The sequence below is a fragment of the Candidatus Pantoea edessiphila genome, assembly GCF_002933315.1.
Taxonomy (GTDB): domain Bacteria; phylum Pseudomonadota; class Gammaproteobacteria; order Enterobacterales; family Enterobacteriaceae; genus Pantoea_C.
On the sequence record NZ_PDKT01000002.1, the window covers coordinates 1 to 57,671 of the forward strand.

The window sequence follows — 57,671 nt, forward strand, 5'->3', positions numbered from 1 at the left end:
TGATTCATGACTGGGGTGAAGTCGTAACAAGGTAACCGTAGGGGAACCTGCGGTTGGATCACCTCCTTATATTTATAAAATACTTTTCTACGTAGTATCTACATAAATTGTCTGATAATATGTTATTGTTTGTTTAGATGTTTTGACTTATTATAATAATGATTTGTTTAAGTGGAGCGGTAGTTCAGTTGGTTAGAATACCTGCCTGTCACGCAGGGGGTCGCGGGTTCAAGTCCCGTCCGTTCCGCCAACATTCGGTTTATTTTAGTATTCCCTATATTTATTTTTAAACTATAAGTGTTTTATGCCAATTAACGTCCCTCATTGTTTACCAGCTGTAAAATTATTACGTAGTGAAAATATTTTTGTAATAACTTCATCATATGTAAGGATAGAAGAAATTCGTCCATTGAAATTATTGATACTTAATTTAATGCCAAGAAAAATTGATACTGAGAATCAGTTACTACGTTTGATATCCAATTTTCCACTACAAACTGATATTAAGTTAATACGCGTTAATAGTCATAAATCTAAAAATACGTCGAAAGATCATATTAACAATTTTTACTGTGAATTAGATCATATTTATAATGATTATTTTGATGGTTTAATAATAACTGGAGCACCTTTAGGATTAATTGATTTTCATGATGTTTCATATTGGCCACAAATCAGGAAAATATTATTTTGGGCAAAAGAACATGTTACGTCAACTCTATTGATATGTTGGGCAGTACAAGCTGCATTAAATATTTTATATGGCATTCCTAAACAGATAAGAAGTAATAAGTTATTTGGTATTTTTAATCATAAACTTTTAAAGTCTAATTCTTTATTAACACGTGGTTTTGATATCAATTTTTTTGCTCCTCATTCACGTTACGCAGATTTTTCTATACAATTAATTCAAAACTACACTGATTTGGAATTACATGCTAAGGTAGAATTATCTTCTGATGCGTATATTATGTCTAGTATAGATAAACGTTTGGTGTTTGTTACTGGTCATCCCGAATACGATTTACTTACACTTTCTAATGAATATCATCGAGATGTTGATCTTGATATTAATACTCAAGTACCTTATAATTATTATCCAGAAAACGATCCTACACTGTTACCAACTATTTCTTGGAAAAGTCATGGAAATTTATTGTTTTCTAATTGGCTTAATTACTATGTGTATCAAAAAATACCGTTTAACTGACTTTATATAAATACATGAAAATATTTTATTATCTTTATGTTGTAATGTGAATAAAAATTTGCATTAATGATGTTTTTATATTTTGCTATATCATTATTTTGTCGATAGCCAAAATTTATATCTATTAATTAAAGAATTAGTAGAACTATCGTATTTTTCAGTTTTATTTTTATTTTTTAATTCTATTAAAATATTATTTGCTAATTTTTTTCCTGACTCTACTCCCCATTGGTCGAAACTAAAAATATTTAATATTGAACCTTGACTAAAAATTTTATGTTCATAAAGAGCTATCAAAGCACCAAGATTAAATGGGTTAATTTTGCGAATTAATATAGAATTGGTAGGACGATTACCTGTGAGTATCTGGAATGGTATGGTTTTATTTTGAATATTTTCAATTTTATTATTAATTTCTTTTTTTATTTTGTCAATAGATTTACCAAAAGCTAATATTTTAGTCTGTGCAAAAAAATGAGAAAGAAGTTTTAAATGATGATTTTCTAATGGATGATGATGAATTACTGGTGCAATAAAATCACACGGAATTAATTTAGTACCTTGATGTATTAATTGATAAAATGAATGCTGACCATCACTACCAGATGATCCCCAAATTATCGATCCTGTTTGATAATGTGTGTTATTCCCTAATCTATCTATTTGTTTTCCATTGGATTCCATACTTAATTGTTGACAATAATCAACAAAATAATGCATATTTTGATCATAAGGTAAAATAGCTTCAGTTTCACAACCAAAAAAATTATTATACCAAATTCCAATTAATGCCATTAATATAGGTAAATTATGTTCTATGCGTGTTTTTAAAAAATGTTTATCCATTGCATGTGCACCATTTAGCAGTTGTTCAAAATTGCTAAATCCTATAGAAAGAACAATTGGTAATCCAATTGATGACCACAATGAATATCTACCTCCAACCCAATCCCAAAATTCAAACATATTATTAACATCAATTCCAAATTCTTTTACTGCTTGTGAATTACTAGATAAAGCAATAAAATGTTTTGATATATTACCTTTGTTTTTTGTTTTTTTTAGAAACCAATTACGTGCAGTATAAGCATTAGTTAAAGTTTCTTGAGTATTAAATGTTTTAGATGCTATCAAAAATAATGTTGTTTCGGGATTTAAATTTTCTAGTATTTTAGTTATATGTGAACCATCAATATTAGAGACAAAGTGCATATTTAAATGATTTTTATAGGGACGTAATGCTTCAGTTACCATCAATGGTCCTAAATTTGAACCACCTATTCCAATATTTACCACATCTTTAATTGTTTTTTCTGTAAAACCTACCCAATAACCATTAATAACTTTATCAGAAAAATATTTCATTTTATTAAGTACTTTATTTATTTTAGGCATTATATCTTGTCCATCTAATATGATGGGTTGATTAGTACGGTTTCTTAAAGCAATATGTAATACAGCTCTGTTTTCAGTTGCATTTATTTTTTCACCAGAAAACATTGAATTAATATTATTTTTAAGATTAGTTTCTATCGCTAGAGCTTTTAATTTATTTATAGTTTCTTGAGTAAGAATATTTTTTGAAAAATCTATTAAAATTTGATTATCAAAAAGAACAGAAAATTTATTAAATCTATTAGGATCTCTAGCAAATAAATCAGCAATACTTACTGATTTGATTTGTTTAAAATGTTCTTTTAATTCCTTCCAAGATATAGTGTTTACTGGATTAATATTATACATAGATTACTCTTTTGTTTATTGATTAATATTATGATATTGATTCTATTTTAATTCTAAAAAAATTGAAGATAATTAAATAATATAATTTTTATTATTTTATAAATTTAGTAAAAAAATCTGTGAAATATTACAGAATAAAGAAATAATAATTATTCATATGATATTAATTGATATTATTTTTTATCTAGTTTAAAAAATTTTAATTTATATAAAAACATTTATTAATGTACTGATATTTTATATTAAAAACTTTATGTTATGTTTCTAGTAACATGAAATAAATACAATAATGTTGATTTTTTTATAATTAGTAAATATATATTTTTCTAACTAAAAATATATTTATGTTCATTTAATGAGGTTATACTGATGACTCAAAAATTGATTGTAGCAAAATTTGGAGGTACTAGTGTTGCAGATTTTAATGCAATGACTCGTAGTGCTAATGTAGTCATAAATAACTCTGATACACGTTTAGTTGTATTATCAGCTTCCGCTAGTATAACTAATATATTAATATCTCTTTCTGAAGGTTATAAAGATGAAATTCAAAGATCTTTTTTAATTAAAAAAATTAGTAATATTCAAAATTCAATTATCTATCAATTTAAAAAATCTAAAAATTTACATCAATCGATAAATAAAATGATAAGAACTATTGATATATTATCCAAAAATACATCTAAAGTAAATTCTAAGGAATTAAAAGATAAAATTGTATGTTACGGTGAATTAATGTCATCGTTAATTTTTATTGAAATTTTACGTCAAAAAAAAGCAAATGTTGATTGGTTTGATATACGTAAAGTAATGATCACAGATAGTAATTTTGGTTGTGCTCAACCAAATATAAAAATTTTATCGAAGAAAGTTATAAAATATTTAAAACCACTTATTAATCAGAAAATAATAATTACTCAAGGTTTTATAGGTAGTGATAACTATGGTAGGACTACTACTTTAGGTAGAGGTGGTAGTGATTATACAGCTGCTTTGTTAGGTGAAGCATTACAAGCAACACGTGTAGATATTTGGACTGATGTATCTGGTATTTATACAACTGATCCACATTTAGTACCAACTGCTAAGAGAATAGATGAAATTACCTTTAAAGAAGCTTCAGAAATGGCAATTTTTGGAGCCAAGGTATTACATCCTTCTACTTTATTACCTGCTCTTCGCAGTAATATTCCAGTGTATGTCAGTTCAAGTCAAAAACCAGAATCAGGTGGAACATACATTTGTAATAAAACTAAAAATTTACCTTTGTTTCGTGCTTTAGTTCTACGCAAAAAACAAATTTTATTAACTTTAGTAAATTTAAATAAATATAATAAATCAATTTTTTTATCTAAAATATTTGATATATTACTACATTACAATATATCTGTAGATATTTTAATTAGTTCTGAATCTAGCATAGTACTTACAGTTAATAACTGTTCTCAATTAAATGTTGTTAGTAGTAGTTTACTGTTTAAGTTTTCCTCTTTTTGTAAAATTAATTTAGAAAAAAATTTATCGCTTATCACTATTATTGGTAATAACTTATCTAAATCTTATGGTACAAGCAAGATAATATTTGGGATGTTAGAACCATTTAATATACGTATGATTTGTTATGGTGCTAGTAAAAATAACGTATGTTTTGTAGTTCCCAATATTGATTCAGAAAATATTATACGTATTTTACACAGTAATCTATTTGAATAAAAATTTGATCTTATCTCTGATACTATTATATGAATAATAGAATTTTTAAATAGGAAATTACAATAATCATTTTATAATATGGTTATTTATTAAATAATTTTCTTAAAGAAAAAATAAAATATAAAAATTTGTTATAATTTTATATCTTTTTTAATTACTAAAAGAACAATTAAAAAAGATATAAAATGGACATATTACTTTTATAAGTAAAATTGATTGCATATTAATTATGATCATGTTAGTTGACTTTAGCTAAATCGTACAATATTTTATAATAAACAAAAAATAAGTAATATTATGATATATTATTAATTGTATAAAACAAATATCTTTTAATTATATTATCTTAAAACTTCATATTTAGTTGAAATTTTTTATTATTTTACATAATTATTAATTATGAGTACAATTTTAATTGCTCAGTATCAATGTTGAACAAATAAATTTTTTATTAAAAATTTATTTTTATTTAAATAACTTAAACAATAATTATTTGTTCTTTTTTTATATTTTCTGGTTATTATTCAAAATAATTTTTCTAATTTTAATTTATTTTTATATAAATTAAAAATATTTTTAATAATTTAATCAATATCTTGAAAATTAATATATACAATACTCAGTAATGCATGAAATTATCAACTACAATTAACTGTAAATATATACAATTAATACTTTAAATGCCGATTATTTTATATAGAATAGTGTTAATATATAAGATAAAGTTAAACCTGAAGTTGATTTGGAGGTTTAAAATGAATAAAGACAAAATCAGCGGTAATTGGAAACAGTTTAAAGGTAGAATAAAAGAAAAATGGGGAAAATTAACAGACGATGATTGTCAGTGTATTCAAGGCAAAAGAGATCAACTAATAGGAAAAATTCAAGAACGTTACGGTTGTGCTAAAGATGAAGCAGAGAAAGAAGTAAGTGCTTGGGAAAGTCTTAATAAAGACTGTCGTTGGTATAACAATAAAGATTGTCATTGGTAATTAATAATATAACTTTTAAAAGTTGGCACAAGGATGTGCCTTTTTGTTTTTTTTAAAGAAATTCTATATAAATATGAATGATTATCATCATCGTTTTTCTGTAGCACCTATGCTGGGTTGGACTGACCGCCATTGTCGTTATTTTTATCGACAATTAAGTAAATATACGCTATTATATACAGAAATGATAAACACAAAAAAAATTATCAATAATGAAAATAGTTGTTTAGATTTTAATGAAGATAAACATCTAGTTGCATTACAATTAAGTGGTAGTAATTCATCTGAATTAGCTTACTGCGCTAGATTAGCTCAACATCATGGCTATAAAGAAATAAATCTTAATATCGGTTGTCCATCATATCGAGCACAAAAAGGATATTTTGGGGCATGTCTAATGACTAATGCAAATTTAGTAGGAGATAATATTAAGGCAATATATGATGTTGTAGATATTCCAGTAACTATTAAAACTCGTATTGGTGTAGATGAAAAAGATAGCTATACATTTTTAAGTGATTTTATAGGTAATGTATCAAAAATTAGTGGTTGTCGTAATTTTATTTTCCATGCAAGAAAAGCAATACTTTCAAAGTATAATCCAAAGAAAAACCGTAAGATACCCATTTTAAAATATTCTTATGTATATAATATTAAAAGAGATTTTCCTTCTTTTACAATAATAATAAATGGAGGAATCGAGACATTAGAAGAAGCCCAAATACACCTACAGTATCTTGATGGTGTTATGATTGGACGTGCTATTTATAGTAATCCTAGGATATTATCTGAAGTTGATAGTAAAATTTTTGGTTGTAAAAAACAAGTACATCCTATTTTATTAGTTAGGAATATGTACCCTTATATTAACAATGAATTAAAAAATGATATTAAGATTAATAAAATATTACGACATATGTTATATTTATTTAAAGGTATTCCAGGATCTAGTAAATGGCGTCGTTATCTTAGTAACAATATTCATAAATCTGATACAGGTATTTGGATGATTGAAGAAGCGTTAAAAACAATAAAATTTGATTAATAAGATTTTTATAAAGATCTTATCAAAATATTGATATTATTAAATGTCTTAATTGAATAAAATAGTAAGATATAGAATTTTTTCTAAATTTATATAGAGTTAATTTATAAAATATTTTCGTCATAATTTTTTAGTAAAATCACTTATTATAATACTTTTATTAATTTTTGATTTAACAAAAATACTAATACGTAGTTTTTTATCATAAATTTTCAGTTAACATTTAAAATTTAATCAATTATTATTAAATTTTAAATGAAATATTTAATGAATTGATTTTTGTTAGTTATTTGTAATTATTTTAATTAACGAGGCAAAGTATTAGTTATATTAAAAGCACAATTTTTATCTTTCCTCTCAATAACGATAGGTAATATACTTATTATGTTAGGAAAAAAAACAACTAATAATCACAACAAAAAGAAAGATTATCAGCTAGAAGACATAAAAATACCTCCCCATTCTATAGAAGCAGAGCAATCTATTCTAGGTGGATTAATGTTAGACAATGAATGTTGGTTTAATATTTCTCACTATGTTATTGCTGATGATTTTTTTAATTTTGCTCACAAGATTATTTTCTTAGAAATGCAGTATCTATTAGAAAATAATAAACCAATTGATTTAATTACGTTATCAGAATCTTTAGAAATCAATGGTAAACTTGAAATAGTTGGTGGTTTTGCATATTTAGCTGAAATATCTAAAAATACACCAAGTGTTGCCAATATTTCTGCTTATGCCGACATAGTAAGAGAACGTGCAATATTACGCGAAATAATATTAGTAGCAAATAAAATTGCCAATGCTAGCTATAATCCACAAGGACGTAAGATAGAAGAATTACTTGATTTTGTAGAATCAAATATATTTAAAATTGCAGAGACAAGATTTAATAAAAATGATGGTCCTAAAAATATAAGCCAGATCCTTGAAACTGCAGTTTCAAGGATTGAATCTTTAATTAATAAACCTCAAGACGGTATTACTGGTATAAATACTGGATATCAAGATTTAAATAATAAAACAGCCGGACTGCAACGTTCCGATCTTATTATTGTTGCAGCACGTCCATCTATGGGTAAAACTACTTTCGCTATGAATATTTGCGAAAATATTGCGATGCTATATGATAAACCAATTTTAATTTTTAGTTTGGAAATGCCTAGTGAACAAATAATATTGCGTATGTTAGCATCTTTATCACGTGTTGATCAAACACGTATTCGTACAGGGCAACTTGATAACGAAGATTGGACAAGAATTTCTAGTACAATAAGTATTCTTTTAAAAAAGAAAAATATTTATATAGATGATTCTTCTAGTTTAACACCTACTGAAATTAGGGCAAGAGCTCGTCGTATTTATCGAGAAAATGATGGACTAAATATAATAATGATAGACTATTTACAGCTTATGCGTATACCTTCTTTATCTGATAATCGTAATTTAGAAATAGCTGAAATTTCTCGCTCATTAAAATCACTTGCTAAAGAACTTAATGTCCCAGTAATTGCATTATCACAACTTAATCGTTCTCTTGAACAACGTGCCAATAAAAGACCTATGAATTCAGATTTACGTGAATCAGGTTCAATTGAACAGGATGCTGATTTGATAATGTTTATTTATCGTGATGAAATATATCATGACAATAGTGATCTAAAAGGTGTTGCAGAAATTATTTTAGGTAAACAAAGAAACGGCCCAATTGGTACTATATATTTAACATTTAATGGTAAATGGTCACGTTTTGATAATTATGTAGGTACTTATTACGATATTTAATTTTATACATTTTTTAAAAAATTAATATAAAAATACATTATTACGCATTAAAAAATGTTTATTGATAATTAAATATTCGAATTGTTTTATCTATGTTTTATTAAATTAAAAATTGATTATGTTCATAATTTGTATTTATGAATGTTTATATTTTTAATATTTAGTGATCTTCTGAATTAACTATATATCTAAATTTAGATAAATTAATTGGTATCATATTTTATGATACTATCATGATGATATTGATATTTAATTTTTTTATATTACAATGAAGTTTTTAAAATATAAAAAATATTTTTTAAAATATGTTCTTATTATATAATAAAAATTACCTTTTAAACAAGAGATAAAAATATGGCTAGAGGTATTAATAAAGTAATCTTAATAGGTAACTTAGGCCAAGATCCAGAAGTACGTTATATGCCAAATGGTCATGCTGTAGCTAACATTACATTAGCTACTTCAGAAAGTTGGCGTGATAAAAACACATCTGAAGTTAAAGAAATTACTGAATGGCATCGTGTGGTTATTTTTGGCAAATTAGCAGAAGTAGCAAGCGAATACTTGCGCAAAGGTTCCCAGGTATATATAGAAGGTCAGTTACGTACTAGAAAGTGGCAAGATCAAAATGCTCAAGAACGTTATACTACAGAAATAGTTGTAAATATAGGTGGAACTATGCAGATGTTGGGGAATCGTCAGCATAATCTTACTACCAGTTCAGCAGCAAATAAAAGTAATAATTGGAATCAGTCTCCGCAAGTAAATAGCAATACGATGAATAATGAATCTTGCTTACAGAAAAACAACCAAGAAACTAAAACTGATACACAAATGATAAATTTTGATGATGATATTCCATTTTAATATAGATTTAATATGCTAGATATTAAGTTTTAACTATTATCTTTGCTATATTTAAGTACTAATATATATTTTAATGTTTTTGCAGTTTATAGTTAATTTATTTTTGATAATTTTCAATTAAGAAATTACCAATTACATTAAACTTATTTTTATAAAATAAAAATAATTTTTACATGATTTTGGTAAAAATAGCTTTAATAGAACAATCAATAATTTATTAATTTTTTATATTGATATTGTAGTAGTGATAGATAATACTTTTTTATTAATGTATTGTTTTTAAAAAAATTATTTTTTAACTTTAGTATTGTAATTTTTATAAATTATTTATCTATGACTCTAACAAATATTAATTTTATCAATAATCAACCGTTATTTTAAGGAATAAAATTATGTTAAAGAGATTTATTACAGGAAGTACTTTAAGTTTAATTATATTCAGCAGCTTAACTCAGACAGTACATGCAAGCGAAATTGGTGTTAATATACACAGAGACAGTGGTGTGTTATCACTAGAAACTGGAATAAATACACCAGGAATATTTTTAAATAGTAACTTTGCATATAATCCTGCTAACATTACTACTGGTATGTTAGATATTGGTGTTGGTTATAACTTAGATATTGATTCGCTTCGCATATCTCCATCAGTTAAAACTGTTATGGGTCTACATACACAATCATCAAATAAGTATTTAATATTTTTAGGTTTAGGCGGCAAAGCAAGTTATGCGCTTAGCTCACATTGGAGCATATATGGTCAATGTCACTATGCATTACAAGTTTTTAAAGCAAAAACAATCAATCCATATTATGAAATGGATGGGGGTATAAAATATTCTCCTAATTCTACTGTAAGTTTAGATATAGGGTATAGACATGTAGTATTAAACAACGAAATTCCGTCTAATGTCTATGTACCAACTGAGTATTTAGCTCATAATCCGTATTTAGGCATTTCGATATCATTTTAATTATCAAATAAAATATTAATTTTATTTGATTTCACTGGTTAAAGCTCAATATCATGTGTTTTTAAAAAATCTTGAAACCATTTTTTTAATAAGTTGATTTTTTATAAAATCATTTGTTATTCGAGCTTACCTGTGAAAGAATAAATTGTAAAAAAGAGATACTAATTTTGTTTATAATTAATTTTTTATACCTTTTCATTTTTTACCAGTATTGTCAGTTAGATCTAGTTGTAATATTTATATGCCCAGAGGCGGAATTGAACCACCGACACAGGGATTTTCAGTCCCCTGCTCTACCTACTGAGCTATCTGGGCAATAAATATATAGCTTATTAGAACTTAAAGATTAAAATTAGTCAACTTTTATTTAAAATTATAACAATACTATTTTTTAATGCATTTCCCTATTAATGATAGGATTTCTGCTTTTTTATTTAATTTTAGTTAAACATTCTTTTAACCAAACATTATATTTTTCATCTGCATATTGAATAGGGATAACTAATAATTCCGGCAATTCATATGGATGAATTTCTCTTAATAAATTTAATAACCGTTCTTGATTAATTTGATCAGATTTAATTAACATTTGAAATTCATTGGTTTTTTGTAATTTGTTATCCCAAAAATAGTAAGAAATTACTCCTGGTATTAGAGTAATACAAGCTGCTAATCTAGATTCTAATAATTTTTTAGCTATTCTATCAGCCTGTTGTTTTGGTATAGTAGAAATAACAATAATTACACTCATTTTTAGTTTCAATTTTTTATTACTAAATTAATATAACTATTTTCAAAATATATTTTTGTTAAATAAATGTCAAAAACGATATTAATCTGTTCTAGCATTTATTTATTGTAACATGTAATTTGCAATTTTTTAAATATTGATTAATATAATTATGACATTAATTAATGTATACTTTCATTATATTAATAATCATTAAAATATAACTTCTGATTAATTATAATCAGCTTATTAATATAAGCAGATGTAACCCAAGAAATATATTTTTATGTATTTTATAAAGATTTTTGTATCTTTACATAAAAATATACATTGCAGGAGAATTTAGTGCGTTGGCTATTCTTAATTACATTTTTTATACTTTTGTGGATTGAAATTGCTTTATTTATTAGTTTATCTAAAATATTTGGTATTGCATTAACTATTTTATTAGTATTATTTACTTCATGTATTGGTATATTAATTGTTAAAAATCAAAGTATAAAAAATTTCATATTAATTAAAAAAAAATTAATATATAATGAAGTGCCAACAAAAGAAATAGTAAAAATTATTGCTTTGATAATTAGTGGTTTTTTGTTATTATTACCAGGATTTCTTACTGACTTATTTGGCTTATTGTTATTAATACCACCTATACAAAATTTTATAATTATAAAAATTATGAAAAGGTTAATCATTTGTGGTACTTTTAACAATAACAGATTTACTATAGATGGAGAGTTTGAAAGGAAAAACGACAAATATATCAATCAATGTGATGATTTTAAAAAACATTAATTTATCTTATAATAGATATCATAATTTTTTATTATCACGAATTTATGCAGATTGAAATTAAATTATTCATTAAAACAATATGTTATTTTGTTTTTATAAAAATTTTATTGTTGTTTCCCCTTGAAAGGATTGGTGCATGTCCCTATTTATTTTATCAGTAAGGCTCTAAGCCATTTAGTCGGTATTCACAAAATAAAATGATTAGGTTTCTTACATAAAGGAGAACTATCAAATGAAAATTCGTCCATTACACGATCGTGTTATCGTCAAACGTGAAGAAGTCGAGGCTAAATCAGCTGGTGGTATTATGCTAACTGGTTCCGCGGCGTCTAAATCCACTCGTGGTAAAGTACTGGCTGTTGGTAGGGGTCGTATTCTTGAGAGTGGTCAAGTAAAACCTTTGGACGTAAAGGTTGGTGATATAGTAATATTCAATGAAAGTTATGGTGCTAAAACTGAAAAAATTAATGAAGAAGAAGTATTAATTATCACTGAAAGTGATATTTTAGCAATTGTTGAAAATTGTTAAAAAATTAAACCTTAATTTTTATGCATAGTTCACTGAATATAACGAAGTTTGAGGAATATTTGAAATGGCAGCTAAAGACGTAAAATTCAGTAATGACGCGCGTGTAAAAATGCTGCGTGGCGTGAATGTATTAGCAGATGCAGTAAAAGTGACTTTAGGACCTAAAGGTCGTAACGTAATTTTAGATAAATCTTTTGGAGCTCCAGCCATTACTAAAGATGGAGTTTCTGTTGCCCGCGAAATTGAATTAGAAGATAAATTTGAAAATATGGGCGCTCAAATGGTAAAAGAAGTAGCTTCTAAAGCAAATGATGCAGCAGGAGACGGTACTACAACTGCTACTGTTTTAGCTCAATCTATTGTAAATGAAGGGTTAAAAGCTGTAGCAGCAGGCATGAACCCAATGGATTTAAAACGTGGTATTGATAGAGCAGTAATTGCAGCAGTTGAGAAATTAAAAGAACTTTCTGTACCTTGTTCGGATCCTAAAGCTATCGCTCAAGTAGGTACTATATCTGCTAACTCTGATGAAAGTGTAGGTACTTTAATAGCTCAAGCTATGGAAAAAGTTGGTAAAGAAGGTGTAATCACTGTAGAAGAAGGTAATGGATTACAAGATGAACTAGATGTAGTTGAAGGTATGCAATTTGACCGCGGTTATTTATCTCCATATTTTATAAATAAAGCTGAAGCTGGAGCTGTTGAATTAGAAACACCATTTATTTTGTTAGCTGATAAAAAGATCTCTAATATTCGTGAAATGTTACCTATATTAGAATCGGTTGCAAAATCTGGTAAATCATTATTAATTATTGCAGAAGATGTAGAAGGCGAAGCATTGGCTACTCTTGTAGTAAATACTATGCGTGGTATTGTTAAAGTAGCTGCAGTTAAAGCACCTGGTTTTGGAGATCGTCGTAAAGCAATGTTACAAGATATTGCTATTTTAACTGGTGGTACAGTAATATCTGAAGAAATTGGTTTGGAACTAGAAAAAACTGTTTTAGAAGATTTAGGTCAAGCTAAACGAGTTGTTATTAATAAAGATACAACTACAATTATCGATGGTATGGGAAAAGAAAAAGAAATTCAAGGACGTGTAGCTCAAATTCGTCAACAAATTGAAGAAGCAACTTCCGATTATGATAAAGAAAAATTACAAGAACGTGTAGCAAAATTAGCAGGTGGAGTTGCAGTTTTAAAAGTTGGAGCTGCAACTGAAGTAGAAATGAAAGAGAAAAAAGCTCGAGTTGAAGATGCTCTACATGCAACTCGTGCAGCAGTAGAAGAAGGTGTTGTTTCTGGTGGTGGTGTAGCATTAGTTCGTGTTGCTGTACAACTAATTGATTTAACAGGTCAAAATGAAGATCAAAATGTTGGAATCAAAGTTGCGTTACGTGCAATGGAAGCTCCTTTACGTCAAATTGTTGCTAATGCTGGAGAAGAACCGTCAGTAGTTACAAATAACGTAAAAGCTGGTGATGGTAACTATGGCTATAATGCACAAACTGAAGAATATGGTAATATGATTGATTTCGGTATATTAGATCCAACTAAAGTGACTCGTTCTGCACTTCAATATGCAGCGTCAGTTGCTGGATTAATGATTACTACTGAATGTATGGTTACTGATATGCCAAAAAGTAATACTCCTGATTTAGGTGGTGGTGCTGGTGGAGCTGCTGGTGGTATGGGTGGCATGGGCGGCATGGGTGGTATGATGTAACTATTTTTTTGACTGTGTATTGTCATTTAAATAAATTGAAGTATTCTATCTTTCCCCCCTCTAATCAAAAAAAATTGATTAGAGGGAGTTATTATTTAATATGTAAGTTATTTAATACTTTTTTGAATTTATGATTATCATTAACTAATTTTGGTATCATGTATCCAGATAATTGTAAAGGTAAATCATTAATTAATTGTAATATATTTTCTTTTTTTACTGAAAAATGTGCAGTACCTTGCACTTTATCTAGTATGTGTAAATAATAAGGTAATATACCTACATCAAATAAAGTATTATTAAGCCTAACCAACGTTTCTACACTATCATTTATCCCCTTTAATAAAACACTTTGATTGAGTAAAGTAACACCTGCTTTTTTTAGCTTATATACTATGGTAAATACTTCATCATTGATTTCTTGAGCATGGTTAATATGTGTCACTAATAATATGTTAAACTTAGTTTTTTTGAAAATTTTACATAATTGGTCGGTTACACGAGCAGGAATTACTACTGGAAAACGAGTATGAATTCGTAATTGTTTTATATGAGATATAGTTTCTAATTGTTTTATAATCCATTCTATTTCATGGTCTTTTGCGATCAAAGGGTCTCCACCCGAAAAAATAACCTCATTTATTTCAGTATGCAAATTAATATAATTTAATGCTATTTGCCAATTTCTTTTATTACCTTGATTTTTATAATAAGGAAAATAACGACGAAAACAATATCTACAGTTTATAGCACAACTATTTTTTAATAATAACACAATTCTATTTTTATATTTATGCAATAAACCAGGTATTGTACTGCTTTGTTCATTTAAAGGATCTTGACTATAACCTCTTGTATTAATTAATTCTTTATGATTAATTAAAACTTGCATAAGCAATGGATCTTTTATTGTATTTTTTTTCATTCGGTTAACAAATGATTTTGGTACTCTTAAAGGAAACACTGTTCTTAATTTATTAAGTTTTTCTATTTTATATTTGTTATCTAATTCTAAAATATTTAATAATTTTTCAGGTTTAGTAATAACATTAGCTAATTGTTGTAACCAATCTTCTTTTTTGGATAATTGGTTTATATTTATATTATTTCCCATTTTCAACATTCTCCAGTGTTAATTTAATAATAGAGGACTGAAATGTTAACTTATTTTAGTAATGATTTTCGTATTGGATTAAAAATTATCTTTGAAAATGAACCATATGCTATAGAATCCAGTGAATTTGTTAAACCTGGCAAAGGCCAAGCATTTGTACGTGTTAAAATGCGTCGTTTATTAACAGGAGCTCGCATTGAAAAAACTTTTAAATCCACGGATTCACTTCAATGTGCAGATGTAAAAGATATCAACTTAATATATTTATATAATGACAATGATTTTTTTTATTTTATGCATCCTAAAAATTTTGAACATTTTCAAATTAATAAAAAAAATATGGGTGAATCCATTAAATGGATGCAGACAAATCTAGAATGCACTGTTACACTATGGAATAATACTCCTATTATCGTGCAACCACCTAAATTCATTGAAATAAAGATTATTAATACTGATCCAGGTTTAAAAGGAGATACAGTTGTTAGTGGTGGCAAATTAGCCACTTTAATCACTGGTGCAGTAATTAAAGTACCTTTATTCATAAAAACTGGAGAAATAATTAAAGTTAATACACGTTCAGGAGAATATGTTTCTCGTATTAAATAATAAAATTTTAGTTAAATTAGTTACATAAAAATCTTAATTATAATAACTTGAAAGAATTAGTTTGTTCTTTTTTAAAATGAGATATGCAATATGAATAAGCAATCAAATTGGCAACCTAGTATATCGATAGATAATTTACTTAAAAGAGCAAAGATTCTGTCTAAAATAAGACGTTTTTTTTCAATTAATGGTGTATTAGAAGTTGAAACACCTATTATAAGTAGAAAAACAACTACCGATATTCATCTTGTACCATTCAGTACGAAATTTATTGATAATTCCTTAAATGAAGAAGAATTTTGGTTAATAACTAGTCCTGAATACCATATGAAAAGATTATTAGCATTAGGTAGTGGACCCATTTATCAAATAGGACATAGTTTTCGTAACAAAGAGATTGGACGTTATCATAATCCAGAATTTACTATGCTAGAATGGTACCGTCCTAAATGCGATATGTTTTGTTTAATGGATGAAGTAGATAATTTATTACAATTTATTTTAGGTTGTAATGGTGCAGATTTTATTTCTTACCAAAATATATTTATTGATCATCTGAATTTAGATCCACTTTCCACTAATAAAAATCAACTTCTTGAAGCTGCAAGTAAATTAGGTAATAGCCATTTAATAACTCCTGAAAAAGATATTGACAGTATATTGATGATATTATTTATGATTGGTATAGAACCAAATATTGGACAAAAAAAACCTTGTTTTGTTTATAATTTTCCAGCAAATCAGGCAATATTATCAGAAATCAATAGTGCAGATAGTCGTATATCAGAAAGATTCGAAGTATACTATAAAGGTATAGAATTAGCAAATGGTTGTCTTGAATTAACTGATTTTCAAGAACATATTAATCGTTTCGAAGAAGATAATCGTAAACGAATCAATAGTGAATTACCGATATATCCAATTAATGATATGCTACTTGATGCCATTAAACATGGCATGCCTGTATGTTCTGGAGTTGCATTGGGTATTGATAGATTAGTAATGTTATCATTAAATGCAAATTCAATACATGAAGTTATAACTTTTCCTATAGATCGTTGTTAATAATTATTTTAATATACCAATTTTTTAGCATATAGCAAATAATTTATTTATATACCTAAATTTATATTAAAAATTTGTTATTTAAAATTGAATAGTTAGAAATAATTTTTATTTAAATTATTCAAGCGGATACATATTTATATATATCCGCTAAATTGAATATCAAAATTTATCTCAATAATAAATATATACTCTCATATTCTCTTATTATATTAAACATTAACATAGGAGGTCTACGTTCTATTATCTTGATAATATCATGAATTGTACGAGTACGTCTACGATTGATATTTATAATAACATCATTCTTTCTTAATCCTAATTTATAGGCCATTGTATCTTTTTCTATATTTTTAATTTTTATACCTTTATCGCCACTTTTTGTTGTTCCATTAACAAGAAGTACACCTTGTAATAATGGAATTGTACTTTTGATAATTGGTTTTGATTTTTTATTTTGAATAATAACCTTTATTTCTAAAGGTTTGCCATTACGCATTATTATTATATTGATACTTTTCCCAGGTTCTGTAATTTCAATAGCGATACGTAATTCACTACAATGATTTATAGATTTACCATTTATTGATACTATTACATCACCAACCTTAATACCTGCTTTTTGTGCAGCTGAATTTGGTAATATCTCTGAAACCAATACACCAAATTGATTTTTTAAATTAAAGGAATTCATCATATCAGAAGTTATTTCATTACATTTAACTCCTAATTGACCTCTTTTGATTTTACCGTATTTTATTAATTGTTTGGCAAAACTTATTGCCATATTACTTGGTATCGCAAAACCAATTCCTATATTTCCACCATTTGATGCTAATATAGCAGTATTTATACCAATTAGTTCACCATTTAAATTAATTAATGCACCTCCAGAACTGCCTCTATTAATTGAAGCATCTGTCTGAATAAAATTTTCTATCCCTTCTATATTAAGACCATTTCTACCTATTGCTGAAATAATACCGGCAGTAGCTGTTTGGCCTAATCCAAAAGGACTACCAACAGCTACAACAAAATCTCCTACGTTAATAGTATCAGAATTTGCTATTTTTATTTGAGCAAGATTTTTTGGTCCATTGATTTTAATCAGTGCTATATCGGTTGTTTGGTCACATCCAATTAATTGAGCAGTATATTCCCTGTCATCTCTTAATTTAATGTAAATTTTATGTGCTCCATTTATAACATGATTATTGGTTAATATATATCCTTTAGTTGAATTTATAATAACTCCAGATCCCAATCCTTCAAATGATTGAATATGATTATTAGTCTTTATTATGTTTGTAACTATTTTTGATGATTCAAATATATCTTTTCCCTGTGAAGAAATATCATTTCCTTCAACATAAACACTTACTACTGCAGATAATGTTTTTTCTAACATTGGAGCCAAACTAGGTGTGATATTACTTTGTTTTGTTATTGGCAAAGCAGCTATTGCGTTTAAAACAATAATAAGATTAAACCAGATAGTTAAAAACAATAAATTAAACAATCGCGTTTGCTTTTTCATTTCTACAACGCTCTCTTGCTGTAACGTAAAGTGGAAGACAAAATTTAATTTTTTAAATTAGATTGCTATATATAAAAGTTTAGATAACTAGCTTTGATATTCAAAATATCAGTAATATATATAATCACTTTTTATTTAAAAATATTTATTACTTAATTTTATTAAGAAGGAAAATGATCTTACTATACTTAACATTTAGTAATAAATTATTTCGATAAATATCTGTTAGTAAAATTTATTTCAATTATTATTTAATAAATTAATAATTTTATATCTTAATAATTATTCATTTTTAATGATATAATGTTTTATTTCTTATTATTTACATTTTTATATTATTAATAATATATCAATATAAAATTTATAAAAATTAAGAAACAAATTAGATTTACTGTTTAGTAAAATTATTTTTTAATTTATTAGTTTTATAAAAAATATTTCTAACAAAACATTTTAAAAATTTTTAGGAAAAAAATGCAACTTTCACCTCTAATTATTCTATACAAAAAAGAAATATTAAAAAATAATTTCAAATTTGATAATATTCAATATAAAACAATAAAATTATTAAACAAACTATATAAAAATTTATCGAATTATCAAAAAAATAAAAACTCTATTTTAAAAAATCTATTAAAATTTTTACCAAAATTCATGTTACATGATGTATCTAAAAAAAAAATAAGAGGAATTTATCTATGGGGTAATCCAGGATGTGGAAAAACTTGGATAATAAATTTATTTTTTCAGTCTATTCCTAAAAATCGTAAACTACGTTTTCATATACATGCTTTTCTAATATATGTTCATAAAAAATTAAAGATATTACAAGGCCAGGACAATCCGTTATTAATAATAGCTAATCAATTTAAATTGAATACAGATATTTTATTTTTAGACGAATTATATATATTAGACATTAGTGATGCTGTATTAATTAGCACATTAATTATGAAATTTTTTGAGAATGATATCATATTAATAATCACATCTAATGTACCTCCAAATGAATTATATCATAAAATGTTAAACAATAATTTTTTAGTAGTAATCAAAAAAATTAAAGAAAAATGTGATGTAATACACATGAATTCTGGAATAGACTATAGAAATATTCATTTTAATTCTATTTGTTTATGGAAATTTCCCTTGAATAATGAAACATACAATTATATGCATAGTATGTTTTATATTTTATCCGGTAATAAACTTAAAAAAAGTTCAATTTTAAGAATCAATTATCGTAATATAGAAATACTTGGTTCTAATAATGGAGTGTTATCAATCGATTTTCAATCTATTTGTGCTACTGAAAGAAATCAAAATGATTATGCTAAATTATCTCGTCTTTTTCACAGTATACTGGTTCATAACATTCCAATTATGATGTATAATAATGAGAATGAAGCAAGAAGATTTTTATCACTAGTTGATGAATTATACGAGAACAATATCAAATTGTTAGTATCTGCAGAAACTAACAAGCACCAAATTTATCAGGGCACAAAATTGAAATTTGAATATAAAAGATGTTTATCTCGTTTGCAAGAAATGCAAAGCGAAAAATATTTTAAATCACAAAAATTTGGTTTTACTGAAAAATAAAATTCGATTTTTATGTATTAATTCTTTATAATTACATGTTAATCAATTATCAACTATTATAGTACTGATATATTGAAGTAATATAATAACTACTCAACGTGAAGCCTAATATTTTATATAAATAATTAGCGTCTTACAAATATCTAATCTATATTTTAGGTAAGTTTTTTAATGAAAACTTTTATAGCTAAGCAAAAAACTATTAAACATGATAGTTATTTTATTGATGCATCTGGAAAAATTTTAGGTCGCTTAGCAACTGAAATAGCTTGTCGTCTAAAGGGAAAACATAAAGTAGAATATACTCCACATGTTGACAACGGGGATTGTATTATTGTTTTAAATGCTGACAAAATTTTAATAACTGGTAATAAACGTTCTAGTAAAATTTACTATCGTCATACTGGTTACGTAGGTGGTATTAAGCAGGCTACTTTTGAAGAAATGATGACTCGTTATCCTGAGCGTGTAATTAAAATAGCAGTTAAGGGAATGCTTCCAAAAAATAAGCTAGGAAGCATTATGTACCGTAGATTAAAAGTTTACAAAGGTAATAAACATAAACACTTAGCACAAAAACCGCAATTCCTTGATATTTAAATATAATAATTAGAGATAAGGCAATGACTGAAGTTCAACAGTATAGTTATGGAACTGGTCGGCGAAAGAGTTCATCTGCACGTGTATTTATTAAGCCAGGTAATGGTAATATTTTAATTAATAAACGTTCCTTAGAAGAATATTTTGGTCGTAAAAGTGCTTACATGGTTGTATTACAACCTTTAAATTTAGTTAATTTAACTAACAAATTGGATTTATACATTACCGTTAAAGGCGGCGGTGTTTCGGGTCAAGCAGGAGCTATTCGTCACGGAATAAGTCGTGCTTTAGTAAAATATGATAAAATTTTACATAGTGAACTTCGTACAGCAGGTTTTATTACTCGTGATGCTCGTCAAGTTGAACGTAAGAAGGTGGGTTTACGTAAAGCAAGACGTAGTCCACAATTTTCTAAACGTTAGTTAATATGTTCTTCTAAAAAAAGAGCATCAAAACATAAAAAAACCTGCTCTGCAGGTTTTTTATTTTTAAAATAAAATTTAATAAAAAATACATATAATTATTTTGAATAAAAATATATGATTTTTATAGAAACTATTTAGAACTAAAAATTATATAAGTAATTTTTAGTTTTTGATAAATTATCATAGTTTATTGATAATCATGGAGGTTTTAATGGCAGTAGCTGCTAATAAACGTTCTGTAATGACGTTGTTTTCTGGTCCTACTGATGTTTTTAGCCATCAAGTAAGAATTGTATTAGCTGAAAAAGGTGTAAATGTAGATATTGAACAAGTTAATATGGATGATCCACCTATAGATCTTATTAAATTAAATCCATATGGTACTGTTCCAACGCTTATAGATCGTGAATTAACTTTGTATGAATCACGTATTATAATGGAATATTTAGATGAAAGGTTTCCGCATCCACCATTAATGCCAGTATATCCAATAGCACGTGGAGAAAGCCGTCTGATGATGCATCGTATTGATCGTGATTGGTATAGCATTATGAATGCTATAGGAAATAACAACAATTATGAATCTCAAATAGCATCCAATAGATTACGTAAAGAAATACTAGAAATTGCTCCCTTATTCACTCGTACATCGTTTTTTATGAGTGAAGAATTTAGTTTAGTAGATTGCTATTTAGCTCCATTATTATGGCGTTTACCCTTAGTAGGTATTAATGTTAACGAAATATACTCGATACAAGAATACATGCAAAGAATTTTCAATCGTGATTCTTTTATTGCGTCTTTAACTGAAGTTGAACGTGAAATGTGTTCACAAATTAGGATTTAAATTATGGACAATTCAGCAATCACTACTATTCGTCCTTATTTAATACGTGCTTTCTATAATTGGTTGTTAGATAATCAATTAACACCTTATTTATTAGTTGATACAAATGTACCGAAAATTGAAGTACCGCTTGTACATACTACTAATGGACAAATTATATTAAATATTGAACCGAATGCTATAAAAAATTTACATTTAGGTAATAAGTATGTTTCCTTTAATGCACGTTTTAATGGTGTTGTACATTATATTAATGTACCTGTAACGGCAGTATTGGCAATATATGCTAGTGAAAATGGAATAGGTACTATATTCGACTCGCATGATGAATTGTTATCTGAAAAAAATTTAAATGTTCAGAAAGATATTAAAATGTCATTAATAGATAATGAATACCATGTAAATGGAAATAAAGATACTAAAAAAATCAGCGAAGATAAAGTTAATAAAAAATTTGGTAATAAAACACATCCTAACTTACGTATTATAAAATAAATTTTTAAATTAAAGTAAGTAATAAATGTTATCGATTGGAGTAGTAAAACATTCATATTAAATAATTAATAAAACAGTTATTATACAGGATTACTCAAATAAAAAATAATATTCTGATATTTTGATTAGTATATGCTAAGAATGTACTGTTCTCCTCCGGTACAATAAAAGTAATATATTCTCAATATTCATTTAAAAGAATATGATTTTATGATCTAATATTATTATCGATACGACCCGCTTTAATTGTATAAGTTCGTTTGCAAAATTCTAAAGTATCATTAAAATTATTATCAGTAATTAATATTCCTATTCCCATATTAATTGCACAATTGAGAATTTTTTTTACATGATTTGCAGAATTTATATCAATATTGGCGAATGGTTCATCGATTACAATAAATTTAGGATTTGAAGCTAATGCACGAGCAATTTCAACAATTCTCCTGTTACTACCTATTAATTCATGCCCCATCTTTTTACTTAAAAAATCTATCTTAAATTTTTTGATTAATTTAGCAGCATAATTCTTATGTTCTCCTTCTTTAATATCTTCACGAATTTGAAGTATAGACATTATATTATCATAAACACTTAATTGACGGAAAATTGATGGGTTTTTCGGCAAATAACCCATTCCTAGTCTTGTCCGATTATATAAAGACGACTCACCTATATCATGATTATCAATGGTAATTTTACCTTTATCAATAGTAGTGATTCCCATCAACATATAGCATACAGTAGTTTTTCCCGAACCATGAGAACCTAATAATCTAACTATTTCACCTGATCGTATATTTAAACTGATATTATCTATTATGTTAAGGCCTTGATATGTTTTAGTTAAATTTTCAGCTTTTAATATTGCCATAATTTGCATTAATATATTTTTATTAATCAAAATACGAATAAATATTACTATTTATTAAATTAATTATAAAGCAAATTTTTTTTGCGATATTAAAATTAAATCGCACAGTTCACGTACAGCACCAAGTCCACCAGTATTCTTTGTAATATAATGTGCATAAGACAGTAGTAATGGATGTGCATCTGGCACAGCTACACTTAATCCCACATCAATCATTACTGGTAAATCAATAACATCGTCTCCAATATAAGATACTTGGTAACTTAAAAGTGATAATTTATCTAATAAATCACGATAAGCTATCATTTTATCAGATTGACCATGGTAAACATGACTAATTCCTAGAGTTTTACAACGTTCTTTTACTAATTTACAATTACGTCCAGTAATAACTGCAACTTCTAAACCAGCAGTTAAAAGGCAACAAATACCGTAACCATCACGAACGTTAAATGCTTTCAGTTCTTCTCCTTTATTTCCTAAATATATTTTACCATCTGACATAACACCATCTACATCACATATTAATAATTTTACTTTACTTGCCCTATTCATAGTGTTTATATCTATAGGTCCATAACATGTTTCTATATTAGTGTAATTTAATTTCATTTTTTCCATATTATTAAAATAGCCAAATAAGCAATACATTAAGTTTTTTATACTATAGAATAATTACTACATTAATAATGTTATTATTATTTTTATTGTAAGAAGTGAAAAATTTTGTAAAAACTCATATTTATTACAAATAACAATAAAAAACTAATTATTAATAAAAATATCAACACTCTAGTTGATAAAATATAACCTGATATTATTCTTACATTTAGATCGTCATTGTAAATATTTTAATATGTTAAATAAAATTTATATAATATAAATATATAATCTGTAACAATCAGTGATCTTATATTATTGTTTTTAAAATTTCAACAAGAAATATTATATTAATATTTCTTGAAATTTTTTACATGAATTTGTAAAAGTAAATTCATGTATAAAATATACTATATTATTTATTAATGATATTAATAAATAATCAAATACTAACTAAATTTATGAGAGATTAATAAATATTGCATATTGACAAAAATATACAATATTGTTTAGATATAATTAGTATTTTATTAATTATAAATCATTAAAAATTCATTTTTATTTGAAAAAACCAAGTGAAATTAAAACAATGAAAGCCAGTGATATTGAGACATTACTAATAAAATCTGTACCTTTGGAAAAGGTGCGTGTAGAAATCGATAATAGCAAATACTTTAAAATAATAGCTGTTGGCAAAATTTTTAATAAACTTAATTATATTCAAAAGCAACAATTAATTTATAAACCATTAGCTAAATATATTTTAGATAATACGATCCATGCCGTTTCTATAAAAACTTATACTCCAGAAGAATGGCGACATAATAAAGAACTAAATAATTTTTAATTTATACTAGCAAGTACTATTATAATATATGATACTAACATCAGGTATATTATCAATGGAAAAATTTCGCATACAAGGACCAATGCACTTAAATGGCAAAATATCTATTTCTGGCGCAAAAAATTCAGCATTGCCTATTTTATTTGCTAGTTTACTTACCAAAGAACCTGTTGAAATTCAGAATATACCAAATTTAATTGATATTAATAGTGCTATAAAAATTCTAATTCAACTAGGTTCAAAAATTACGCGTAATAATTCGCTTTATATTGATAATAGCACAGTTAATACTTATAAAGCTCTTTGCCAATTAGTTAAAACTATGCGTGCTTCAATTTGGGCCTTAGGTCCGTTATTAGCACGGTTTGGTTGTGGTCATATTTTATTACCTGGAGGTTGTGCTATTGGTACGCGTCCTATTAATCTACATATTGATGGACTGATTAAATTAGGTGTTAATATAAATTTAGAAAAAGGTTATATTGAAGCAAAAGTTAATAATGAATTAAAGGGTGCACATATCGTTATGGATACAGTAAGCGTAGGTGCTACTATTACCATAATGATTACAGCCACATTAGCAAATGGTATAACTACTATAAAAAATGCAGCAAAAGAACCAGAAATTATTGATACAGCTAATTTCCTTAATATTCTTGGTGCAAAAATAAATGGTGCAGGCAGTGACGAAATTACAATTGAAGGTGTAAATAATTTATCAGGTGGTGTTTATCGTATTCTACCTGATCGCATAGAAACTGGTACATTTCTTGTGGCAGCTGCAATTTCAGGTGGCAGTGTAATTTGTTTTAATACATCCCCCAAATTACTAGATAGCGTATTATTAAAACTTTATGCTACAGGAGCAGATATTAAAATCGGTGAAGATTGGATTAGTCTTGATATGCATGGTAAACGTCCTAAATCAGTTGATATTTGTACTGCACCTTATCCTGGATTTCCTACTGATATGCAATCACAGTTTAGTTTGTTAAATATTTTAGCAGAAGGTGAAAGTATCATCAAAGAGACAATATTTGAAAACAGATTTATGCATATTCCAGAACTAATACGTATGGGTGCAAACGCTAAAATAAAAAATAATATTGTTATTTGTAAAGGAGTTAAAAAATTATCAGGAACTTCAGTAACAGCAACTGATTTAAGATCTTCAGCAAGTTTAGTTCTGGCAGGTTGTATTGCAGAGGGCACTACAATAATAAACCAAATTCATCACGTAGATCGTGGTTATGATCAAATAGAAACAAAATTAGTTTCTATAGGAGCTATGATAGAACGTATACAGTAATTGTTTACATTTATCATCTTGATTAAATACAATTAAATTTTATTGATATCTTTTTAATGAAAGATTTGCAATTGACTGCAAAGCGACATTCCATGGATTATTAGGTAGTATTTTTATTGCATTAATTGCTTTTTTTATTTCTTTTTCTGCTCTTTTGAGAGTCCACTCTAGTGAACCATGTTGTTTCATTATTTCTAAAATTGGTTTCATTAGATGAAGATTATTACCATGTTTAATTGCATCGTATATGATTTTTTTTTGTTCTAAAGAACTATACGTAATTGCATGCAACAGAGGTAATGTAATTTTACCTTCCTTTAAATCATTACCTGTGTTTTTTCCTAGTTCTTGATCGTTTGAGTTATAATCTAAAATATCATCAATTAACTGAAAGGCAATGCCCAAATGAAGCCCATAATTTTTTAGGGCTTTTTCTTGTACTGGATTAGCATTTGCAATAATAGCAGAAGTTTGTGCTGTAACTTCAAATAAACAACCTGTTTTTTTATAAATGATGTTTATATAGTCTTCTTCAGAAATGTCTATATTTCTACAATTAATTAATTGTAGAACTTCTCCTTCAATTATTAGATTTATTGCTTTAGATATTAAAGATATGATCTCTATTGAACCTATACTAGCCATCATTTGAAAAGCTTTAGTATAAATAAAATCTCCCACTAATACGCTAAATGAATTACCAAATTCTATATTAGCTGTAACTTTTCCACGACGCATATACGATTCATCAACTACATCATCATGAAGTAACGTAGCTGTATGAATAAATTCTATCAATGATGCATTAGTTATATGTAATTTACCTTTATATCCAATAGAACGTGCTGATAGTACTGCTATCATAGGACGTATACGTTTACCTCCACTATTAATTATATAAGATCCCAATTGATTTATAAGCGAAATATTTGATGTTAATTGATTAGTAATAATTTTATTAACATCAATCATATCTTTTTCAATAAGTTTGTTAATTTGTTTTAAATTCATTTTTCTCATCAATTAAATGTTATGCAAATAATATGGTATACCAAAATTATTGTTAATATTATGTTTAATTTATTTTTTAAAGATTGTTTAATTATAATATTGTTTTAATCTGATTGTTTGTGTAAAATTTAATTTTTTATCGAACATCAATATTCTAAGTTATCTGATTAAATAATTAAAGGTGAAATTTATATGTATGCTGTTTTTCAAAGTGGTGGTAAACAATACAAAGCAATTGAAGGTAAAATCATTCGATTGGAAAAGTTAGATCTTGAAACTGGAAATTTTATTCAATTTAATGATATTTTAATGATTTCAAAAGGTGAATACTTAAAAATTGGTACACCATTTATCTTAAACAGCAATATTAAAGGAGAAATTATTGCTCATGGACGGGATAAAAAAATTAAAATAATTAAATTTCATCGTCGTAAACATTATAGAAGAAAACAAGGACATCGTCAGTGGTTTACCGATGTGAAAATTATAAATATTAATATTTAAAGGATATAAAAATTGGCACATAAAAAAGCTGGCGGATCATCCAGAAATGGACGGGATTCGCATTCAAAAAGATTAGGGATTAAACGTTTTGGTGGAGAATTTGTTTTAGCAGGTAATATAATTATCAGACAACGAGGAACTAAATTTCATGCTGGTAACAACGTAGGGTGTGGTCGAGATCATACCTTATTTGCTTTGGTAAATGGAGTTATTAAATTTGAAGATAAAGGCGCAAAAAATCGCAAATACGTTAGCGTTATTAATCAATAAAATATTTATATTCAATTAATTAAATTTACTTTTTTATTGGTTTTAGTTATACGCTATCTAAAAATAGAAAATAGTTACATGGTAGAAATATATTATGAAGTTTATTGATGAAGCAATCATTTTAGTCATTGCAGGTAATGGAGGTGATGGTTGCGTTAGCTTTCGACGTGAAAAATATATACCAAAAGGAGGACCTGATGGAGGTGATGGAGGCGATGGAGGTAATGTTTATCTTATAGCCGATGCAAACCTAAATACATTAAGTGATTTTTGTTTTAAAAAAACTTTTTATGCTGAAAATGGAAAAAATGGTAGTAGTAGTAATTGTCGTGGAAGAAAAGGAAGAGATTTAATAATCAAAGTACCGATAGGTACTAGTGTTATTGATTATGATACCAAAGAAATTTTAGAAGATATGATATATCACGATCAAATATCAAAGATTAGTAAAGGCGGTTGGCATGGTTTAGGTAATGCCCGTTTTAAATCTTCTGTTAATCGCTCTCCTTACCAAAGGACTATTGGTTCTAAAGGAGAAAGACATAATTTGTATCTTAAATTAATGTTATTAGCTGATGTTGGAATAATTGGCTTACCAAATGCTGGTAAATCAACATTGATTCGTAATATTTCTGCCGCAAAACCAAAAGTAGCAAGCTATCCATTTACTACTTTGATACCTACTTTAGGAGTAGTTAACGTAGATAATAAACGTTTTGTTGTCGCTGATATTCCAGGATTAGTAGAAGGCGCTGCGCAGGGAATTGGTTTAGGAATAAATTTTTTAAAACATATACAGCGTTGTAGATTGTTAGTACATTTAGTAGATATTACAAATATTAACAATCCAAGTAATTTAATTAAGGATATAAATATTGTAATAAATGAACTGAAAAAATACAATGAAAACTTATTTCAAAAACCACGTTGGCTAGTATTCAATAAAATTGATTTAATAGAAACAACAAAAATGAATCTAAATATTAAGACTATTATTCAATCTTTAAAATGGCAAGATAGATATTATTTAATTTCTAATTTTAATAAAACAGGAATTAACGAAATGTGTCAAGATTTAATGAAATTTATTAACCTAAATTATTAAAAGGATCTAAAAAACTAAATAAATTATAACTTATATTATTTGAATATTGAACAATATTTTTATTTGTGCATTTTATATTACTTTAATTAATATAAAATTAAAATATATTAACTTTATCTCTACACCACTAGTATCTATTTAGTGGTAAATAGCTTACGATCATATCATATTAAAAATAAATTTGAAAACATTTTAACTTAATAAATCAATATGTTCTGAATTTATTTAATGATTTCAAAATAATTTAACAATATCATCTTCTGATTAATAGTTCTTTTTTGGTAGTGCGATCTTTGACTATACGATATATAATAATAAGAATAATTTTAGTGTATAATGCTAAATTAAAGATTAATTAAAAAACAATACTTATACTTATAATATTCAACTTTTACAAAATATCAATGTAATTTTAAATATCATAAATTCTAAAAATTATATTACTTTTTTTAAAATATTTTTTCAATTTATTTTAAAGAAATCATTTTTTAATTAACATGATTTATAATTGTTCTAGAAAATGATTTTTTGTTATTTATAACGCTCAATTTAAAGGAGACGTAATATGCTCTTAAAAATTACTTCAATAACTACTGATCAGGAGAAATAATTGATATAGATGAAAAGATGGGGAAATTATTAAATGAATCAAATTCCAATGACTTTAAACGGTGTTGAAAAATTAAGAGAAGAATTGAATAAACTTAAAACAATAAAACGTCCACGAATAATCGCTTCTATCGCTGAAGCACGTGAGTACGGAGATTTAAAAGAAAATGCGGAATATCATGCTGCTCGTGAGGAGCAAGAATTTTGTGAAAGTCGTATTAAAGAAATTCAAATAAAATTATCTAATGCTCAGGTAATTGATATAACACAATTACCAAAAACTGGACGTGTTATTTTCGGTGCAACAGTAAGTGTACTGAATCTTAGTACAGATGAAAAATTTACATATAAGATTGTAGGTGATGATGAAGCTGATTTCAAAAAAAACTTAATATCTATAAATTCACCTATGGCACGTGGTTTAATTAGCAAAAAATCTAATGAAACTACAATGATTAAAACTCCAGGTGGTGATGTAAAATATAAAATTTTAGATGTTGAATATCTTTAAACATTAATTTTTTAAAAAAAATGAAAATTAATGTAAGACATTACAAAAAGGCTGCAATAATGCAGCCTTTTTGAATAATTAATTTATTCTTTTGTTTTTCTAAGTAAGATACTTTAAATAAGTAAAATTATGTGATTTTTTTAATATTAATAGATTATAAAATGTATTTTATTTATTTTAATTTACAATTATTTAATAAAATTTATTATAAATGTACTTAAAAATTTAAATTAGTTTTAATTTTTTCTACATAAGGGATTGAAAATGTATGGTTCTATCGCCATTTCGATTTTATGATCTTAATAAAAAATTGGTAGTTGAAATAAATTAATAATCTTAAAATTTTTATACTATATTAAATAGTTCAGTATTTAAATAGTTTAATAAAACTAAATTTTTATAAAAATTAAATGTAAAAACTGTACATAAAACTTAATTTTTTATCTATCATGGTAGTAACTGTGATAAACAGCACTATTTAAAAAAAATTTGATAATTTATATAATAAATTTTTATTATGATTACTACTAATAAAACAAGTATATTTTTTTATTGAAGATTATTTTATTAATATTTAATTTTAGGATTATTTAAGTAAAAACAGTTTAATAATAAGAAAAATTATTTAAAAATATTATGCTAACTGAAAACTATAAATATAGCTCATTTGCTTAATTTGAAAAAAGTTAATATAAAGAATCAAAACATATTAAGATGTATATCAATTACATTTTAATTAGTTAAGCAAAAATATAAATTTATGCATAAGTAGGTAATATCAACTGCGATTCTATAGGTATAAAAGGATATGATAACCTACTATATCTGTTAACATTGTTGTAATATGAGGTTAATCCTTTGAGTGATATGGTGAAAAACCTAGTTCTTTGGTTAGTCATCGCGATCGTGTTGATGTCTGTATTTCAAAGTTATGGGCCAAATGATTTAACGGGTCATAAAATCGATTATTCAACTTTCTTATCGGAAGTTAATCAAAACCAAGTCCGTGAAGTTCACATCAATGGGCGTGAAATTAATATTGTTAAAAAAAATCATAAGAAATATGTAACATATATCCCTGTTAATGATTCTAGATTACTTGATAATTTACTTACCAAGAATATTAAAGTTTCAGGTTCTCCTCCAGAAGAACCAAGCTTATTAGCTTCGATATTTATATCTTGGTTTCCAATGATACTACTAATAGGAGTTTGGGTTTTTTTCATGCGCCAAATACAAGGTGGTGGTAGAGGTGCAATGTCATTTGGTAAAAGTAAAGCACGTATGTTAACCGAAGATCAGGTAAAAACTACTTTTGATGATGTTGCCGGTTGTGATGAAGCAAAAGAAGAAGTTAGTGAATTAGTTGACTATTTACGTGAACCAGGACGTTTTCAGAAATTAGGTGGTAAAATTCCAAAAGGTATACTTATGGTTGGTCCTCCTGGTACTGGTAAAACCTTATTAGCCAAAGCAATTGCTGGTGAAGCAAAAGTACCTTTTTTTGCGATTTCAGGTTCTGATTTTGTAGAAATGTTTGTAGGAGTAGGGGCTTCTCGTGTTCGAGATATGTTTGAACAAGCAAAAAAAACAGCGCCTTGCATCATTTTTATTGACGAAATTGATGCAGTAGGTCGTCAAAGAGGTGCAGGTTTAGGTGGAGGTCACGATGAACGTGAACAAACATTAAATCAAATGTTAGTTGAGATGGATGGTTTTGAAGGAAATGAAGGTATTATAGTTATTGCAGCAACAAATCGTCCTGATGTTCTTGATCCCGCATTACTTCGTCCTGGTAGATTTGATCGGCAAGTTGTAGTAGGATTACCTGATGTACGCGGTAGAGAACAAATTTTAAAAGTTCATATGCGTCGTATACCACTTTCATCTGATGTAGATCCTACTATAATAGCACGTGGTACTCCAGGATTTTCTGGTGCAGATTTAGCTAATCTTGTTAATGAATCAGCTCTTTTTGCTGCAAGATTAAATCAGAGAGTTGTATCTATGTCTGAATTTGAAAAAGCTAAAGATAAAATCATGATGGGTGCAGAACGTAGATCATTAGTCATGACTGAATCTCAAAAAGAATCAACTGCATATCATGAAGCAGGACATGCTATTATTGGTCGTTTAGTACCAGATCATGATCCAGTACATAAAGTCACTATAATTCCTCGTGGTCGTGCTCTTGGTGTAACTTTTTTCCTTCCAAAAGGAGATGAAATTAGTATAAGTAGAAAAAAATTAGAAAGTCAAATATCTACACTTTATGGTGGTAGGTTAGCTGAAGAAGTAATATATGGTATGGAATATGTTTCTACAGGTGCATCAAATGATATTAAAATAGCTACTAATTTAGCTAGAAATATGGTAACTCAATGGGGATTTTCTGAAAAATTAGGTCCTTTATTATATGCAGACGAAGAAGGTGAAATATTTTTAGGGCGTTCAGTAGCTAAGGCTAAACAAATGTCTGATGAAACCGCTCGTATTATAGACCAGGAAATTAAATATTTAATAGATAGCAATTATAAACGTGCTAGATATATCCTACGTGAAAATATAGACATATTACATGCAATGAAAGATGCTCTAATGAAATATGAAACTATTGATGCATTGCAGATAGATGACTTAATGGCAAGACGTGAAGTACGTCCACCAGCTAGTTGGAAAAAATCAAATGATATAAAATTCCAAAATACAAGGAATATAGAAAATAGGATAAATGATTAAAGAATGATAAATAATATTTTTTGTTTGAAATAAATTAATATATTTTAAGAGTTAATTAGCTATTGAAAATTTATTTATACTAAGGTTTTATTATTGTGCAATTGTTTTCTAAAGATTGTTGTCTAGATTTATCTTATACTAATATTATGGGTATTTTAAATATTACACCTGATTCTTTTTCAGATGGAGGTAAGTATAATTTATTATGTAATGCTTTGGTTCATGTTGAAAATATGATTAATGCTGGAGCTAATATTATTGATGTAGGTGGAGAATCAACTAGACCTGGTGCTAATAATGTTGATGTCGGAGAAGAACTAGATCGTGTAATTCCTGTAATTGAAGCTATCAAAAAAAATTTTGATGTATGGATTTCAGTAGATACATCTAAACCTGAAGTAATGTATGAATCTTTAAAAATAGGTATTCATATAATTAATGATATTCGTTCATTACATACAGATAGAGCACTTAAGGTAGCTGCTTTAGCCAATATTCCAGTTTGTCTCGTACATCAGCCAATTGCGTTATTATGTTATAATCAATATAATTTTGGAGATATTATTGATGAAGTGGATGTTTATTTTTCTAATCAAATTAGTCGTTATGAACAAGCAGGAATCAAAAAAAATAATATAATTCTTGATCCTGGATTTGGTTTCGGGAAAAATATTAATCAAAATTATCAATTATTAGCTAATATAAACAAATTTCGTCATTTTGATTTACCATTATTAGTAGGAATATCACGCAAATCAATGATTGGTAATTTATTGAAAATCAATCCATCAGATTGCTTAATAGGAAGTATATCTTGTGCAGTTGTTTCTGCACTACAAGGTATTCAAATTATTCGAGTACATGATGTTAAAGAAACTGCAGAAGCAATGACTATAGTAAAGATTGTACAAAACTATAAAGGAATGTAATTATGGGTAATCTCAAATATTTCGGTACCGATGGGATACGCGGTAAAGTGGGAGAATTGCCAATTACCCCTGATTTTGTTTTAAAGTTAGGTTGGGCAGCAGGAAAAGTACTTACAAGACATGGATCAAAAAAAATAATTATAGGTAAAGATACACGTATTTCCGGTTATATGTTGGAATCAGCACTAGAATCTGGTTTATCTGCTGCCGGTTTATCCGCAGCTTTTACTGGTCCAATGCCAACACCAGCCATTGCTTATTTAACTCGTACATTTAGAGCAGAAGCCGGTATTGTTATTTCTGCATCACATAATCCTTATAATGATAATGGTATTAAGTTTTTTTCTTCAAAAGGTACTAAATTACCTGATTATGTAGAAGAATCTATTGAATTAGAGATGGAAAAACCAATAACATGTGTTGAATCATCACAGTTAGGTAAAGCAAGTCGTATTGTTGATGCAGCTGGTCGCTATATTGAATTTTGTAAGGGAACATTCCCAAGCAATTTAAATCTTAATGGATTAAAAATTGTTGTTGATTGTGCAAATGGGTCTACTTATCATATTGCACCTAATGTGTTAAGTGAATTAGGCGCTGAGATTATTCCTATCGCTGTAAAACCAAATGGTGTAAATATAAATCAAGATTGTGGTACATCTAATGTTTATATGTTGCAACGCGTTCTTTCAGAAAAAGCTGATATAGGTTTATCTTATGATGGTGATGGTGATCGTATTACAATGATTGATCACTTAGGATGTAAAGTAGATGGTGATCAAATTCTTTATATAATCGCACGTGAGGGTTTAAGACAAGGTAATCTACGTGGTGGAGTAGTAGGTACTTTAATGAGTAATATGGGATTAGAAATTGCACTGAAGCAATTAGGAATTTCATTTGAACGTGCAAAAGTAGGTGATCGCTATGTTATTGAAAAAATGAATACAAAAGGATGGAGGCTAGGTGCTGAAAATTCTGGTCATGTAATTTTACTAGATAAAACAACTACTTGTGATGGAATTGTTGCTAGTTTGCAGGTACTTACTGCCATGATTCGTAATCAAATGAGCTTACACGATTTATGTAGTGGAATAGACATGTTTCCTCAGGTTTTAATAAACGTTCATATACCTAGTAATAATGATGTTCTAGAAAAAAATGATATAAAAAATTTAACTAGGGATACAGAAAAAGAGTTATCTGGATGTGGTCGCGTATTATTAAGAAAATCAGGCACTGAACCGCTTATTCGCGTTATGGTAGAAGGTAGAGATAAAAAACAGATCACTGAATTAGCTAATCGTCTTGTAGATCAAATCAAATTAAATATTTAATTTGATACAATTAAAATTACTTTATTATATATCATCTTTTCTAAATAAATATTGCAGAAAAATAGTATGTTTGTTAGAATTATTTTCATAAATTTATGAAGACTGTATAATTATTTCTGGATATTATTTAGTTATGTACTTATCTCTTTTAATATTTTTCTTCACTATATCTATTACTTTTATATCTTTAGTGATGTTTCAGCAAAGTAAAGGTGCTGGGATAGAAACTTCTTTTAACTCAAGTACATCAGATATAATTTTTAATTCGATTACTTCTAATAGTTCATTGAATAAAGTTATCTCTATTTTAGCTGCTTTATTTTTTTTAATCAGTTTAATCTTAAGCAATTGGAATAGTAATAATATTTTAAGTAAAAATGAATGGGAGAACTTATCCGCACCTGTAAAATCACAGAATATAAAAATACATCATTCTTCTATTAAAAAATAATTGACTTAGTATTATACTATAATTGTTTATCTTACTTGAAAAAATATGTTAATTTTACGTAAAAAGCAATACCGAGGTGGTGGAATTGGTAGACACGCTACTTTGAGGTGGTAGTGCCTGTTTTGGTTTGCGGGTTCAAATCCCGTCCTCGGTACCAATATATATTTAATATTATGTTATAATTTTTAATTTATAAAATATATTTTGTAAATATTAGGTCTTTATTTTTATATAATGTATTTAATTTTAGTAAAGGAGGTTATTTGTTATTTTGGAGCATTTATCATTTAGTGAACTAATAACAAAAAACCCCTGCTGATGGGGTTTTTTGTTATTAGTTCACTAAATGATATCGAAAATAACCCTTTTATTTATGTCTTGGGGGATAATTTTGTCCAAATTAAGAAATAACTTAATAAAGTTGGTATCAGAAATAATAGAAAATCTTGGATATCAATTCATTGGTATTCAATTTATCAAAAATCATGTATCAATTTTCCGTATTTATATTGATAAAGAAAATGGTGTTAATATAAACGATTGTGCAAATACTAGCTACCAAATAAGTAAAATAATAGACACAAAGAATCTAATTAGTACACCTTATAATCTCGAAATATCATCACCTGGACTAAATCGTCCTTTATTTACTGTAGAACAGTATTTAAAATTTTTAGGTAAAAAAGTAAGTTTATTATTATATGTAGCTATTCAAAACCGTCGCAAATGGAAGGGAATTATCAAATCTGTTAAAGGAGATATTATTACGGTAAATGTTAAGGGGCATGATAAAGTATTTGCTTTTAATAATATCCAAAAAGCAAACTTAGTTCCCTGCTTCCAAAATCCGGATTGAGAAAACCAAAATGAACAAAGAGATATTAGCTGTTGTAGAAGCCGTTTCTAACGAAAAAGCTTTACCGCGTGAAAAAATCTTTGAAGCACTCGAGCGTGCATTAGCTACTGCAACTAAAAAAAAATATGAACAAGAAATAGATGTACGAGTTAGTATTGATCGTAAAAGTGGTGATTTTGATACTTTCCGTAGATGGGAAATAGTACAAGAAGTATTACAACCAACGCGTGAAATAACACTTGAAGCAGCTCAATTTGAAAATAAAAAATTTAATTTAGGTGAATATATCGAAGATCAAATAGAATCTGTCACTTTTGACCGTATTACTACTCAAACTGCTAAACAAGTTATTGTACAAAAAGTACGAGAAGCAGAACGTGCTATGGTAATTGATAAGTTTCGTGCACAAAAAGGTGAAATGATTACATGTACAGTAAAGAAAATTAATCGTGATAGTATTTCTCTGGATTTGGGAAATAATGCTGAAGCTATAATTTTACGTGAAGATATTTTACCACGTGAAAATTTTAGGCCGGGAGATCGTATTCGTGGAGTATTATATTCTATCCGTCCTGAAGCAAGAGGTGCTCAACTTTTTATTACTCGTTCTAAACCAGAAATGTTAATTGAACTTTTTCGTATTGAAGTACCTGAAATTAATGAAGAAATTATTGAAATTAAAGCTGCTACTCGTGATCCAGGTTCTAGAGCCAAAATTGCAGTTAAAACAAATGATAAACGCATTGATCCTATAGGTGCTTGTGTTGGTATGCGTGGTGCACGTGTTCAAGCAGTTTCTAATGAACTAGGTGGAGAGAGAATTGATATCGTATTATGGGATGATAATCCAGCACAGTTTGTTATTAATGCCATGGCACCAGCAGATGTAACATCAATTATAGTTGATGAAGATAAACACACTATGGATATTGCTGTTGAAACAAATCATCTTGCACAAGCAATTGGCCGTAATGGTCAAAATGTTAGGTTAGCTTCTCAATTGAGTGGTTGGGAATTAAATGTAATGACTATTGAAGATTTACAGGCAAAACATCAAGCTGAAACACATGAAGCAATTGATATATTTACTAAACATCTTGATATCAATAGGGATTTTGCAATCACTTTAGTCGAAAAAGGTTTTTCTTCTTTAGAAGAATTAGCATATGTACCTGTTAATGAAATATTAGAAATTGGGGGATTAACTGAAGAAATTATCAAAAATTTACGTAAACAAGCTAAAAATGCATTAATTACCTTGGCACTAGCTAAACAAGAAAGCATTGGTATTCATACGCCAAACCAAGATCTTTTAAATTTACAGGGCCTAAATCGTACTATAGCATTTCGTTTAGCATTAAAAGGTATTTCAACATTAGAAGCTTTAGCTGAGCAAAGTATTGATGATTTAATTGATATTGAAGAACTCAGTAAAACACAAGCTGGTGCATTAATTATGGCTGCACGTGATATATGTTGGTTTAGTAATAAAGCGTAATAACGGGAAGGAATATAATGACAGATGTAACCGTACAATCGCTGGCTTCAGAAATTCAGATTTCAGTAGATCGGTTAATTAAACAATTCGCTAATGCAGGAATCTCTAAATCTGAAAATGATGTAGTAACTCAGCATGAGAAAGAAATTTTATTATCTTATCTAAATTATAAACATGGAAATCAAAATAATTCTGATACACTAACTTTACAACGTAAGATACGCAGTACATTAAGTATACCAAGTGTTGGAGGAAAACACAAATCAGTAAAAATAGAAATTCGTAAAAAACGTACTTACAATAAAAATAGTGTAGATATTGAAAAAATTGATAAAACAAAAAATAAATTTCCTGAAGAAAATGATATTAAATTAAAAAAGATAATTTCAATTAAAGACAAAATTAATAATTTACCAATAAATAAAAATAAACATACAACAAATAAAAACAAAACAAATAATAAAACAAAAAATAATCGAATTACTGAAGAAATGATAAAAAATCTGCAAAAGAAAAAAGAGCGTTTTGCAGTTGATGCTACTGAATTAAAACGTAAATCTGAGGAGACAGCACGTCGTAGAATTGAAAAAGAAGCACGTATTGCAGTAGAAAATGCTCGCATTTTAGCTGAAGACAAAGCAGAAGAGTGGAAAAAAAACGAAGAAAATGACCAAAAAATAAATAATTATAAATATACTATGCAAGCTGAAGATGACCATCAAATTGAATCTGAGCATCAGTATATGCGTAATAATAAAATATTACGTTCTATAAAAAAAGGTAATAAACGTACAGAGCAAAAAAACGACAATGAAGAACTAAGAAATGTTGTTCGTATTAAAGGCAGTAAAAATCGCAATAAACAGAACACAATACAACAAATTTTTAACAAGCCAATTCAAGCAGTTATGCGTAACGTAATAATTGGAGAAACTATTACCGTTTCTGAATTAGCAAACAAAATGGCTGTGAAAGGTTCTGTAGTAATAAAAACAATGATAAAAATGGGAGCAATGGCGACAATTAATCAAGTGCTCGATCAAGAAACTGCGCAACTTGTTGTTGAGGAAATGGGACATAAAGTAATCTTACGTCGCGAAAATGAAATAGAGGAATCATTAATAAAAAAACGTGATATTAATGCTATTGAAGAAAATCGTGCACCAATTGTTACTATTATGGGTCATGTAGATCATGGAAAAACTTCTTTACTAGACTATATTCGTTCTACGAAAATAGCACCTGGTGAAGCAGGTGGTATTACTCAACATATCGGTGCTTATCATGTAGAAACAAACAATGGTATGATAACTTTCCTTGATACTCCAGGACATGCAGCATTTACTGCAATGCGTGCACGTGGCGCGCAAATAACTGATATAGTGATTTTAGTTGTAGCTGTAGATGATGGAGTAATGCCACAAACTATTGAAGCCATACAACATGCAAAAGCAGCTAAAGTACCAGTTATAGTAGCTATTAATAAAATTGATAAAGAAGGAGCTGATCCAGAACGAATTAAAAATGAACTAACTCAACATGGTATTGTTCCAGAAGAATGGGGTGGGGAAAATATATTTGTTAATGTTTCAGCTAAAAATGGAATTGGTATAGATAATTTACTAAATGCAATTTTATTGCAATCTGAAATATTAGAGCTAAAAGCTGTACATACAGGTATGGCAACAGGAGTAGTAATAGAATCATTTTTAGATAAAGGTAGAGGTCCAGTTGCTACTGTATTAATAAGAGAAGGACAACTTAATCAACACGACATTGTTCTTTGTGGTTTTGAATACGGTCGTGTTCGTGCAATACGTGATGAGATGGGTTATAAAGTAACAAAAGCAAATCCTTCAATTCCAGTTGAAATTCTAGGTTTATCTGGAGTTCCAGCTGCAGGTGATGAAATGACAGTTGTTAGAAATGAAAAAAAAGCACGTGAAGTTGCTCTTTATCGTCAAGGCAAATTTCGAGAAATCAAATTAGCACGTCAACAAAAATCTAAGTTAGAAAATGTATTTTCTAACTTAGATAAAGATACAATATCTGAATTAAATATTGTACTAAAAGCAGATGTTCAAGGTTCTGTTGAAGCAATTTGTGATGCATTAATAAAACTTTCTACTAATGCAATAAAAGTCAATATTATTTATTGTGGTGTAGGAGGTATTACTGAAACCGATGCTACTTTAGCATCAGCATCTAGCGCTATTATAATAGGATTTAATGTAAGAGCTGATTCATCTGCTCGTGCTGTAATTGATAATGAAGGTTTAAATTTAAATTATTATTCTGTAATATATGATTTAATTGATGAAGTAAAAGCAGCTATGCTTGGTATGTTAACACCAGAATATAAACAAAACATTATTGCTTTAGCTAAAGTACGTAATATATTTAAATCAGTAAAATTTGGTGCTATTGCAGGTTGCATGGTAACGGAAGGTAATATAAAACGCCATAATTCTATTAGAATTTTAAGAAATAATATAGTAATTTATGAAGGTGAAATTGAATCTTTAAGACGTTTCAAAGATGATGTTGGTGAAGTACGTAGTGGTATGGAGTGTGGTATAGGAGTAAAAAATTATAATGATATACATGTTGATGATGTAATTGAAGTATTTGAAACTATAGAAGTAAAACGTACAATTGATTAACAACAAAATATGAAATTCGATAGGTTTTATATATACCTATCGAATAGATAGGATAAGATAATTATGATAAGAGAATGTAATCGTTCACTTCGTATATCACAAGAGATTCAAAAAGAGATAACAATCATATTACAACGAAAAATAAATGATCCTCGTTTAAATATGATGATTACTGTATCTAGCGTTGAAGTTTCTCGTGATTTATCTTATGCAAAAGTATTTGTTACTTTTTTTAAAGAAAAACAAAATTTACATACTATAGAAAATGGTTTAAAGGCACTGAAATCATCTTGTGGGTATATTCGTTCTTTATTAAGTAAAAACATGAAGTTACGTATAATTCCTTTATTGAATTTTTTTTATGATAGTTCTATTAAAAATGGTGAATATATTTGCAATCTTATTGACAAAACAAAATTAACATAAATTAATATACTATACATAACTATAATAATAAGGAACAATAAGGAATATTCATGTACTTTAGTTGTCCCAATGTCAATGGTGTTTTATTATTGGATAAATCAAAAGGTGTTTCCTCTAATTATGCATTACAAGAGGTAAGACGTATATTTAATTTTAGTAAAGCAGGATATACTGGCACTCTTGATCCATTAGCAACTGGTATGTTGCCAATTTGTTTCGGATCATCAACTAAATTTTCAAGATATTTATTAGATTCAGATAAACGTTATCTAGTTACAGCTAAATTAGGTAAACGTACTGATACTTCTGATTGTTATGGTAAAATATTAAAAGAAAGCCCCATTTTATTTAATAGAGAACAGCTAAATAATGTATTAAAAAACTTTAGAGGTAATATTTCACAAGTTCCATCTATGTTTTCAGCCTTAAAACATCAGGGTATTCCGTTATATAAATACGCTCGTAAAGGTATAATAATTCAACGTAAAGAACGTTTAATTAATGTATATAAATTAAAAGTTATCAAATGGGATAATGATGAACTAGAATTAGATATTAGTTGCTCTAAAGGCACATATATTCGTACACTTATTGAGGATATAGGCGAGCAATTAGGTTGTAGTGCTTATGTTATTGCATTGCGTAGATTACAAGTTGCAAAGTGTTCTTTATATAAGATGCTGACATTAGATCAATTAAATAAATTGTTTTCGATTTTTATTAAAACAGGTATTTCCTTAAAAGAACTTATTGATCAGTTAATATTGCCAATCGATAGTCAACTATCTCATTTGCCTGTGGTAAATTTATTACCTTTGTCAGCACGTAGATTCAAACAGGGACAATTAATATTCATCAATAAATTAACATTAAATGGTTTAGTGCGTGTGACAGAAGGAACATTGCATAAATTTATTGGTATCGCTAAAATTGCTCATAATGGTTATATAGCTCCACAATGTCTGTTAAATAATGACTAAAACATTATTTTTAGCAATTTAATAAATAAAAATATATTTTAAAATAAATCAACATCAATATACAATGTGTTTATATTCACTTAATATGGAGTATATCATGTCCCTTGATATAAAATTTAAAGAAAAAATTATTTCTAAATACGGAAAAAATTCTAATGATAATGGTACACCTGAAGTGCAAATTGCTTTATTAACTACTCGTATTAATCATCTTCAAGAACATTTTGCTAAACATAAAAAAGACTACCATGGTCGTATGGGATTATTACGTATAGTTTCTCAACGTCGCAAATTATTAGACTACTTAAAGAACAAAAACCTTATAAGATATACAAAATTAATTGAAAATCTTAATATACGTCGTTAAATTTAATTAATATTTAAGGAAATAATATGAGTAAATGTTAAATAATTTTTATATACTTATGGAATGGAGTAGTATTTTATATTACTAAATTAATTAGCAACAATTTTAAATGCAATATTTATTGTTGTTTGTTGTGATCTTTATTTTCAAAAATTAAAATTTTATGTTAATTTTTTTAATAACAAAGATCAGTAATCAATGGCACGCTAAAATAGCGTTGCCTTCAAAGTTGAGGACTTTGATTTTGTTGAACCCGATATTACGAAAATTTCAATACGGTCAACATACTATTACTTTAGAAACTGGTATGATAGCAAGACAAGCTACTTCAGCCGTAATGGTAAGTATGGATGATACTGCAGTATTTGTAACTGTTGTAGGTCAAAAAAACACTAAATGTGAAAAAGATTTTTTTTCTCTTAATATAAATTATCAAGAACGTAGTTATGCCGCTGGTCGTATTCCAGGAGGATTTTTTCGTCGTGAAGGTCGTCCCAGTGAAAGCGAAATTTTAATTGCTCGCCTAATTGATCGTCCTATTAGACCTTTATTTCCAGAGAATTTTAATGACGAAGTTCAAGTAATAGCAACTGTACTTTCTGTCAATCCTCAAATTCATCCAGATATAGTAGCAATGATTGGAGCTTCAACAGCACTATCTTTATCAGGTCTACCGTTTCATGGTCCTATTGGTGCTGCACGTGTTGGTTATATTAATAATCAATATATATTGAATCCAACTGTTAATGAACTTAAACAGTCACATTTAGATTTAATAGTTGCTAGTAGTAAAAATGCTGTTTTAATGGTTGAATCAGAAGCTAAAATTTTAACTGAAGAACAAATGTTAGAAGCTATAATTTTTGGTCACAATCAGCAACAAATAGTAATAGACAATATAAATGCATTAGTTAATGAAACTGGTAAATCCTATTGGGATTGGGAACCAGAAATAATTAATGAAAAATTAACATTACGTATTGAACTATTATCTAAAGATAAATTGAGTAATGCTTATCGTATAATAGAAAAACAAAAACGCCATGAAGAAATTAATTTCATCAAGAATGATGTTATTGCTACTATACAAGGTGAAGTTGAAGAAGATGAAGTTTTATCAGATATTCAAATAAATAAAATATTACATTCTATAGAAAAAAATATTGTAAGAAACAGTATAATAAGTGGTAATTTACGAATTGATGGTCGTGAAAAAGACATGATTCGTAGTTTAGATATTAGAACTGGTGTATTGCCTCGTACTCATGGTTCAGCATTATTTACTCGAGGAGAAACTCAGGCGTTAGTTACTACAACATTAGGAACTACTAGAGATGCTCAAAATTTAGATGAATTAATGGGAGAACGTACAGATAATTTCTTATTTCACTATAATTTTCCCCCATACTCTGTAGGCGAAATAGCGGCTATAGGGTCGCCTAAACGTCGTGAAATCGGCCATGGAAGATTAGCAAAACGTGGAATATTAGCTGTAATGCCTAGCGAAGAAGATTTTCCTTATACTATTCGTGTAGTGTCTGAAATTACTGAATCTAATGGTTCATCTTCTATGGCTTCTGTATGTGGAGCTTCTTTAGCTCTTATGGATGCTGGTGTTCCAATTAAATCTGCTGTTGCAGGTATTGCAATGGGTTTAGTAAAAGAAGATGAAAATTTTGTTATTTTATCTGATATTTTAGGTGATGAAGATCATCTTGGAGACATGGATTTTAAAGTAGCTGGTAGTAAAGAAGGTATTACCGCACTACAAATGGATATTAAAATAGAAGGTATTACTCGTGAAATTATGAAAATTGCCTTAAATCAAGCAAAAGGTGCTAGATTACATATCTTAAATGTTATGGAACAAGCTATTAGTGCTCCCAGACATGAAATTTCTGAGTTTGCCCCACGTATTTATACTATTTATGTAAGCCCAAGTAAAATAAAAGATATAATTGGTAAAGGAGGTTCAGTAATTCGTACTCTTACAGAAGAGACATCTACTAATATTGAACTGAAAGATAATGGCACAATAAAAATTGCAGCTACTGATAGTTTGAAAGCTAAAGAAGCAATTAGAAGAATTAAAGAAATCACTTCAGAAATAGAAATTAATCGTACTTATAATGGTAAAGTAACTCGTATTGCTGATTTTGGTGCTTTTGTTAATATTCATGGTACAAAAGAAGGTTTAGTTCATATCTCTCAAATAGTCAATAAGCGTATTGATAAAGTAACTGATTATTTAAAAATAGGACAAGAAGTATTAGTTAAAGTAATAGAAATTGATCGTCAAGGTCGCATTAGATTGAGCATAAAAGATGCTATAGAATTATCAAATCAATAGAAAAATATCGTCTTTTTAGTAGGATGATGTTACTTTAAACAACTTAAAATAACGTTTAATAAAATTAAGTAAAAATATTATATATTTTTGTAGGTGATATGTTTATTACATATAATTTGTGTGATTATCTGTACTTAGTTATTAATATCAATTTTATAATTCTCTCTACAGTAAATGATACATTTCAGAGACTGTATCCTAATAATATAAAACAAAACAAGCTATAATATAAAGCACAATCTAATTTAAATCTTATAACAATAAAGGAAGGTGAATATATCTAAAATTTTATGTGATTTATCTAATTACCTTAACTAATGTAATTTTAATTAAAAAATATTATAACTTTATAATTGAATTAATTAAAACTACTACCAATATAATGCAATTTAATACATTAAAAAAATCATCATCTATGATGATGTACTTTTTTTTGCTAACATTTTTCTATTTAAGTCAATCTATTAGGATATTAATACATTTATGAACAAATTATACAAATTAGTTTCGAAATTTAAAGGAACATACATTGCATGACTGATATTAAAAAAAAATTTAATGATTTTGGTTTAAAACCTGAAATAGTTAAGTCATTAAAACATATGGGCTATATACAGCCTTCACCAATTCAAATTGGTTGCATTCCTTATTTATTATCTGGTAATGATGTACTAGGCATGGCACAAACTGGAAGCGGTAAAACTGCTGCCTTTGCTTTACCTCTATTAAATAATATTAATTCTAATATAAAAATACCGCAAGTATTAGTATTATCAATCACTAGAGAATTAGCTATTCAAGTTGCAGAGGCTATCACTAAGTTTTCTCAATATATAAAAGGATTAAATACAGTTGCTCTTTATGGTGGTCAACGTTACGATATTCAACTAAGAGCACTACGTAAGGGACCACAAATCATAGTAGGTACTCCAGGACGTCTTTTGGATCATCTAAAGCGTGGTACTTTAGACTTGTCAAAGTTGAAAGGATTAGTTATAGATGAAGCAGATGAGATGCTACGTATGGGTTTTATTGAAGATGTAGAAAATATTATAGAAAGTATTCCTGCAAGTCGTCAAACTGCTCTATTTTCTGCAACAATGCCAAATGAAATTCGTCGTATAACTAAACGTTTTATGAAAAACCCTAAAGAGATAAGTATTAAATCAAATATACAAACACAACCGGATATTAATCAAAGTTATTGGACAGCATGTGGTCGTAAGATTGATGCATTAATTCGTTTTTTAGAAACAGAAGATTTTGATGCAGCAATTATTTTTGTAAGAACTAAAAGTGCTACTTTAGAAGTAGCTAATGTTTTAGAAAAACATGGTTATAATAGCGCTGCATTAAATAGTGATATTAATCAATCAGTACGTGAACAAACTTTAGAAAGACTTAAAGATTGTAGAATTGATATATTAATTGCAACTGATGTTGCTGCACGTGGTTTAGACGTAGAGCGTGTTAGTTTAGTTATTAATTATGATATTCCATTAGATGTAGAATCTTATGTTCACCGTATTGGCAGAACCGGTCGTGCTGGTCGTACTGGTCGTGCTCTCTTATTTGTTGAAAATCGTGAACGTCGATTACTACGTAATATTGAACGAAGCATTAATACAACAATAACTGAAGTTAAATTACCTAATGCTGAGATGCTTGGTCAACGTCGCCTAGCTAAATTTACTGAAAAAGTACGAAAACAACTTCAAAATAATGATCTTGATCAGTATAGAAGATTACTTTCTAAAATGCATCCAGAAAAAAACTTAGATATGGAGACCTTAGCTGCTGTATTATTAAAAATAGCTCAAGGAGAACGCCCGTTAGTATTACCCAAAGATAATCCATGTAATTTTAATCGTAACAAATTCTATAATCGTAATGAAAATCGTTATACACGAGATTTAAGTCATTCTCGTAATAAAATAGAAAAACATAACTATCAAAACGCTCATTTGAATATTAAAATGAATGAAATGCAACTATATCGTATTGAAGTAGGACGAAATGATGGTGTCGAAGTTCGACATATTGTAGGTGCTATTGCAAATGAAGGTTCCATTAGTAGTCGTTGTATAGGCAATATTAAATTATTTAATACGCATTCAACTATAGAATTATCAAGAAACATTAAATGTAATGTTATGCAGTGTTTTAATAGAACACGTATTTTAAATAAACCAATTAATATGCAATTAATAAGTGATACACAATTAAATAAAGGAAATATAAATAGACAATCTAATAAACATAATAGAAGTTTTAACTCTATTGAACGTCGTAGCGTTTGTGAGAAATCATAAACTAATTTGATTATGATTCTATAATCATCTTAATTATAACTTAACAAATATATGGTTATAGATAAACAATGTTCATTTTGATGAAAAAAGGAACTTCATGTTTTAGTTCCTTTTTATCTTTTTTAACTAAATTAATAACATTTATTTTTTTATTATGTTAATAATTATAATTTTTTATTAAAAAATTATTTGTGATTTTAAGCATTTTAAGGACATAAAAATGTATAAATGTTCTTATATTATAGATTTTTTAAAAAAACAATACATACTTTCGTTATGTTGTGTTAATAATGATAATTTGTGGTGTGCTAACTGTTTTTATAAATTCAATGAAAAAAATATGTCCTTGTGGCTCATGACTAAATTAGATACAAAACATGGATTATATATATCGCAAAATTCTAATGTATCTGGAACAATTAATAACCATGAAAAAAATATATTTTTGATCAAAGGAATACAGTATAAAGGTTTTATTTCAATATTAAGCGGAATGACAAAAAAAAAGGCACTATTTGATTATTATAAACGTTACCCGATATCCCGTATATTTAACTCACCAATATGGTCAATTAGATTAGATGAAATAAAGATGACTGATAATACAATTTCATTCGGGAGAAAAATTCTATGGTATAGAAATAAAATTTAATTAAGGGGTTTTTCATCCTTAATATAAAAAATGTTTATTATTTATAATAATTTTAATCAGAAACAGTCATAAAAAGGTAAAATTATTATGGAAGATATTGAAGAACATAAAATTAATACCGTACAGCAAAAGCTTCTATTTCGATCTTTACATCTTTTGGAAGTCTAGATACTTCGATACAAGAACGTGCTGGAAAATTAGCTTGATTTTCTGTAAAAAACAACTTATAAGCAGAATTTACTAAATCGATTTCATCAATATTTTTCAAAAAAACTGTAGTTTTAACTATATTTTTTACATCTAAACCTACTGATTTAACTATAGCTTTTATATTTTCTAGTGATTGTTTTGTTTGTTTATATATTTGGTCATCAATAATTTTACCTGTAACTGGATTTATTGGTATCTGACCGGAGATTATAACAATATCTCCTAAATCTATACCTTGAATATACGGTCCAACGGGAATTGGAGCATTTTTTGTATTTATTATGCTAAACATTTTTATTCCTATATATTTTATCTATTCTAAAATTAAATATGTAAATATTCTTTAATGAAGTATACGTATTTTATAGAATATGTTAATTAATTATGATTAATATAATTTTTATTTAGGCATGCAATAGTATTTTTAATAATTGCTAGCAAAAATAAGAGTTATTATTAATAATTATATAATAGATTTACTATTTATAACTTAAATATAATAATCTTATAATTATAAAGTTCAGTTACAAAAAATTAAGTAACTTTTGAATAAATTAATTATAATATAGTTATATTTTGAATTATTTATTATAAATATATTTAAATTTAATTGTCATATCAATCTTAAATAAATTTACATATTGTTTTTTAATAATTTTGGTTATAGTTGTACCTTTAATTGGTTTATATTAAAATAAATTAATACATTTAAGTTTCAAAATATTAATTTATTTTAATATATTAATTATATTTTAGTAAGAGTTGCTACCATAATTGCTTTAATAGTATGTAATCGATTTTCTGCTTGATCGAAAACAATACTATGGCTTGATTCAAAAACTTCATTACTAACTTCAATTCCATTTTGAAAGTTATATTTTTTTGATAAATCAAGACCTAATACAGTATTTTTGTCATGTAATGAAGGTAAACAATGTAAAAATTTGACTTGAGGATTATTAGTGAGTTTCAGCATATTGCTATCAACTTGATAACTTCTTAATAATTTAATACGGTTGTCCCAAATTTCTTTTGATTCTCCCATAGATACCCATACATCAGTATAAATAAAATCCACATTTTCTACTCCTTCTTTGATATTATCCGTAAAAATTATTCTACCACCATTTTTTTTAGATATCTGAATACAATGATGAATAAATCTATTTTTTGGCCAAAAATTTTTGTCAGTAAGAATTCTTAATTGTAATCCAGTTAAAGCAGCTACTTCTAGTATACTATTTCCAATGTTATTTCTTGCATCACCTACATAAACTAATTTTATTTCATTTAATTTTTTTTCTGGTATATGTTCTTGTATAGTTAATAAATCAGCAAGTAATTGAGTAGGATGAAATTCATTTGTTAAACCATTCCAAACTGGAATACTAGAATATTTAGCAATTTCCTCTATTAATTCTTGATTAAATCCACGGTATTGAATTCCATCATATATTCTACCTAATACACGAGCTGTATCTTTTATTGATTCCTTATAACCAATTTGGCTAGTATTTTGATTTAGATAAGTAATATTAGCACCTTGATCATAAGCAGCTACTTCAAAAGAACACCTGGTTCTAGTAGATTCTTTTTCAAATAATAATACAATATTTTTACCTTTTAGATGCTGAACTTCATTTAAATTTTTTTTTGCTTGCTTCAATTCGGAAGATAATTTAATTAAATACTGTATTTCCTCTAAAGAAAAATCTAATAACCTTAAAAAATGACGTAAATATAAATTACACATAATATCCTCATATTCAACAAAATATTGTTTTTTCATAAAATGAAATTTTTATGAAACAAACTAATTAATTCACAGATTTTTAATTTTGATTTTTTGATACATTAATCTTTCTATAAATTGTTCTAATTGTTTTAATTTATTATGTTCTTGCATTACAATAGATTTTGGAGCACGAGACATAAAATTATTGTTATCTAATTTACATCTTATTTTTCTTATTTCTAAATCTAATTGAATTATATCTTGATTTAATCGATTTAATTCAACATTTTTATCTATCGTATTTATTGTAGGTATAATTATTTCAGCGTCTTTTATAGTTTTAGTTATTGACATTAAAATTTGATCTTTATCAACTAAAATAGTCAATTTATTTAAATATCCCAATTTTACTAATAAATTATAATTAACTTTTACAATCATAATAACAAATGGAGAACAATTAGCTAAAAATACATCTATATGTTTATTTAATTTTATATTCATTTTTCTGCGGATATTACGCATTTCAGTAATAAATTGTCTTATCCAATCAAAATGTTCTTCTGATTCCTTATCTTCTTTTGCTTTTTCATAAATTGGAAATGCTTGATACATTATTGTATTATCTTTGACTTTTTTGATAATTTTAATTTTTTGCCAGATAGCCTCAGTAATAAATGGTATAATGGGATGTGCTAAACGCAGTAATGATTCTAATACAAACAATAAAGTATTTTGTGAGTTTTTAATTGCAATATTATTTTCGTTTTTTAATATTATTTTGACAATTTCTAAATACCAATCGCAAAATTCATTCCAAGTAAAATCATACAATATATTTGCTGCAATATCAAAACGATATGAATCAAGTGCTTCTCGATAAATTTTCACAATACTATTAAATTTAGATAAAATCCAACGATCTGAAATTGATAATGTATTAGCTTGATAATTTTTATGATACTCATAATGTGATAAATTCATTAATACAAAACGGCTAGCATTCCATAATTTATTACAAAAATTACGATAGCCTTCTAAACGTTTCATATCCCAATTAATATCACGACCAGTAGATGTTAAAGCGGCTAGTGTAAACCTCATAGCATCCGCACCTGATGGTTTTATTCCATTTGGAAATTCTTTTTTTGTAATTTCGCAAATTTTTTTAGATAATTGCGGTAATAACATGTTACTAGTACGTTTTATCAATAGTTGTTTTAATGAAATTCCATCTATTATGTCAATTGGATCAACAACATTACCTTTAGATTTTGACATTTTTTGACCTTGATCGTCTCGAATTAATCCAGTCATATAAACTGTTTTAAAAGGAATTTGAGATTTACCATGTTTATCTTTAATGAAATACATAGTTAACATAATCATACGAGCAATCCAGAAAAAAATAATATCAAATCCACTTACTACAACATTAGTAGGATGAAAAGTTTGAAGTAATTTATTATTTTCAGGCCATCCTAAGGCAGCAAAAGTCCATAAGCTAGATGAAAACCAAGTATCTAATACATCATTATCTTGCCATAAAATAATATTGGTACCTAAATTATTTTTATCTCTTATTTTTTTTTCGGAATAATCAACATATATTTTACCATCATTTGAATACCAAGCAGGAATACGATGTCCCCACCATAACTGACGTGAAATACACCAATCTTGAATATTAGACATCCATGAAAAATACATGTTTTCATATTGTTTTGGTATAAATTTAATATATCCTTTCTTCACTGCTTCAATTGCCATTACAGCTAACGGTTTCATATGAATATACCATTGTTTAGTTAACATTGGTTCAATAATTGCTCCACTACGATCACCATAAGGAACAGTTAAATTATGAGTTTTAATTTGTTCCAATAAACCAAGTTTACTAAGCATTTGCACAATGTTTTTTCTTGCAATAAATCTGTCAATTTTTCTAAACGGCTTAGGAATTTCATTATTATATATATTAATTTTTATACCTTTTGTATCATAAATTTGAGAATATTCACGAATACAACCATCCAATGTAAAAATATTAATCATGGGTAAATTATGACGAAGACCTACTTCATAATCAACAAAATCATGTGCTGGGGTAATTTTTACGCATCCAGTACCTTTATTTATGTCTACAAATTTATCACCGATAATAGGAATTATACGTTCTAGTATTGGTAATACAACTGATTTTCCAATAAGATCTTTATAACGATTATCATTTGGATGAACTGCAACTCCAGTATCACCTAATAACGTTTCTGGACGTGTAGTAGCAATTGTTAAATAATTTTTGCCTTCAATTGTTTTTGTTCCATTAAAAAGTGGATATCTAATATACCAAATATTAGCTTGAATATCTCTATTGTTTATTTCTAAATCAGAAATTGCAGTACATAATTTAGGATCCCAATTGACTAATCTTATACCACGGTAAATTAGCTTTTCATTATATAAATGAATAAATGCTTTTTTTACTGCTTTAGAAAAGCTATCATCCATGGTAAAGCGTTCATTTTCCCAATCTACCGAATTACCAAGACGACGCATTTGATTATTAATAGTATTACCTAATTTTTTTTTCCAACACCAAATTTTTTGGATAAATTCATCACGTCTATAATCTTGACGTATTTTACCTTCTTCTAATTTAATTTTATTTTCAATAATAATTTGTGTAGCAATGCCAGCGTGATCCGTACCAGTCTGCCACAATGTATTCTTGCCTTGCATTCTATGATAACGAATTATGATATCCATTATTGTTTGTTGAAAAGCATGACCCATATGTAAATTACCGGTAACGTTTGGTGGTGGTAGCATTATACAAAAACTTTCTCTATTCAAATCTCCATTTGGTTTAAAATAACCATTTTTTTCCCAATATTCATAAATAGTTTTTTCAAAATTTCTTGGATCAAATTTTTTTTCCATGTTTCGTTTATTATCTTAATTTTCTATAATATTATTGTATTTAGTTTAAAACCTAATTTACTATATTCTTTATAACGAATACGAGCTAATTTTTTAAAATATTCTTCATAAGGTACAAAATCTATTATTTCTTTGAAATTAGTAAATGATTCTGTAACATTTATTAATAAATTAATCAAAATATCATATGACAGCAAATTAGTTTTATTTTCCAGCCATGTTATTTCTATAGGTGCTCCGCTTACAGGTCCTCCTCCAATAAAATTATGAGGTAAAAAAGAATCCAGTGGTTTTTTCCATAAAATTTCATCAATACGTGTTGCCTGTTGCTGGTTTTCACAACAAATCAACACTTTTTTACATCGATACCAATTTTTTTTTACAATATAACATAATAATTCTTCAATATTATTTAAACCATTATCACATATATCGGCACTAATAACATAAAATGTAACTTTTTTCATAGAAATAAAATTGATAATATTAATATATTAATCATCTACATTAAATCCTGCTCGATTTAATAAATACTGTGATATCATAGCTATAGGTCTTCCTGTACAACATTTATTTTTACCTGATTTCCAAGCAGTACCAGCAATATCTATATGAGCCCAATTATATTTGCGTGTAAATTTTGAAAGAAAACATGCTGCAGTTATTACTCCCGCAGAACGATCACCAATATTTGCAATATCTGCGAAGTTAGACTCTAACTGTTCATGATATTCGTCAGTCATAGGTAAACGCCATGCACGATCACCTGATTGTTCAGAAGCATTAATAAGATCATATGCTAATGGGTTATGGTTGGATATTAAACCACTTATATGATGACCTAAAGCAATTACACAAGCACCTGTTAGGGTAGCAATATCAATAACAATTTCTGGTTCAAATCTTTCAACATAAGTTAATACGTCGCATAATATTAAACGTCCTTCAGCATCTGTGTTTAAAACTTCAACTGTCTGTCCTGACATTGTTGTTACTACGTCTCCTGGACGAATAGAATTACTATCAGGCATATTTTCGCAATTAGCCATAATACCAACTACATTAATTGGTAACTTTAACCTTGCCACTACGTGCATAATACCGTATATTGCTGCAGCTCCACACATATCATATTTCATTTCATCTAAGCCAGAAGATGGTTTTATAGAAATACCACCAGAATCAAATGTTACTCCTTTACCAATTAATATAATAGGCTTGGATGTTGAACTATCAGTTTTATAATCAATGATTGACATCAATGGTTTATTGTTAGAACCTTTGCTAACTGCTAAATAAGCGTTCATTCCTAATTTTTTCATTTGATGTTCTTCAATAATGGTAGTATTGATATTTTCAAATGTTTCTGCAAGTTTACGTGATTGTAGTGTAAGATATTCAGAATTACATATATTTGGAGGCATATTACCTAGATCTTTTGCAATCTTAATGCCAGTTGCAATTGCTATTCCATGTTGAATCGCTTTTTCTCCAATATTTAGTTCTCTTCTAGCAGATAAATTGAATACTAATTTACGTAAAGGTCTTCTTAATTCTATTTTATTAGTTTTTAATTGATTAAAATCATAAAGTGCTTCTATGGAAGATTCAACTGCTTGTCGTACTTTCCAATAAGTATTGCGTCCTTTGACATGTAGTTCAGTTAAAAAACAAACTGATTCCATAGATCCAGTATTATTTAAGGTATTAATAATTTTTTGAATTATATGTTTATACTGACGTTCATTAAGTTCGCGTTCTTTACCGCACCCGATAAGTAAAACACGTTCCGATAAGATGTTTGGTACGTGATGCAGTAGAAGCACCTGACCTACTTTCCCTTCTAATTCACCACGTCTTAGCAGAGCACTAATGTATCCTTCGCTAATTTTATCTAATTGTTCTGCAATGATAGATAAACGACGTGGTTCAAAAATGCCAGCTATAATGCAAGCACTGCGTTGTTTTTCTGGGCTTCCACTTTTTACACTAAAATCCATGCGAACTCCTAATTTTAAAAGAATTTTTTATAAAACTATAATTAAAGATATTACTATATACATAAAATAAATAATAATATTAACTATGATTTTGGAAAAAATAAAATTTTATTTTGGTGATTAATGTAATAAATATAAAAAATAATTTCCTATAAATATTTACTTTAAAATCAATGATAATATCAAAATATTAATAACGTTTTATTGTTAATAATTTCACTAAATATTTTTTGAAATAGTAATATAATACAAACAAAGTTTTTAATTTTATTTCATTAAATTAATTAAAATATACTAAACATAAAATATTACATATATTATTTTATTTGAGTACAATATGTGGTAATAGTGTTATTTGCTTAGTCAGTTAAAATGTTTTTTTAAATAAAACACTTTAGACTTTTCTAAAAAAACGTTAAAATTTATTTTTTATGCGATAATTTTGTTTACGATGATAAAATATAAAACTTTGAATAACATGAAACAGGTATTTAATATATTACTTTTACCTAAATATAATATTATACATATTTGTTTTCCACTATCTATAGAAAATTAAATACATATTTTGAAAGCGATTAACACATAATAAAATAAAAAATTTATTGTTAATAATTTTTTATTTAAATTAAGAAAATCAAGAAAGAGTTAATTATTAAGTTATATTTTTTAATATTATATAAATATTATAGGTGAAATAATGATATGTAATAAATAAATTATTGATTTAATATCATCTTATATCATAATTTTTGCAAAAAATATATAAAATAACATCTTTATTTTTAAAGAGAATTTGAATAATATGATGACTTATCATTATAATTATTATATTATTAATCTAGTAATTTGACTTTTTTATATTTTTAAATAAATTTTTAATATGCCGAAGTGGCGAAATAGGTATACGCAGCTGATTCAAAATCAGCCGTACTTAATGTACATGCCGGTTCAATTCCGGCCTTCGGCAAATAATTACAAATATAAAAATTAATTTTCGTATAATTCTATCTATTTTATTCAATGATTTTTATCTAAAGTTAGTTAATTATATTTGAATGATTTTTATAAATTATAAAAAATTGCAAACTATACATAATGCGAAGAGAGGGATTTGAACCCTCATGTCTAGAAGACACTAGCATCTGAAGCTAGCGCGTCTACCAATTTCGCCATCTTCGCATTTATTATAATACTAATAATAATCAATAAATTTAAATAAAAAAATAATTTATTTAAATTTATTGATTATCTAAATATCTACATTATTTTAAATGAATTTAATTTAAATGAATTTAATATGATATTATTTTTTATTAAATCACTAAAAAATTATTGATTATTCTTTTTTAAGAAAAATTTTATAAGTTATTATTAATATATTACAGTTAGCCAGTAGGGTTTAAATTTGATAAAAATTATAAATTACATTACTAATCATAAAATAGATTGGTTTTTATATAAATTAGGTGTTAATCAATATAAATTGTATAGACCACATTTATTAAAAGGAGTATTTAATTTAGATATTTTATCCTATATAAAATTAATTATAGTTACTAAAGAAATACCTAATCTATGTACATCTTTTATAAAAGATGTATTGTATGCTTTGAATATACAATCTTCTCAAGTAATGATAATTCAACCAGAACAATTGAAAATGTTTTTAGGTAGATTACACTGTATTTTTTGGTTAATCGGTATAGAAAATAATCCTGTATTTAAAGGAAAATTTTTATATACTTGTTCTTTATTGTATTTAATTAATAATAGTGATGAAAAACGTTCTTTATGGAAACAAATATATAATTTAAATAATTTTTAAAAAAACCAATTAAAAAGATGTAATTTTGTAAAAAATACTTAAAGTAATGATCGATATATTATTTAAATAAGAAAATAAAATAATCATTGATTATTAAATTAAGAAGGAATATTAAATGTTGAATTGCATAAATTGGTGTGATCTATCTGATGATATTTCATTATGGTCAAATTTTCCATTTTTTTGCAATGATCAAAAAAACAATTGTATTCCCATAAGCAAAATTGGATTTTATATGGCAAAGAACTAAATAAAACATTATTCATGAAATATCAACAACAAATTAATGTTCACTTAATTATCATTAATTGTTGGATTGTAGATGAATATAAAGTAATTTGCATACAAGGCATGCTGACAGCATCTGCTATCAATTTAGCATATACATTAAGATTAGATATAGCAAAATTAATTAATATTCCATCCTTAAAAAAACTAGGATTATTATTAATGGACATGGACTCAACTGCTATTGAAATTGAATGTATAAATGAAATTGCTAAATTAATAGGTATTGGAAATGAAATGGATAAGATTACTAAATGTGCAATGTTAGGAGAAATTAGTTTAGTCAGAAGTTTATATAAACGTTTAGCTATGTTAAAAGGTGTAGATATAAATATTCTTAAATATGTACTTGATAAGTTACCATTAACACCAGGTTTAATTCAATTGGTAAAAAAACTGCAAAAATTAAATTGGCATGTTGCTATTATTTCCAGTGGATTTAAATACTATGCATCTTATTTAGGAAATAAACTTAATTTAACAGATGTAATTGCCAATGAATTAGAAATTCATAACGGTAAATTAACTGGTAAAATAATTGGTCCAATAGTTGATGATCTATATAAATTAAATAGTTTAAAAAAAATTTCTCAGAGATTAAATATTCCTTTAGAACAGACTGTAGCTGTAGGTAATGGTGCTAATGATTTGTTAATGATTAAATCTGCGGGTTTAGGTATTACTTATAGAGCAAATTATAAAGTAAATAATCAAGTAAGTATAAAGATCGTTAATTCTGATTTAATGGGTATATTTTGCATTCTCAATAGCACTATAATATTAGCTATATTTGATATTAAAAAATAATATATGATAAATAATCATTTAATTAAATATCAATAATTTATATTTTGTTATAATATAAATATATTAATTAGAAATAACTTATATTAAAATAGTTTTTTTGTATTTACATGTTAATTAAATTCGTTTATTCAAATTATAAGATTTCCAATATGTATATTATTTAAAACAAGAAATTGATATACGACAAAATATTTTTATTATTTTAATAATTAAATTAATACATTATTTATAATAATATATTATAATGT

At 26.9% G+C, this 57,671-nt stretch carries 48 protein-coding genes, 5 tRNA genes, 1 rRNA gene and 2 pseudogenes; 42 read left to right on the plus strand and 14 right to left on the minus strand.

Going from position 1 to position 57,671, the window contains the following annotated elements:
- The 3 genes from CRV12_RS01730 to CRV12_RS01740 all read left to right on the plus strand — a co-directional run.
- Window positions 1-69: ribosomal RNA gene (locus CRV12_RS01730) — 16S ribosomal RNA — on the plus strand; the annotation flags it as partial.
- A gap of 104 nt (window positions 70-173) precedes the next feature.
- Window positions 174-250 (plus strand) — tRNA-Asp (locus CRV12_RS01735).
- A gap of 54 nt (window positions 251-304) precedes the next feature.
- Window positions 305-1,210: a homoserine O-succinyltransferase gene (locus tag CRV12_RS01740; RefSeq protein WP_136130926.1), complete on the plus strand. Its 906-nt coding sequence runs from the start codon at window positions 305-307 to the stop codon at window positions 1,208-1,210.
- Between the two features lie 93 nt (window positions 1,211-1,303).
- Here the strand turns inward: CRV12_RS01740 and pgi are convergent, their stop codons facing one another.
- Window positions 1,304-2,953 (minus strand): glucose-6-phosphate isomerase, encoded by a 1,650-nt coding sequence (gene pgi, locus CRV12_RS01745; RefSeq protein ID WP_136130927.1) that lies wholly within the window; start codon window positions 2,951-2,953, stop codon window positions 1,304-1,306.
- Between the two features lie 369 nt (window positions 2,954-3,322).
- Here pgi and lysC point away from each other — a divergent pair, with 369 nt between their 5' ends.
- From lysC to CRV12_RS01775, 6 genes are all read left to right on the plus strand, one after another.
- A complete protein-coding gene (gene lysC, locus CRV12_RS01750; protein ID WP_136130928.1) occupies window positions 3,323-4,666 on the plus strand; it encodes a lysine-sensitive aspartokinase 3 in 1,344 nt (447 codons plus the stop codon).
- 755 nt (window positions 4,667-5,421) lie between these two features.
- Window positions 5,422-5,658: a CsbD family protein gene (locus CRV12_RS01755; protein WP_136130929.1), complete on the plus strand. Its 237-nt coding sequence runs from the start codon at window positions 5,422-5,424 to the stop codon at window positions 5,656-5,658.
- Between the two features lie 73 nt (window positions 5,659-5,731).
- Entirely contained in the window at window positions 5,732-6,703 is a 972-nt protein-coding gene (dusA, locus tag CRV12_RS01760; RefSeq protein WP_136130930.1) for a tRNA dihydrouridine(20/20a) synthase DusA, read from the plus strand.
- Between the two features lie 384 nt (window positions 6,704-7,087).
- On the plus strand, window positions 7,088-8,491 hold the full coding sequence (gene dnaB, locus CRV12_RS01765; RefSeq protein WP_136130931.1) for a replicative DNA helicase: 1,404 nt from the start codon (window positions 7,088-7,090) through the stop codon (window positions 8,489-8,491).
- A 354-nt stretch (window positions 8,492-8,845) separates the two neighbouring features.
- Window positions 8,846-9,358, plus strand: a complete 513-nt coding sequence (locus CRV12_RS01770) for a single-stranded DNA-binding protein (protein ID WP_136130932.1) — start codon at window positions 8,846-8,848, stop codon at window positions 9,356-9,358.
- Window positions 9,359-9,750: 392 nt separating this feature from the next.
- On the plus strand, window positions 9,751-10,332 hold the full coding sequence (locus CRV12_RS01775; RefSeq protein ID WP_136130933.1) for a YfaZ family outer membrane protein: 582 nt from the start codon (window positions 9,751-9,753) through the stop codon (window positions 10,330-10,332).
- 242 nt (window positions 10,333-10,574) lie between these two features.
- Here CRV12_RS01775 and CRV12_RS01780 read toward each other — a convergent pair.
- Together CRV12_RS01780 and cutA are read right to left on the minus strand one after the other, a co-directional pair.
- Window positions 10,575-10,647, minus strand: a tRNA-Phe gene (locus CRV12_RS01780).
- 115 nt (window positions 10,648-10,762) lie between these two features.
- A complete protein-coding gene (gene cutA, locus CRV12_RS01785) occupies window positions 10,763-11,083 on the minus strand; it encodes a divalent-cation tolerance protein CutA (RefSeq protein ID WP_136130934.1) in 321 nt (106 codons plus the stop codon).
- Between the two features lie 324 nt (window positions 11,084-11,407).
- On the opposite strand from cutA, the gene CRV12_RS01790 reads away from it, so the two are divergent.
- The 3 genes from CRV12_RS01790 to groL all read left to right on the plus strand — a co-directional run bounded on the left by CRV12_RS01790 (window position 11,408) and on the right by groL (window position 14,115).
- Window positions 11,408-11,860: an FxsA family protein gene (locus tag CRV12_RS01790; protein ID WP_136130935.1), complete on the plus strand. Its 453-nt coding sequence runs from the start codon at window positions 11,408-11,410 to the stop codon at window positions 11,858-11,860.
- Between the two features lie 232 nt (window positions 11,861-12,092).
- The gene (locus CRV12_RS01795; RefSeq protein ID WP_136130936.1) at window positions 12,093-12,389 is read left to right on the plus strand and encodes a co-chaperone GroES; all 297 of its coding nucleotides are present in this window, start codon (window positions 12,093-12,095) and stop codon (window positions 12,387-12,389) included.
- 64 nt (window positions 12,390-12,453) lie between these two features.
- Complete coding sequence (gene groL, locus CRV12_RS01800; protein ID WP_136130937.1) at window positions 12,454-14,115, plus strand: chaperonin GroEL; 1,662 nt, start codon at window positions 12,454-12,456, stop codon at window positions 14,113-14,115.
- A gap of 91 nt (window positions 14,116-14,206) precedes the next feature.
- Here groL and epmB read toward each other — a convergent pair whose 3' ends face one another.
- Entirely contained in the window at window positions 14,207-15,229 is a 1,023-nt protein-coding gene (gene epmB / locus CRV12_RS01805; RefSeq protein ID WP_158676341.1) for an EF-P beta-lysylation protein EpmB, read from the minus strand.
- Between the two features lie 42 nt (window positions 15,230-15,271).
- Between epmB and efp the strand changes: the two genes are divergently transcribed.
- Together efp and epmA are read left to right on the plus strand one after the other, a co-directional pair.
- Complete coding sequence (gene efp / locus CRV12_RS01810) at window positions 15,272-15,838, plus strand: elongation factor P (RefSeq protein ID WP_136130939.1); 567 nt, start codon at window positions 15,272-15,274, stop codon at window positions 15,836-15,838.
- Between the two features lie 90 nt (window positions 15,839-15,928).
- Entirely contained in the window at window positions 15,929-16,903 is a 975-nt protein-coding gene (epmA, locus tag CRV12_RS01815; protein WP_136130940.1) for an elongation factor P--(R)-beta-lysine ligase, read from the plus strand.
- A gap of 169 nt (window positions 16,904-17,072) precedes the next feature.
- On the opposite strand, the gene CRV12_RS01820 is transcribed toward epmA, so the two are convergent.
- Entirely contained in the window at window positions 17,073-18,440 is a 1,368-nt protein-coding gene (locus CRV12_RS01820) for a Do family serine endopeptidase (protein ID WP_136130941.1), read from the minus strand.
- A 474-nt stretch (window positions 18,441-18,914) separates the two neighbouring features.
- On the opposite strand from CRV12_RS01820, the gene zapE reads away from it, so the two are divergent.
- The 5 genes from zapE (at window position 18,915) to CRV12_RS01845 (ending at window position 22,412) form a co-directional block, all read left to right on the plus strand.
- Window positions 18,915-20,045: a cell division protein ZapE gene (zapE, locus tag CRV12_RS01825; RefSeq protein ID WP_136130942.1), complete on the plus strand. Its 1,131-nt coding sequence runs from the start codon at window positions 18,915-18,917 to the stop codon at window positions 20,043-20,045.
- A gap of 171 nt (window positions 20,046-20,216) precedes the next feature.
- On the plus strand, window positions 20,217-20,645 hold the full coding sequence (gene rplM, locus CRV12_RS01830; protein ID WP_136130943.1) for a 50S ribosomal protein L13: 429 nt from the start codon (window positions 20,217-20,219) through the stop codon (window positions 20,643-20,645).
- Window positions 20,646-20,668: 23 nt separating this feature from the next.
- The gene (rpsI, locus tag CRV12_RS01835) at window positions 20,669-21,067 is read left to right on the plus strand and encodes a 30S ribosomal protein S9 (RefSeq protein WP_136130944.1); all 399 of its coding nucleotides are present in this window, start codon (window positions 20,669-20,671) and stop codon (window positions 21,065-21,067) included.
- A gap of 214 nt (window positions 21,068-21,281) precedes the next feature.
- The gene (gene sspA / locus CRV12_RS01840) at window positions 21,282-21,917 is read left to right on the plus strand and encodes a stringent starvation protein SspA (protein ID WP_136130945.1); all 636 of its coding nucleotides are present in this window, start codon (window positions 21,282-21,284) and stop codon (window positions 21,915-21,917) included.
- A 3-nt stretch (window positions 21,918-21,920) separates the two neighbouring features.
- Window positions 21,921-22,412, plus strand: coding sequence for a ClpXP protease specificity-enhancing factor (locus tag CRV12_RS01845; protein WP_136130946.1), 492 nt, complete (start codon window positions 21,921-21,923; stop codon window positions 22,410-22,412).
- A gap of 208 nt (window positions 22,413-22,620) precedes the next feature.
- Here CRV12_RS01845 and CRV12_RS01850 read toward each other — a convergent pair whose 3' ends face one another.
- Both CRV12_RS01850 and kdsC read right to left on the minus strand, forming a co-directional pair.
- A complete protein-coding gene (locus CRV12_RS01850) occupies window positions 22,621-23,286 on the minus strand; it encodes an ATP-binding cassette domain-containing protein (protein WP_158676342.1) in 666 nt (221 codons plus the stop codon).
- A 63-nt stretch (window positions 23,287-23,349) separates the two neighbouring features.
- On the minus strand, window positions 23,350-23,898 hold the full coding sequence (gene kdsC, locus CRV12_RS01855; protein ID WP_136130948.1) for a 3-deoxy-manno-octulosonate-8-phosphatase KdsC: 549 nt from the start codon (window positions 23,896-23,898) through the stop codon (window positions 23,350-23,352).
- Between the two features lie 577 nt (window positions 23,899-24,475).
- Between kdsC and CRV12_RS01860 the strand changes: the two genes are divergently transcribed.
- On the plus strand, window positions 24,476-24,733 hold the full coding sequence (locus CRV12_RS01860; RefSeq protein WP_136130949.1) for a BolA family protein: 258 nt from the start codon (window positions 24,476-24,478) through the stop codon (window positions 24,731-24,733).
- A gap of 55 nt (window positions 24,734-24,788) precedes the next feature.
- Window positions 24,789-26,042, plus strand: coding sequence for a UDP-N-acetylglucosamine 1-carboxyvinyltransferase (murA, locus tag CRV12_RS01865; protein ID WP_136130950.1), 1,254 nt, complete (start codon window positions 24,789-24,791; stop codon window positions 26,040-26,042).
- A 39-nt stretch (window positions 26,043-26,081) separates the two neighbouring features.
- Here murA and ispB read toward each other — a convergent pair whose 3' ends face one another.
- Window positions 26,082-27,053 carry an octaprenyl diphosphate synthase gene (gene ispB / locus CRV12_RS01870; protein ID WP_136130951.1) on the minus strand — a complete coding sequence of 324 codons (972 nt, stop codon included), beginning with the start codon at window positions 27,051-27,053 and terminating at the stop codon, window positions 26,082-26,084.
- Between the two features lie 192 nt (window positions 27,054-27,245).
- Here ispB and rplU point away from each other — a divergent pair, with 192 nt between their 5' ends.
- The 18 genes and pseudogenes from rplU to CRV12_RS01960 all read left to right on the plus strand — a co-directional run bounded on the left by rplU (window position 27,246) and on the right by CRV12_RS01960 (window position 47,612).
- On the plus strand, window positions 27,246-27,557 hold the full coding sequence (gene rplU / locus CRV12_RS01875) for a 50S ribosomal protein L21 (RefSeq protein WP_136130952.1): 312 nt from the start codon (window positions 27,246-27,248) through the stop codon (window positions 27,555-27,557).
- A 12-nt stretch (window positions 27,558-27,569) separates the two neighbouring features.
- The gene (gene rpmA / locus CRV12_RS01880) at window positions 27,570-27,827 is read left to right on the plus strand and encodes a 50S ribosomal protein L27 (protein ID WP_136130953.1); all 258 of its coding nucleotides are present in this window, start codon (window positions 27,570-27,572) and stop codon (window positions 27,825-27,827) included.
- A gap of 94 nt (window positions 27,828-27,921) precedes the next feature.
- A pseudogene (gene cgtA / locus CRV12_RS01885) lies at window positions 27,922-28,926 on the plus strand (Obg family GTPase CgtA); the annotation flags it as partial.
- 649 nt (window positions 28,927-29,575) lie between these two features.
- On the plus strand, window positions 29,576-30,052 hold the full coding sequence (gene greA / locus CRV12_RS01890; protein WP_136130955.1) for a transcription elongation factor GreA: 477 nt from the start codon (window positions 29,576-29,578) through the stop codon (window positions 30,050-30,052).
- Between the two features lie 867 nt (window positions 30,053-30,919).
- Window positions 30,920-32,791, plus strand: coding sequence for an ATP-dependent zinc metalloprotease FtsH (ftsH, locus tag CRV12_RS01895; RefSeq protein ID WP_136131040.1), 1,872 nt, complete (start codon window positions 30,920-30,922; stop codon window positions 32,789-32,791).
- A 95-nt stretch (window positions 32,792-32,886) separates the two neighbouring features.
- The gene (gene folP, locus CRV12_RS01900; protein WP_136130956.1) at window positions 32,887-33,720 is read left to right on the plus strand and encodes a dihydropteroate synthase; all 834 of its coding nucleotides are present in this window, start codon (window positions 32,887-32,889) and stop codon (window positions 33,718-33,720) included.
- A gap of 2 nt (window positions 33,721-33,722) precedes the next feature.
- A complete protein-coding gene (gene glmM / locus CRV12_RS01905; protein ID WP_136130957.1) occupies window positions 33,723-35,057 on the plus strand; it encodes a phosphoglucosamine mutase in 1,335 nt (444 codons plus the stop codon).
- A 133-nt stretch (window positions 35,058-35,190) separates the two neighbouring features.
- Window positions 35,191-35,508: a preprotein translocase subunit SecG gene (secG, locus tag CRV12_RS01910; protein WP_136130958.1), complete on the plus strand. Its 318-nt coding sequence runs from the start codon at window positions 35,191-35,193 to the stop codon at window positions 35,506-35,508.
- Window positions 35,509-35,578: 70 nt separating this feature from the next.
- Window positions 35,579-35,665, plus strand: a tRNA-Leu gene (locus tag CRV12_RS01915).
- 234 nt (window positions 35,666-35,899) lie between these two features.
- Window positions 35,900-36,364 (plus strand): ribosome maturation factor RimP, encoded by a 465-nt coding sequence (rimP, locus tag CRV12_RS01920; RefSeq protein ID WP_241973764.1) that lies wholly within the window; start codon window positions 35,900-35,902, stop codon window positions 36,362-36,364.
- Window positions 36,365-36,374: 10 nt separating this feature from the next.
- On the plus strand, window positions 36,375-37,862 hold the full coding sequence (gene nusA / locus CRV12_RS01925; protein WP_136130960.1) for a transcription termination factor NusA: 1,488 nt from the start codon (window positions 36,375-36,377) through the stop codon (window positions 37,860-37,862).
- A gap of 17 nt (window positions 37,863-37,879) precedes the next feature.
- Window positions 37,880-40,525 carry a translation initiation factor IF-2 gene (infB, locus tag CRV12_RS01930; RefSeq protein WP_136130961.1) on the plus strand — a complete coding sequence of 882 codons (2,646 nt, stop codon included), beginning with the start codon at window positions 37,880-37,882 and terminating at the stop codon, window positions 40,523-40,525.
- Between the two features lie 63 nt (window positions 40,526-40,588).
- Window positions 40,589-40,951: a 30S ribosome-binding factor RbfA gene (rbfA, locus tag CRV12_RS01935; RefSeq protein ID WP_136130962.1), complete on the plus strand. Its 363-nt coding sequence runs from the start codon at window positions 40,589-40,591 to the stop codon at window positions 40,949-40,951.
- A 50-nt stretch (window positions 40,952-41,001) separates the two neighbouring features.
- Window positions 41,002-41,931, plus strand: a complete 930-nt coding sequence (truB, locus tag CRV12_RS01940; protein WP_136130963.1) for a tRNA pseudouridine(55) synthase TruB — start codon at window positions 41,002-41,004, stop codon at window positions 41,929-41,931.
- A gap of 97 nt (window positions 41,932-42,028) precedes the next feature.
- Entirely contained in the window at window positions 42,029-42,298 is a 270-nt protein-coding gene (gene rpsO, locus CRV12_RS01945; RefSeq protein WP_136130964.1) for a 30S ribosomal protein S15, read from the plus strand.
- A 244-nt stretch (window positions 42,299-42,542) separates the two neighbouring features.
- Window positions 42,543-44,648, plus strand: a complete 2,106-nt coding sequence (pnp, locus tag CRV12_RS01950; protein WP_136130965.1) for a polyribonucleotide nucleotidyltransferase — start codon at window positions 42,543-42,545, stop codon at window positions 44,646-44,648.
- 533 nt (window positions 44,649-45,181) lie between these two features.
- Window positions 45,182-46,960, plus strand: coding sequence for a DEAD/DEAH box helicase (locus CRV12_RS01955; RefSeq protein ID WP_136130966.1), 1,779 nt, complete (start codon window positions 45,182-45,184; stop codon window positions 46,958-46,960).
- A gap of 220 nt (window positions 46,961-47,180) precedes the next feature.
- Window positions 47,181-47,612 carry a YhbP family protein gene (locus CRV12_RS01960; protein ID WP_136130967.1) on the plus strand — a complete coding sequence of 144 codons (432 nt, stop codon included), beginning with the start codon at window positions 47,181-47,183 and terminating at the stop codon, window positions 47,610-47,612.
- Window positions 47,613-47,724: 112 nt separating this feature from the next.
- Here the strand turns inward: CRV12_RS01960 and CRV12_RS01965 are convergent, their stop codons facing one another.
- The 5 genes from CRV12_RS01965 to pepA all read right to left on the minus strand — a co-directional run bounded on the left by CRV12_RS01965 (window position 47,725) and on the right by pepA (window position 54,500).
- On the minus strand, window positions 47,725-48,114 hold the full coding sequence (locus CRV12_RS01965) for a Rid family detoxifying hydrolase (protein ID WP_136130968.1): 390 nt from the start codon (window positions 48,112-48,114) through the stop codon (window positions 47,725-47,727).
- Window positions 48,115-48,567: 453 nt separating this feature from the next.
- The gene (argF, locus tag CRV12_RS01970) at window positions 48,568-49,575 is read right to left on the minus strand and encodes an ornithine carbamoyltransferase (protein ID WP_136130969.1); all 1,008 of its coding nucleotides are present in this window, start codon (window positions 49,573-49,575) and stop codon (window positions 48,568-48,570) included.
- Between the two features lie 69 nt (window positions 49,576-49,644).
- Window positions 49,645-52,500 (minus strand): valine--tRNA ligase, encoded by a 2,856-nt coding sequence (locus CRV12_RS01975; protein ID WP_136130970.1) that lies wholly within the window; start codon window positions 52,498-52,500, stop codon window positions 49,645-49,647.
- Between the two features lie 23 nt (window positions 52,501-52,523).
- Window positions 52,524-52,967, minus strand: a complete 444-nt coding sequence (locus CRV12_RS01980) for a DNA polymerase III subunit chi (RefSeq protein WP_136130971.1) — start codon at window positions 52,965-52,967, stop codon at window positions 52,524-52,526.
- Between the two features lie 27 nt (window positions 52,968-52,994).
- The gene (pepA, locus tag CRV12_RS01985) at window positions 52,995-54,500 is read right to left on the minus strand and encodes a leucyl aminopeptidase (RefSeq protein ID WP_136130972.1); all 1,506 of its coding nucleotides are present in this window, start codon (window positions 54,498-54,500) and stop codon (window positions 52,995-52,997) included.
- Window positions 54,501-55,385: 885 nt separating this feature from the next.
- Here pepA and CRV12_RS01990 point away from each other — a divergent pair.
- Window positions 55,386-55,470, plus strand: a tRNA-Leu gene (locus CRV12_RS01990).
- 129 nt (window positions 55,471-55,599) lie between these two features.
- On the opposite strand, the gene CRV12_RS01995 is transcribed toward CRV12_RS01990, so the two are convergent.
- Window positions 55,600-55,682: transfer RNA gene (locus CRV12_RS01995), tRNA-Leu, on the minus strand.
- 226 nt (window positions 55,683-55,908) lie between these two features.
- Between CRV12_RS01995 and CRV12_RS02000 the strand changes: the two genes are divergently transcribed.
- Together CRV12_RS02000 and serB are read left to right on the plus strand one after the other, a co-directional pair.
- Window positions 55,909-56,328, plus strand: coding sequence for a DNA polymerase III subunit psi (locus tag CRV12_RS02000; protein WP_136130973.1), 420 nt, complete (start codon window positions 55,909-55,911; stop codon window positions 56,326-56,328).
- Window positions 56,329-56,443: 115 nt separating this feature from the next.
- Window positions 56,444-57,423: pseudogene (gene serB / locus CRV12_RS02005) on the plus strand (phosphoserine phosphatase SerB).
- Window positions 57,424-57,671: the final 248 nt, after the last annotated feature.

Coding starts and splice junctions, on each gene's coding strand:
- CRV12_RS01960 (WP_136130967.1), top strand. CDS start 47,181: ATGTATAAATGTTCTTATATTATAGATTTTTTAAAAAAACAATACATA.
- CRV12_RS01860 (WP_136130949.1), top strand. CDS start 24,476: ATGAAAGCCAGTGATATTGAGACATTACTAATAAAATCTGTACCTTTG.
- CRV12_RS01975 (WP_136130970.1), bottom strand. CDS start 52,500: ATGGAAAAAAAATTTGATCCAAGAAATTTTGAAAAAACTATTTATGAA.
- CRV12_RS01820 (WP_136130941.1), bottom strand. CDS start 18,440: ATGAAAAAGCAAACGCGATTGTTTAATTTATTGTTTTTAACTATCTGG.
- dnaB (WP_136130931.1), top strand. CDS start 7,088: ATGTTAGGAAAAAAAACAACTAATAATCACAACAAAAAGAAAGATTAT.
- CRV12_RS01770 (WP_136130932.1), top strand. CDS start 8,846: ATGGCTAGAGGTATTAATAAAGTAATCTTAATAGGTAACTTAGGCCAA.
- epmB (WP_158676341.1), bottom strand. CDS start 15,229: ATGGGAAATAATATAAATATAAACCAATTATCCAAAAAAGAAGATTGG.
- truB (WP_136130963.1), top strand. CDS start 41,002: ATGTACTTTAGTTGTCCCAATGTCAATGGTGTTTTATTATTGGATAAA.
- glmM (WP_136130957.1), top strand. CDS start 33,723: ATGGGTAATCTCAAATATTTCGGTACCGATGGGATACGCGGTAAAGTG.
- groL (WP_136130937.1), top strand. CDS start 12,454: ATGGCAGCTAAAGACGTAAAATTCAGTAATGACGCGCGTGTAAAAATG.
- epmA (WP_136130940.1), top strand. CDS start 15,929: ATGAATAAGCAATCAAATTGGCAACCTAGTATATCGATAGATAATTTA.
- infB (WP_136130961.1), top strand. CDS start 37,880: ATGACAGATGTAACCGTACAATCGCTGGCTTCAGAAATTCAGATTTCA.
- greA (WP_136130955.1), top strand. CDS start 29,576: ATGAATCAAATTCCAATGACTTTAAACGGTGTTGAAAAATTAAGAGAA.
- CRV12_RS01775 (WP_136130933.1), top strand. CDS start 9,751: ATGTTAAAGAGATTTATTACAGGAAGTACTTTAAGTTTAATTATATTC.
- sspA (WP_136130945.1), top strand. CDS start 21,282: ATGGCAGTAGCTGCTAATAAACGTTCTGTAATGACGTTGTTTTCTGGT.
- rbfA (WP_136130962.1), top strand. CDS start 40,589: ATGATAAGAGAATGTAATCGTTCACTTCGTATATCACAAGAGATTCAA.
- rpsO (WP_136130964.1), top strand. CDS start 42,029: ATGTCCCTTGATATAAAATTTAAAGAAAAAATTATTTCTAAATACGGA.
- CRV12_RS01980 (WP_136130971.1), bottom strand. CDS start 52,967: ATGAAAAAAGTTACATTTTATGTTATTAGTGCCGATATATGTGATAAT.
- CRV12_RS01965 (WP_136130968.1), bottom strand. CDS start 48,114: ATGTTTAGCATAATAAATACAAAAAATGCTCCAATTCCCGTTGGACCG.
- secG (WP_136130958.1), top strand. CDS start 35,191: ATGTACTTATCTCTTTTAATATTTTTCTTCACTATATCTATTACTTTT.
- nusA (WP_136130960.1), top strand. CDS start 36,375: ATGAACAAAGAGATATTAGCTGTTGTAGAAGCCGTTTCTAACGAAAAA.
- kdsC (WP_136130948.1), bottom strand. CDS start 23,898: ATGAAATTAAATTACACTAATATAGAAACATGTTATGGACCTATAGAT.
- pepA (WP_136130972.1), bottom strand. CDS start 54,500: ATGGATTTTAGTGTAAAAAGTGGAAGCCCAGAAAAACAACGCAGTGCT.
- dusA (WP_136130930.1), top strand. CDS start 5,732: ATGAATGATTATCATCATCGTTTTTCTGTAGCACCTATGCTGGGTTGG.
- efp (WP_136130939.1), top strand. CDS start 15,272: ATGTTAACTTATTTTAGTAATGATTTTCGTATTGGATTAAAAATTATC.
- pgi (WP_136130927.1), bottom strand. CDS start 2,953: ATGTATAATATTAATCCAGTAAACACTATATCTTGGAAGGAATTAAAA.
- rplU (WP_136130952.1), top strand. CDS start 27,246: ATGTATGCTGTTTTTCAAAGTGGTGGTAAACAATACAAAGCAATTGAA.
- lysC (WP_136130928.1), top strand. CDS start 3,323: ATGACTCAAAAATTGATTGTAGCAAAATTTGGAGGTACTAGTGTTGCA.
- cutA (WP_136130934.1), bottom strand. CDS start 11,083: ATGAGTGTAATTATTGTTATTTCTACTATACCAAAACAACAGGCTGAT.
- ispB (WP_136130951.1), bottom strand. CDS start 27,053: ATGAATTTAAAACAAATTAACAAACTTATTGAAAAAGATATGATTGAT.
- murA (WP_136130950.1), top strand. CDS start 24,789: ATGGAAAAATTTCGCATACAAGGACCAATGCACTTAAATGGCAAAATA.
- CRV12_RS01755 (WP_136130929.1), top strand. CDS start 5,422: ATGAATAAAGACAAAATCAGCGGTAATTGGAAACAGTTTAAAGGTAGA.
- rplM (WP_136130943.1), top strand. CDS start 20,217: ATGAAAACTTTTATAGCTAAGCAAAAAACTATTAAACATGATAGTTAT.
- CRV12_RS01845 (WP_136130946.1), top strand. CDS start 21,921: ATGGACAATTCAGCAATCACTACTATTCGTCCTTATTTAATACGTGCT.
- CRV12_RS01850 (WP_158676342.1), bottom strand. CDS start 23,286: ATGGCAATATTAAAAGCTGAAAATTTAACTAAAACATATCAAGGCCTT.
- ftsH (WP_136131040.1), top strand. CDS start 30,920: ATGGTGAAAAACCTAGTTCTTTGGTTAGTCATCGCGATCGTGTTGATG.
- CRV12_RS01955 (WP_136130966.1), top strand. CDS start 45,182: ATGACTGATATTAAAAAAAAATTTAATGATTTTGGTTTAAAACCTGAA.
- argF (WP_136130969.1), bottom strand. CDS start 49,575: ATGTGTAATTTATATTTACGTCATTTTTTAAGGTTATTAGATTTTTCT.
- CRV12_RS01795 (WP_136130936.1), top strand. CDS start 12,093: ATGAAAATTCGTCCATTACACGATCGTGTTATCGTCAAACGTGAAGAA.
- rpsI (WP_136130944.1), top strand. CDS start 20,669: ATGACTGAAGTTCAACAGTATAGTTATGGAACTGGTCGGCGAAAGAGT.
- CRV12_RS01740 (WP_136130926.1), top strand. CDS start 305: ATGCCAATTAACGTCCCTCATTGTTTACCAGCTGTAAAATTATTACGT.
- zapE (WP_136130942.1), top strand. CDS start 18,915: ATGCAACTTTCACCTCTAATTATTCTATACAAAAAAGAAATATTAAAA.